Consider the following 57,671-nt stretch of genomic DNA (forward strand, 5'->3'; position numbering starts at 1 on the left):
CATCTTGACTTCAACACCACGACAGCGCCGCCGTTTCCTCCGCGTAGCGGCTTCGTCCAACAGGGTGTCGAACTGGTGGCGCGTGGCTGGCAGCTCTTCAACCGCCTGGCCGCGCTCCCCTATCCGACGCTGGCGCTGGTGCGCGGCCACTGCCTTGGCGGCGGTCTCGAACTGGCGTTAGCCTGTCGCTATCTGCTGGCGGTCGACGAACCGGCGACCCGGATGGGTTTGCCGGAGGTCATGCTGGGTCTCGTTCCCGGCTGGGGTGGAATGATGCGCCTGCCCGAGCGGATCGGAGCGCAAGTGGCGCTCGACATGATGCTCACCGGCAAGACGATCGACGCCAGGAAGGCCAAGCGGCTTGGTCTGGCCGATGACTGTGTGCCGGCACGCGTGATGGACAACGCAGCGGCTTCCCTGGTGCTCGCTGATCAGCCGCGTCGCCGTCCCCCCTGGTGGCTGCGCCTGCTCAACGGCCCGTTCAAGAGGCTGGTCGCAGCCGGCGCCAGAAAACGGGTCGCCAAGCGCGCGCGCGCCGAGCACTATCCGGCGCCGTATGCGATCATCGACCTCTGGTCCCGGCATCAGGGCAATGCGCTGGCCGCGCCTGAACTGATCGATCACCTCTTTCGCTCGCCCACCGCCCGCAATCTGCTGCGCGTGTTCTTCATGCAGGAACGCCTCAAGGGTTTCGGGAAAGGCAGTTCTTTTCACGCCAAACGCGTACACGTCGTCGGCGCCGGGGTGATGGGCGGCGATATCGCCGCCTGGTGCGCCCTGCGCGGACTGACGGTGACCCTGGAGGACCAGGGTATCGGGCGCATCGCGCCAGCGCTGCAGCGCGCCTATGTGGCTTATCGCCAGCGCCTCCGGGACCCGCGCGAACTGCGCAAGGTCATGGATCGGCTGATTCCCGACCCCGAAGGCCATGGTGCCCGTCAGGCTGACGTGGTGATCGAGGCGATCTTCGAGAATCTCGACGCCAAGCGCGCTTTGCTCGCCAGACTGGACGCCGTCATGAAACCCGACGCGGTGCTGGCGACCAATACCTCCAGCCTCAGAATCGAGGATCTGCGCAGCGACCTGGCCAGGCCAGAACGTCTGATCGGCATTCACTTCTTCAATCCGGTGGCCAGGATGCCTCTCGTCGAAGTCGTGGCGGCCCAGGGTGCTGATTCGGAAATGGTCCTGCGGGGCACGGCTTTCGTCAGGCAGATCGACCGACTGCCGCTGCCGGTTGGCAGCGCGCCGGGCTTCCTGGTCAATGCCGTCCTCGGTCCGTACATGCTCGCAGCGATGCGCGCCGTCGATGAGGGGCTGGCCGCGGAGACCGTAGACGAGGCGATGCTCGCCTTTGGCATGCCGATGGGGCCGATCGAACTCGTCGACATGGTCGGCCTCGACGTCGCGATGGCTGCCGGCAAGAGCCTCGCCGGTGCCGGCGCCGCGCCGCCGAAGTGCCTGCTGGAACGTTTCAACGCCGGTCACCTGGGCAAGAAGTCTGGCCGGGGTTTCTACGACTATTGCCAAGGCCGGGCAGTCAAGGGCTCGGCAGGGCAGGTGCCGGCTGGTCTGTCTGAGCGCCTCGTGCAGCCCCTGCTCGAACGGACGCAACAACTGGTGGCCGACGGGATCGTTGCCGACGCCGATCTGGCCGATGCCGGGGTCATTTTCGGCACCGGCTTCGCTCCCTTTACCGGCGGACCGCTCAACTACCTGAGGAATAAACACGCCTGACCAACAACCGATCCTGCGCGTCATGCCGATGCGTGCCGATCTCAACCCCCATGGCGAGGCGCACTCCGAAAGTAACCCAGCGCAGCCGATGACGGTAAAAGTAACCGAAGCAGTGTTGACTTATGTTGCGATAAACCAACACGGACAGAAGCGGGAGCTGCCAAAGCTTGCGTAGAGGAAGATTTGTCTGGAGATTAGCCTTAGGATGGATTGGTAAGTCGCTCTTGACACTTGGCGCAACAGCCACGCACTGACTACATCCAAAGGGGGAGTTGAACATGGAACGACAGATTTCGATGAAGTTGATTCCGGCGCTGCTGCTGGGCGTCTTTTCGGGCAGCGCCGCGGCCTCCGGCTTTCAGTTGATCGAGCAGGGGAGCGGCCTGGGTAATGCCTATGCCGGCTCGGCGGCCAAGGCCAACGATGCCAGCACGATCTATTTCAACCCGGCTGGGATGACGCAATTGCAGGCGCGCGAGGCCTCCGGCGGCGTGGCGGCGGTGCGGCCCAGCTTCAAGTTCGATGACGGCGGTTCCAGGGTGGGCGTCTTCGGGGCGACGGGTGACGGTAGCGATGCGGGCAGTTGGGCTTTTCCCCCGAATGCGTATCTGTCGTGGGCCCTGAACAAGGACCTCTATGTCGGTCTCGGGATCAACGCGCCTTTTGGCCTGTCGACCCAGTACGACAAGCCGTGGAAGGGTAGCGCGCAGTCCGACCAGTTCGACATCAAGACGATCAACATCAACCCGTCGATTGCCTATCGGGTCAACGAGATGGTTTCCCTGGGCGGTGGCGTGAGCTGGCAGAAAATAGAGGCCGACTACTATCGGCAAGTGGGCATTGCGCCGGGACTGGCTGGAGTACGCGCACATTTGAATATTGATGACAGTGCCTGGGGCTGGAATCTGGGCGCCTTGTTCACAATTTCGCCCGCCACCAAAGTGGGCCTGTCGTATCGCTCAACCATCCAGTATCACACCAGCGGTACATCCAAGTTGCAGAGCGATGGCACGGCGCTGGCCACCGCCACAGCACGCGCGCTAATTCTTGGCGGTGGAGCGAGCGACGTCAAGGCGAACCTCGAGGTGCCGGACACTTTCGTTCTGAGCGTGACGCAGAAGCTGAGCGACCGCTGGGATCTGCTCGGGGACGTGTCTTGGACAGGCTGGAGTTCGATCAAGAACATCGACATCAACCGCACGTCGGGACCGCAAGCTGGCCGCGTCGCGCAGACCATCGAAGCGGATTTCCAGAATACCTACCGTATCGCGCTGGGGGCGAACTACCTTCTCAGCGAAGCGGTGACCCTGCAGTTCGGCCTTGCCTATGACCAGACACCGGTCAAGAATTCGAGCACTCGCCTGGCTTCGCTGCCAGACAATGATCGCACGTGGTTCACCTTCGGGACGCAATGGAAACCGGCGAAGCAACAGAAGGTCGATCTCGGGGTCGCGTATCTGTATATCCCGAACACCAAGATCAACAACAACCAGACCACGGCGAATCCGCTGACGAACCGCGGTACGCTCACCGGAGACTACGATTCCAGCGTCTGGATTCTGGGCGCACAGTACTCGATAGCGTTCTGATCGCGCGGCACCAGCCAGCAGAGAAGCCCCGCTTTGCGGGGTTTTTTTTCGCCATCCACAGGGACTCGATCGGCCAGTCTGCAACGGGTGCTGGCCGTTTTTCACTTGACGAAAAAACCAGACAAGGTATAATTCAAACGTTCGTTTTAGCGGTTTGTGCAGAACTGCTGCGGGGTGTTCCCGGCGAGCGCAGACGACCCAGACTATAACAGGAGGACAGCTTGAGCAACTTCATCGTACGCAAGGCCGCCGTACTCGGAGCGGGCGTGATGGGCGCGCAGATTGCCGCGCACCTCGCGAATGCCGAAGTGCCCGTGGTGCTTTTCGACCTGCCGGCCAAGGAAGGCGATCCCAGCGGGATGGTCGGGAAAGCCATCGACGCGCTCAGGAAGCTCGAGCCGTCACCGCTGGCCAGCAAGGACCGCGTTGCCTACATCGATGCCGCCAACTACTCGCAGCACCTCGATCAGTTACAGGATTGCGACCTGATCATCGAAGCGATTGCCGAAAAGATGGAGTGGAAGGACGATCTGTACCGTAGAATCGCGCCGTTCATCTCGCCGACAGCGATCATCGCCTCGAACACCTCGGGCCTGTCGATCAACCGCTTGTCGGAAGGCCTGCCCGAGGCGCTGCGCCCACGTTTCTGCGGCATCCATTTCTTCAACCCGCCGCGCTACATGCATCTGGTCGAGTTGATCGCCACTCGAACGACCGATCCTTCGCTGCTCGACGATCTCGAATCGTGGCTCGTTTCGCGTCTCGGCAAGGGGATCGTCCGGGCGCTCGATACGCCGAACTTCGTCGCCAACCGCGTCGGCGTTTTCTCGATGCTCGCCGTCATGCACCACACCCAGCGCCTGGGTCTTGGTTTCGATGTCGTCGATTCACTGACTGGCCCGATCATCGGTCGCCCGAAGAGCGCCACCTACCGCACCGCCGACGTCGTCGGCCTCGATACGCTGGCGCACGTCGTCAAGACGATGCAGGACACCTTGCCTGCAGACCCGTGGCACGGCTACTACACTGTGCCGGGCTGGCTGGCCGCGCTGATCGGCAAGGGAGCGCTCGGTCAGAAGACGCGCTGCGGAATTTTCCGCAAGGATGGCCGCGCCATCAAAGTGCTCGACCTCGCTCTCCAGGACTATCGCGACGCTGCTGCCGACATCGACCCGACGGTATTGGCGATCCTCAAGAACCGCAACCCGGCGGACAGGTTTGCCCAGTTGCGCGCCAGCGAACATCCGCAGGCACAGTTCCTCTGGGCGATCTTCCGTGACATCTTCCACTATGCCGCTTTCCACCTCGCCGACATTGCCGACAATGCCCGCGACGTCGATTTTGCGATGCGCTGGGGCTTCGGCTGGGCACAGGGCCCTTTCGAAAGCTGGCAAACGGCCGGTTGGCAGGCGATCGCCGAAGCCGTCAAGGCGGACATCGACGCCGGTCGAGCGATGAGCCCGGCGCCGTTGCCGGCCTGGGTCTTTGGCCGGGTCGTACAGGCCGGCGTGCATACCGCACAGGGTTCCTATTCGGCGAGCGCCGATGCTTACCGCCCGCGCTCGACGCTGCCGGTCTATCAGCGGCAGATTTTCCCCGAACGGGTCCTCGGCGAAAAAGCGGTTGCCGGCACGACCATCTGGGAAAACGAGGGTGTTCGCCTGTGGACGCTGCCGCAGGTAGACGAAGGCATCGCCATTGTCAGCATCAAGACGAGGAACCATACCCTGGGTCGCGACGTGATCGTTGGCCTGCAGGAAGCCGTTGCGCGTGCCGAAGCCGATTACCAGGGCCTGGTGCTATGGCACGAGGCTCCGTTTGCTTTTGGCGCCAACCTCAAGGAGGTCGCCGAAGCGATTGCTGCTGGTGACTTCGATCTGCTGGAACGTTACGTGGGCGAGTTTCAGAACTCGTCGATGTGCCTCAAATACGCCAAGGTGCCAGTGGTCGCAGCGGTGCAGGGAATGGCCCTGGGTGGCGGCTGCGAGTTCCTGATGCACGCTGCCCGGCGGGTCATCGCGCTGGAGAGCTACATAGGCCTTGTCGAAGCCGGTGTTGGTCTGATTCCAGCCGGCGGTGGTTGCAAGGAGTTTGCCATCCGCGCCGCGCAGCACGCGGCGAAGACTGGCGGCAACGACCCGTTCGAGTTCATCCAGCCGGTGTTCATGACCATCGCCATGGCGACGGTTTCGAAGAGTGGCGCCCAGGCCAGGGAACTCGGTTTTGCCCTCGAGTCGGACAAGATCGTCTTCAACGCCAACGAACTGCTCTATGTGGCCTTGCGCGAGGCGCGCGGGCTGGCCGAGGCCGGTTATTACCCCCGTCTGTCGCCGCGCGCGGTCAAGGTCGCCGGTCGTACCGGTATCGCCAACTGCGAAATGATGCTCGCCAACATGAAGGAAGGCGGCATGATTTCGGCGCACGACTATGTCGTCGCCAAGGCTGCCGCGACCGCCCTGTGCGGTGGCGACATCGAGACCGGATCACTGGTCGATGAGCAGTGGTTGCTGACCGTCGAGCGCCAGCTTTTCGTCGACCTGCTGAAGAACCCGAAAACCCAGCAGCGTATCCAGCACCTGCTGGAAACCGGCAAACCGCTGCGCAATTAAAGCGAGCAAGGAGAACAGATGATGAGCAAACAGATTCAGGAAGCGTACATCGTCGCCGCGACGCGCTTGCCGGTCGGCAGGCGCAAGGGCATGTTGGGCCACGTTCGCCCGGACGACATGCTGGCGCACGCCATCAGGTCGGTCATGGCGCAAGTGCCGGCGATCGACCCGGCACTGGTCGCCGACGTCATCGTCGGCTGTGCGATGCCGGAAGCCGAGCAGGGAATGAACGTCGCCCGTATCGGCCTGCTGCTGGCCGGCCTGCCGAACACGGTGCCCGGGATCACCATCAACCGCTTCTGCGCTTCCGGTGTACAGGCCGTGGCCATGGCAGCCGATCGCATCCGTCTCGGTGAAGCCGATGTAATGCTTGCAGCGGGCACCGAAACGATGTCGCTGATGAACCAGATGATGGGCAACAAGATTGCCATCAACCCGGCCATTTTCGAGCAGAAGGAGAATTACGCGATCGGTTTCGGGATGGGCATCACCGCCGAGAAAGTCGCCGCGCAGTGGAAGATCTCGCGCGAAGATCAGGACGCATTCGCCGTCGCATCGAACCAGAAGGCTTGTACGGCGATTCGTTCCGGCCATTTCAAGGCCGAGATATCGCCCTACGCCGTCGCGGCGCGCGGACCGAATTTCGGCACCGGCGAAGTGACTGTCAATGAGTATCTGGCCGAGAACGACGAAGGGCCGCGCGCTGACAGCAGCATCGAGGCTCTCTCCAGACTGCGGCCGGTTTTCGCCGCACGCGGGTCGGTGACCGCCGGAAACAGTTCGCAGATGTCCGACGGTGCCGCCGCCGTACTGGTCGTTTCAGAGAAGATCCTCAAACAGTTCGACCTCAAGCCGCTGGCGCGCTTTGCCGGATTTTCGGTGGCTGGCGTGGCGCCCGAGATCATGGGCATCGGCCCGATCGAGGCGATTCCGCGGGTCCTCAAGCAAGCGGGTGTCCGCCAGGATGACGTCGACTGGTTCGAACTCAATGAGGCTTTTGCCGCGCAGGCACTGGCCGTCATGCGCACTCTCGATCTCGATCCGAGCAAGGTGAACCCGCTCGGTGGCGCGATCGCTCTCGGTCACCCGTTGGGGGCCACGGGCGCCATCCGGACCGCCACGCTGGTGCACGGATTGCAGCGCACCCGACAGCGTTACGGTATGGTGACGATGTGCATCGGTACTGGTATGGGCGCAGCGGGGTTGTTCGAAGCGATCTGGTAAGTTGCCCGTAAGGACCTCGGCGATCCTCGTCCGGTTTCCGGACGAGGATTTTGCTTGTCCAGTGCAAGCCTGCAAGATGGCCCTTGAGGCGGGGCAAGTGTCTGGCATAATGTGCACGAACACAGTCACTAAGGCGCGCAATGGATCTCGAGCTACTGGATAGTCTGGGTTGGCGCGAAGGCTTGATTGCGATCATCGGGCTGCTGGTGTTGTACATCGTGGTCCTCCTCGTGCGCATGCGGCGTCTGCAGCGCGAGCGACAGGTCCCATTGGCGTCGTCGCTTGCTGCGCAGTCGGCTGTGGCTACCTACAGCGCCATTCAGAACCCGGTGCCAGTGCCGCCGACTGAAACTGCGAGCCCAGTCCCTCTGACCGCCGCGGCCCCCGAGTCCACCACGCAGGGCGATGCAGGTGCGCCGCAGTTCCCCTGGAACGAGCCGCCGCCGGGGATTCCGCCGGGGCAGGGCCTGATCGCCGCGCTACAGCGGGAGGTCTATCAGTTGCGCTGCGAGGTGGACGGGTTGCGCAGCGAAGTGCTGGCCGCTCGCGACGATTTTCGGCGTCAACTGGTCCAGTCTGAAGGGTCCGCGCCGGGTCCTTCGCCGCTCTACAACGATGCCATGCAAATGGCCGTCCAGGGGCATGACGCGACCACCATCGCGCATCATTGTGGCATAGCCCGTGCCGAGGCAGACCTGGTGGTGGCGCTGGCACGCAATCGCAGTGAGAGTCTTTGAGAGAGGCGAGGAGCGAGGCCGGCCGGGTCGTCCGGGCCGCGTCAGGGAGTCCAGCCACGTTGAATCTGCACGCGTCACTCGTCGGTCGCGGGCACTTGCCGACGCAGTCGCCGAGCAAAAACGGTCATTTCTCTGGCCGCCTGGAGGTCTCCCCTGGCTTCGGCGACGATGATTCCCTGTTCATACGCGGTGAGCGCTTCGGGCAGGTGGCCGCTCTCGCCGAGCGCCCTGGCGAGCAGCTTCCAGGCGGCCGAATACCGGGCATCGCGGTCGACCGCTGCCCGCAGGTGGATCACGGCCTGGGCAAAATTGCCGGCCTTCAGATGCTCGTTGCCGAGTGAATAGCGTAGCAAGGCGCCGTCACGTGGGCCACCGAGCAGCTTTTCGAGATTGGCGATGATCGCGGTCGTCATTTAATATCCCCGGTTTCAACCTGACACATTGTAGAGGACCCCAGCATGGCCAGAACGATCATTTCAACGCCGCATGCGCCAGCGGCGATCGGCACTTACTCGCAGGCAGTCAAAGTGGGCAACACCGTTTATCTCTCGGGACAGATCGGCCTCGACCCGGACAGCATGCAGATGGTCGACGGGATAGATGCGCAGATCGTTCGTGTTTTCGACAACCTCAAGGCGGTGGCGACGGCCGCCGGCGGCTCGCTGGCAGAGGTCGTCAAAATAAACGTTTTTCTCACTGATCTGGCCCACTTCGGGCAGGTCAATGAGGTCATGGGCCGCTATTTCTCCGAGCCCTTTCCGGCTCGTGCTGCGGTCGGTGTCGCCTCGTTGCCGCGCGCTGCGCTGGTCGAGGCCGATGCGGTGATGGTGGTCGACGGCTGATATGCCTGCCGCGGAGGAGATCGATGCTTCGCCAGCCATCCGGAGTCGGCTGCGCAAGCTGGGGCTGGAGCGGTCCTCCGATCTCGTCCTCCATCTTCCCTTGCGCTACGAGGACGAGACGCGCCTGACGCGAATCGCCGACGCTCCCGTTGGCGTTCCTGTACAGGTCGACGCGCGGGTCCTCGACGTTTCGATCACGCCGGCGGCCCGTCGCCAACTCGTCGCCCGGGTCAGCGACGCCAACGGCGACGACAGCATCCTCTTCTTGCGTTTCCTGAACTTCTACGGCAGCCAGATGAGGGCGCTCGCAGCCGCGCGCGATCAAGGGCTGCGGCTGCGCATTTTCGGCGAAATCCGCTCCGGTTTCCTGGGCCCCGAGATGGTCCATCCACGCTACCGTGTCCTTGCCGATGACGAAGCCCTGCCACAGTCGCTGACCCCCGTCTATCCGAGCACTGCCGGTTTATCGCAGAGCGCACTGCGCCGACTCATCGCACGGGCGCTGAAAGAGGCCGATCTGGCCGATCTGTTCGACGATCGCTGGTGCCAAAGTCATTCGCTGCCGTCGTTGGCGACCGCGCTGGCGCTGCTGCACGCGCCGCCGCCCGAGCTCACTGATTCGGCTGACTCCGCGCTGCAAACACGCAGCCATCCGGCCTGGCGACGAATCAAGTTCGACGAGTTGCTGGCCCAGCAACTTTCGCTGCGCCGCGCCTACCTGGCTCGCCGGCGCAAGGGTGCGCCCGAACTGGCTCCTGCTGGCCGCTTGGCGAACGCTCTCCAGGCGGCGCTGCCCTTTGCCCTGACTGCCGCACAGCGGCGCGTCGCCGACGAGATCATTGCCGACCTCGAGCAGCCCTACCCGATGCAGCGCTTGCTGCAGGGCGATGTCGGTTGCGGCAAGACGATCGTCGCTGCGCTGGCAGCGTGTCAGGCCATCGAGGCGGGTCATCAGGCCGCTTTCATGGCCCCGACGGAAATCCTGGCCGAGCAGAACCATCTCAAGCTGCGCACTTGGCTGGCACCGCTGGGCATCGAGGTGGTCTGCCTGTCGGGTGGGCTCAGCAAAGGAATCAGGCGGGCCAAGCAGGTGCAGGCGGCGACCAGCGCGCAACTGGTCGTCGGAACGCACGCCCTGATACAGGAAAACATCGACTTTGCCCGACTCGGGCTGGCGATCGTCGACGAGCAGCATCGCTTTGGCGTCGTGCAGCGGCTCGAGTTGCGGCGCAAGGGCGTCAACCCGCACCAGTTGATGATGTCCGCGACGCCGATTCCGCGCACGCTGGCGATGAGCTATTACGCCGATCTCGACGTTTCGGTGATCGACGAACTACCGCCAGACCGCTCTCCGGTCAGAACCCGATTGTTCTCGGACCAGCGGCGCGATGAGGTCACTGCCGCAGTGCGCGCGGTGGCCGCCAGTGGCAGGCAGGCCTACTGGGTCTGCCCACTGATCGAGGAATCAACCAAACTCGAACTGCAGGCGGCGCTTGATACGCACGCCGCGCTGACCGTTGAACTCGCCGGTCTGCGTATCGGCCTAGTGCATGGTCGTCTCAGGGGCGATGAAAAGGCTGCCGTGATGGCTGCATTCGTCGCCGGCGAGGTCGACGTGCTGGTCGCGACGACGGTGATCGAAGTCGGCGTCGATGTGCCCAACGCCAGTTTGATGGTCATCGAACACGCCGAACGCTTCGGGCTTTCGCAGCTTCACCAGTTGCGCGGCCGTGTCGGCCGTGGAGCCCATGATTCGGTGTGCGTGTTGCTCTACCAGCAACCGCTGTCGCCAACTGCCCGCGCGCGGCTGAAGATCATTTTCGAGAACAGCGACGGTTTCGAGATTGCCCGCCAGGATCTCCGCCTGCGTGGTCCCGGCGAGTTCGTCGGCAGTCGCCAGTCGGGAGCGCCGCTGCTGCGTTACGCCGACCTCGAAGTCGATGCCGACCTAGTCGAACTGGCGCAAGAGACGGCGGCCAAGTGGCTGCGTGATGATCCCGAGCGTGCCGGGCACCATCTCAGGCGCTGGCTGGGGAATCGGGAGGAGTTGCTGAAAGCCTGAAAGACGTAGCCTGGCGCTGGATACCCATTGGCAGGAGCGAGGAGCGCGTCTGGCGATTTATTCACACGCCAGAACGTGCTACGCTTGCCGATGATCCTCAATATTTTTCGTCTCAGGGAGAACAAAGTGTCAAAAGATAGGCCACGAATTGGCATCGATGGACTTGCGCTGCCCATCCTGCCCCCGGAGCGTGACGCGCGCGTTTGGGCCCGGATGGTACGCGTCATGTTCTTTACCCCGGGGTTCGTCGCCCTGCTGCTGATCAAGGCCGGCGAACCAGCCAGCTTCGGGATTGCCGTCGAGTTGCTGATCCTCTCGTGCGCAACGGCTGTCGTCGCCGGCCTGTTCGTCGGTTCTCAGTCGGACGGTGCGGGGGCTGATCATTCGTCCAGGGTTAGCCTCTGGAGCGGGTCGCTGGTCCTTGAACTCATGTCCGTGGTTCCCTTTCTCTGTGCAGTGCCGCCGCTGTTCCATGAGTTGGCGCACAGCAAGCTGCTGCACGCCGCGGCGCCCGGCGCCATCGACGTGACCTTGGGGGCTTCCGAGCTACTGCCGGCGATGGCGGTCCTGCCCTTCATGCTCTATCAGCTTGCCGGCTTCGGCACCCTGCACTATATCGTTTCAAAGACGACCAACATGATCATCAACCTCGCCGCCCTGGGTTTGATCATTGCGGCCTACGTCGCCAATCGTCTCGCCTCCTATGATCACGAGAGGATGCTGGTGGGACTGCTGGTCGTTATCATGGCGACCACTGTCTTTTACGGTGTTCTCAAGCTCAAGCGGATGCAGGAGACCTACGACGCGAACTGCCCGTTGAAGGAGCCAAGCCCGCCGAAGGAGGCCAAGCCCGCTGAAGGAGCCAAAGTGGCGTAGCAAGGCGTGCGTCACAGCCGGGTCCGTCACTCGACCCGACTGCTGGAAGTGCGCTTGGCCGTTTTCGTGCCCGGCGTCGCGACGCCGGTTTTCACGCTGCCGTCAGGCAGCGGAACCGTGATTGGCGTGACCTCCACCTTGGCCACGCCTTCGTCGCGCTCGATGCCGATCTTCTGCGCGGTGGACGGCGATAGATCCACGATTCGCCCCTTCACATGCGGCCCACGGTCCTGAATGGTGACCACGGCGCTCTTTCCGGTCTCCATGTTGGTGACTTTCGCCGTGGTGCCGAGCGGCAGCGTCTTGCTGGCCGCATTGTCACCGTGCGGCTTCATTGCGGTGCCGTCCGCCATCTTTTTGCCGACAGATTTTTTTGAATAGAACGACGCTTCACCGACGCGCTTGTGGCCCGACACGTCGAGTTTGGGTTTGGCGGGTGAAGTGGCGTGTCGCAACGATGTCGATTTCTGCGTCGCGGGACTTCCTTCGGCGCGAGCCTGCAGTGTGAACCCGGCCGTACTCACGCTGACGGTACACACCGCCAGTACCACGGCCAGACGATTGCATGGGGAGATCTGCGGCATGTGGTCAACACTCCATAAGGGGGCGACGGTGATTGTGGGTGCATCGGACTGGTCGGCAACTGATGCCCCTGGCTCTTGCTACGGACGACCATAAGCCTTGAATCTGATTCCTTCTGTACGGTGGCGCGCGTAGGTCAACGATGGGTAGCTACACTCGTAGGCCATCAGCCGCGAAGCCCTCGCCCGTCAACCCCGGTGTATGCTTTCACCCTACTTTTCCAAGAGGCCGCTTCTTGCGGCAATTCGGTACCGTGTATTTGGCAGGACTTCTGATGGCTCTCTCGCTCAACAAACCCAAGCTCGACAATCTCGCCGCCGACATCTGGAAGTCCGCCGAGCGCTTGCGCGGCAAGTTCAAGTCCTACGAATACCAGAGCGTCATCCTGCCCATAATCGTCATTCGCCGGCTGGAGTGCGTGCTGGTTGACTGGCGGGAGAAGAAGTCCGCCGAGGTGCTGAAAAACCGGCCCAACCTGACCGAGAAAGAGCTTGCCCGGCTGGTCAAGGATCTGGAGCTGAATCCCAGGCAGTGCCCGTTCTCGAACACCACCGACTGGACGCTACGCTCGGTCTACGAGGAAGATCACGCGCTGCTGGAGGAGAACTTCCGCGCCTACATCAATGGCTTCTCGCAGAACGTTGACGACATCATCGAGCACTTCAATTACCGCGCCACTATCGGCCTGATGGTGAAGAACAACCGGCTGGCGCCGATTCTCAACCAGTACAAGGAATTCGCCCTCGGCCCTGGCCAGCTTTCCGGGCTGGAGATGGGCTACATCTACGAGGAACTGCTGCGGCGCTTTTCGGAGCAGAGCGGTGACGAGGCCGGAGAACACTTCACGCCGCGCGAAGTCATCCGCCTGATGGTCGAGTTGCTCGACATTCCCATCCCGAACAAGCATTTCTCGATCTACGATCCCGCCAGCGGCACCGGCGGCATGTTGTCGGTGGCGAAAGAGCACCTGCTGGAACGTGCCGACACGGCGGACGAGAAGGCGCGGGTGGAGAAATACGTCACCGTTCACGGACAGGAGCTTTCTCCCACCAACTATGCCGTCTGTCAGGCCGACCTGCTGATCAAGAACGACCGGCAGGCCACCGTCCACCTCGGCAACTCGCTCATCCCGCACGAGCCGCACAGCAGGGAGCCGGGCGACCAGTGGCCGGAGACCCAATGGCGTTTCCAGCGGATGCTGAGCAATCCGCCCTTCGGCGTCACCTGGGGCGGCAAGGATGGCTACGAGAAGGAGGCCCGCAAGCTGGAGCGAACTCGCTACAAGGCCGGGATGCCGCGCGTGAACGACGGCGCGCTGCTCTTCCTGCAAACCATGCTGGCCAAGATGGCTTCGCCCGACGCGGCTGGCAACAGCGGCGGCAGCCGCATCGCCATCATCTTCAACGGCTCACCGCTTTCCAATGGCGACTGCGGCTCAGGGGAGAGCGAAATCCGCCGCTGGATTCTGGAGAACGACTGGCTCGACGGGATTGTCATGCTGCCGGACCAGCTTTTCTACAACACGGGCATCTTCACGTACATCTGGCTGCTGCGCAACGACAAACCCGCCAGCCACCAGGGCCGCGTGATGCTCATCGACGCCCGCCAGCAGTTTGAGAAGGAGCCGAAATCCTTCGGCAACAAACGCAACCGCATCACCGATGCGCATCGCGCGTGGATCGAAGAACGTTATAGCGAAGGCTGGGCCGAGGGCACCACCGACGAGCAGGTCAAGATTTTTCGGCGCGAAGACTTCGCCTACCACAAGGTCAGCGTCGTCTTCTGGCAGACCGATGAGCACGACCAGCCGGCCATCGTGACCGAGCCTTACCAGAAGACCTTCAGCGCCGCGAATCTGAAGAAGGAACAGGACTTCCACGCCAGCGAGCTGCGCTTCCGCGTTCGGCTGAAGGCGAGGGGTGAGGAAAAGACCGTCGAGTTCACCGTCAAAGCCAACGACAACGCCGCCAGGAAGTTCAGGGAAGCGCTGGCCGACGCCGACGAGACGCTCGCCGTCGACTGGACGCACCGGCACTACGTGCAGGACGACGAATACATCCCGCACGGCGAGGACATCGCGGCCTTCCTGAAGCGTGAAATTGCCAAGCCGATCATCCGCTGGGAGGAGACGAAGAAGAACGGCAAGACGATCCTCGGCTACGAAATCCTGCCGAACAAATATTTTTACCGCTACCAGCCGCCGACGCCAGCGAAAGATCTCCTGGCGGAGTTCTGGCGGCTGGAGAAAGAGGCGGAGACGATGCTCGCGGGACTCGCCCGATGACAACGCCCACCGACATCACCCTGGCGATCGGCGGCGACTATCGGCAGTTCATCGAGGAACTGAATTTCTTGAATAGCTTGTTCAAGAATTGCTGCCCGCAATCCCGTGGGGCCACCACGTCGAGATCCTCAAGAAGGTCAAAGCCCCCGCCGCGCGCCTCGGGTATCTGCGCGCCACCGCCCGTTTCGGCTGGTCGCGCAATGTGCTGCTCAATCAAATCAAGGCCAGCGCCTTCAAGCTCGCCGTGACCGAGAAGAAAGCGCACAACGTCGACCTCGCCCTGCCGGAGCAGGTGCCCCAAGGGGGCTTCGTCCTCCAGCCCAGGGTAGGCCCGTCTGCGGGCCTACCCTGGGTGCCCGCCGATGGCCAGCCCAACCCCAACGGGGTTGCGTCAGAAGGGATACGTCATGCCTCAATCGTTATCCGCCGTTTATCTCCATTTGGTGTTTTCCACCAAGGATCGCCAGCCGTTCTTGCAGGCTCCAGAAGTCCGGCAGGAAATGCACGCCTATCTCGGAGGTGTATCCAAATCATTGGATTGCCCGCCAGTCATTGTCGGAGGCGTCGAAGATCATGTGCATCTTCTCTGCCGGATGGCTCGCAGCGTCACACAATCCGATTGGGTGAAGGAAATAAAACGCGTCTCCAGCATCTGGATCAAACGACGCAACCCGGCGTTGGCAGCCTTTGCGTGGCAGGCGGGATTTGGCGTTTTTTCGGTGAGCACCTCGGCACTGGAACGTACCAGCCATTACATCGCCAGCCAAGAGGAGCATCACAAACAGCGAACCTTTCAGGACGAATATCGGACCCTTCTGCAAAAATACGGCGTCGCAGCGGACGAGCGTTACGTTTGGGATTGAGGACACAACCCCGTTGGGGTTGGGCGGCTTCGATCCATATTCCCAGGTTAGGCCGTCGTTCCTCCGGCCAACCCTGGGCTGGAGGATGGAATCCCGTTGGGATAATTCCGCCTACCGGCGTCGCCCCCTATGAATTGCAGGCGGACCTGCCTGGCGAATTGAAAGGGAAACTGCCGACTGCCAGGCAACTTGCTGATATGGTGCGGGTGGAAATGGAAGGCGGGAAATAGACCTATGGCTGCACCGCTCACAATAAACGGTCAAAAGACATTTCCAACGCCTTGGCAGGAACGGATTCTAAAGCGCGGCTTCGAGGTCGTGCTCGGGAAAATGCTTCAGCCGGAGCAAGGCAAGCCAGATGAGACGGAAGAGCCTTACGTCCGTTCTGCCAATGTCCAGTGGGAAGGTGTCGATGTCTCCGACATCAAGACGATGTGGTTTGCACCACGGGAAAAAAAGGAACTCCTTCTCCGGGTCGGCGACTTGCTTGTTAACGAGGGCGGTGATGTTGGGCGCTGCGCAATCTGGACTGGGGGACTTGATGAGTGTTATTTTCAGAATGCAGTCAATCGGGTTCGTCCTCGTCAGAATGCTTCCGCCCGCTTCCTCTACTATTGGCTCTACAACATCAAACACGCAGGGTTCATTGATGCCATTGTCAGCCGCACGACGATAGCCCACCTGACTGCGGAAAAGCTCGAAGCAATTCCTTGGGCTGATGCTCCACCAATGGAGCAACAGCGCATCGCGGCGTATCTGGATGCGAGTTGCGCGGCAATTGATGCGGCGGTGGCCGCCAAACGCCGCCAACTCGAAACCCTCGACGCTCTCCGCAAATCCATCATCCACGCCTTCTTCGCTGATCACAGTGGCGCAATTAGTGAGAGGGTCAAAGACGTAGCGGCGAAGATAACGAGCGGCGTCACACCAGATGGTGGCTCTGCTGGCTATCTCGACAGCGGCATCCCGCTGATACGAAGTCAAAACGTTCATTTCGACGGTCTCCGTCTCGATGATGTGGCCTGCATTTCGGCAGAAACCCATGCAAGGATGAATGGCAGCCAAGTGAAGCCGAGAGACGTGCTGCTCAATATCACCGGGGCTTCGATTGGTCGTTGCACGTTCGTGCCCGACGGATTCGGCGAAGGAAACGTCAACCAGCACGTCTGCGTCATTCGCCCTGGCCCGTGCGCCGACCACCGATTTCTTGCCGCCTTTCTTTCGTCGCCGATGGGCCAAGATCAGATCCTTTCGACCTTCACTGGTGCGTCGCGACAGGGGCTCAGCCACAGTGACCTTGGGCTCATTCGCATTCCGTTTCCAAAGGTCAGTGTGCAACGCGAGATTGTTGCCAAGATCGAGCACCATGATTTGAAACAGCGGAGTCTCTTTGGTTGCATCGAAATCCAAATCGCGACCCTCACTGCCTACCGCAAGTCCCTGATTCACGAATGCGTCACCGGCCAGCGGCGAATCACCGAGGCAGACATCAACCGGGTCGAAGGCCATGGCTAAGAAGAAGAAGGCTCCGGAGCTGACTTTTCAGCAGCACATCGCGGATTACCTGGTCCGCGAGCACGGCTATGCCGTGCTGGAGCAGTCCGAGATTACGGACAGCGAGCACTTCATCGCCGAAGACCAGCTCTGGGCCTTCCTCAAAGCCAGCCAGGCCGACACGCTGAAGAAGCTGGTCGACGATTACGGCACCGACGCGCGCGAGGAAGTCTTCAAGGCACTGCGCAACGAACTCGAGCACACACCGCTGTGGATGCTCTTCCGCCAGGGCTTGCCGGTACGCGGGCTGGAGTTCCGTCTCTTCTATCCGAAGCCACGCTCCGCCGCGAGCGCCGCCGCCACCAAGTACGCCGAGAACCGCATCACCTTCCGACCGCACTTCTATTTCGGCGACGCGAACCACGAGATTGATTTTGTCCTCTACCTCAACGGCTTGCCCATCGTGGCGATGGAACTGAAGCACGAGGCCAATCAGAACGTGCATGACGCCGTGGCGCAATTCACCCAGCGCGACCACACACAGAATATTTTCCAGCATCCCTTCCTCTACCTCGCCGCCGACACCAGCGACGCGATGGCCGCCACCGACCCTCGCCGCGGGCAGAACTTCCGCTGGCACAACAGGGGGCTGACCAACACGCCGACGAATGCCGGCGAGTATCCCGTCGAGTTCCTTTATCGCGAGGTGCTGTCGCCTGAGCACTTGCTGGAGGCGCTTTCGTTCTTCCTCGTTCGCGTGCCCAAGCGGGAAGCCGAAGACGACAAACCGGCCCGGCCGGCCTCTACCCTCTTCCCGCGTTATCACCAAAGCCGCCTGGTGCGCCGGGTGGCGGAGGACATCACGGCCCACTTCGCGACGACGGGCGACATCGGTAAAAAGTATCTCGCCGACCATTCCGCCGGCAGCGGCAAGACGCTATCCATCTGCTGGCTGGCCGACCGGCTGCACAGCCTGTTCAAACCCGGCACCAACGAGAAGCTGGTGGACATCACCTTCATCCTCACCGATCGAAAATCGCTCGACACGAACATCCGCGAGGACATTGATCAGTTCACCCACCTTGCGGGTGTGGTCGGCATCGCGAAAAAAGCCGATGACCTGCCGCGCTTCCTCAGGGAACGGAAATCCATCATCGTCACCACGCAGCAGAAGTTTGCCTGGGTGCTGGAGGAGATTCAGCAGAACCCGGAATTGAAGACGTTGCGGGTGGCGTTCCTGATCGATGAAGCGCACCGCTCACAGGAAGGCCAGATGGGCGCGGCCATTCGCCTGCCGTTCCGCAAGGAGAGCGAACCAGACATTGAGGCACCCGAGGAGGATCTCGAAGAGCAGATCGCCAAGGTCATCCGCGAGCATGATCTGAATCAGTTGTTCGTCGCCTTCACCGCCACACCGGCACCGGTCACTGTGTCGATGTTCGGCAAGCCGTTCGACAGCTACACCGAAGCGGAGGCCATCGCCGAGGGCTACATCGTGGACGTCGCGGCGAGCATCATTTCGTACAAGACGCTCTACAATCTGCATTGCCCCATCGTCCCGACAGCGGAAGAGAACGACGGGGAGAAGCTCTACCCCAAGGGTGTCGTCTCAAGGGCGCTGCAGAACGTGGCGTTTCAGGACGACGGGCTGATCCAGTACAAGGCCGAGGTGATGCTGCGCATCTTCGAGAAAGACGTGCAGCCGCTCATCGGCGGACGCGCCAAGGCGATGATCGTCACTTCGTCGCGCGTGGCCGGGCTGCGCTATTTCAACATCATCAAGGAGAAACTCAAGGAGCGCGGCGCCGACTACAAGGTGCTCTTTGCCTTCTCGGATTTCGTCCACCCGCAGACCAACGCTGCGATCAGCGAACACGCCGTCAATGAGTTGCAGACGGGCGAGTTGATCGAAGACCGCTTCGAGGGCGACGACTACCGTATCATGGTGGTGGCCAACAAATTTCAGACCGGTTTCGACCAGCCCCTGCTTGCCGGCATGTTCCTCGACAAGCCAGTGCTGGAGCGCAACGCGGTGCAAACGGTCTCGCGGCTGAACCGCTGTCACTCCGGCAAAAAGGATGTGGTGGTCGTGGACTTCACCAACAACGCCAGACAAATCCTCAAAGCCTTCGCCAGGTATCGCAAGGGAACGCCGTTCGAGCCGGAGGAGCCGGACCAGGAAACCTGCCTGAAACTGCACGCGGAGATTCTCGCGGCGGGCGTCTTTACCCAGAAGGACGCCGGCGACCTGCTCACCCTGCTCAAGAGCGGGACCGACGCGCAGGTGCAATTCCAGGTGAATGCCCTGCGCACGCGCTTTCAGGCGAGGCTCACCGGTTGGGAAGAGCGCAAGGCGTTCGCCTACCTGCTCGCTCGCTTCGTGAAGGGCTTCCATTTCCTCGCCTGCTTTTTCACCTACCCGCCGGCGGTTCAGGAGTTCGCCACTTTCGCCGACTACGTCGGCCCGCAACTTGTCAAGGCCGGGACCGTTTCGGAACTGATGCAGCAGATTCGCGCTACCGTGGTCACCAGGGCGGCGGTGCAGTATCAGGGCGTGATGAACAGCGGCGGCCCGGTGAAGCTACAGCCCGGTACACGGAAAGGCGGCGCCGGCCCGGTGCCGGTGAAGTCGTCGGTGCAGGACATGATCGCGCAAATCCTTGCCGAACATCAAATCACCGACGACGAAGCGCTCTACATCCGAGAGGTGACCGAAGAGAAGATCGCCGATCCGGTCATCCGAGCCACCGTCCAGGCGCACCGCGGGAACGTGATCTATCTTGAAGGCCCGTACCACGGACAGGTCAACGGCGAGATCCAGACGACCTACAACTCCCGTGGACGCTATGAGGAACTCGCCGACCCGAAATACACCGACACTGGCGGTATCTTCGACATCATGGCGGTGACCGTCATCCAGACCCATTTATCCCTGGCTGCCTGAGGCCATGACTTTGCCGGACACCCCCAAGCCCTCAGTTTGGGCTGAGCACAGTCACTTGTGTTCGCCCTAACAGCTTCTTGAAATCGGCGTCGAAGGTGACCAGATGTTCGCCGAGTTGTATGACTGCCGCTGCGAGCCATGCGTCCGGGATGTCGTTGGCGGACAACTGCTCGCGGCGCGGCAATCAATACTGCCTAAGCGCTGGCGACTTCGACCAGGCAATCGTAAAACGTCGCTCCGCCCCCCATGTCCGTGAGCGCCTGGCTGGTCACCTGGTTGCAGTTGCGTCCGTCGGGCGACAGCTTGCGCCACCAGATCGAGGTGGCCATGGCGACGCCCGGTCGCACCCGGTCGGTGACCACGGCGCGGGCGTGAAATTCGCCGCGTCGGTTGAAGATGCGCACCGGGCTGGCGTCGACAATGCCGCGTGCCGAGGCGTCGGCTGGGTGAAGATGGACTGCGGGTGACCTTTCCTGCGCCAGAAAGCGCGGCGAGTTGGCAAAGCTGGTGTTCAGGAAGTTGCGCGCCGGCGGGGTGATCAGCGCCAGCGGGAACTCGGCCGCCAGCGGGCTTTGCCGCCACTCGCGCGGGGCGATGAAATCAGGAAGCGGGTCGAGGCCTTCACGAGCCAGCGATTGGCTGTAGAACTCGCACTTGCCGGAAGGCGTCGGGAAGCCGCCGTCGGCGAACGGTGCCGCGCCGCGCGGCAGGTTCAGGCGCGCGTGGCCGTCGGCCTTGAGCTGTTCCCAGGACAGGCCGGACAGACGCGGGTCGTCCCAGTCGAAGGCCTGGCGGCACAAATCGTCGTCACTGTCGGCAAAACACGCTTCCGTAAAGCCCATCCGTCGAGCCAGGCGGCGAAACAGTTCGGTGTTCGGCAGCGCCTCGCCAAGCGGATCGATGGCCGGCCGATTGACCTGCACAAACAGATGTCCGTACGACTTGTGGATGTCGAGCTGTTCCATGTGGCTGGGGGCCGGCAACACGATGTCTGCGTAGTCGGCGGTATCGGTCTGGAAAAGGTCGTGGACGACGGTGAACAGATCCTCGCGGGCGAAGCCGCGCACCACCTCGGCCGACTGCGGGGCGATTGCCACCGGGTTGCTGTTGTAGACGAACAGCGCCTTGATCGGCGGTTGCGCTTGCAGCAGGTCGCCGCCGATGGTGCTCATGTTGATCGTTCGCGGCGCCGGGCTGGGCATCAGGTCCGGTCGTTCGAGGGCGGCGGTGGCGACCGGATAGTTGCCTGAGGTCGACAGCAGGACGCCGCCGGCAGGGTGCCGCCAGGCGCCGATCAGCGCCGGCAGGCAGGCGACCGTGCGCAAGGCCATACCGCCGCCGGCGGTACGGTTGATGCCGTAGTTGGTGCGGATCGCTGCCGGGCGAGTCGTGCCGTAGTCGTGCGCCAGGTTCTCCACTTCGGCTTCACTGATGCCGCAGATCGCCGCCACCCGCGCCGGCGAGTATTGCCGGGCGCGTTCGCTGAGGGCGTCGAAGCCCAGCGTGTGGCGGGCGATGTAATCATGATCGACGAGCGCGTCGCGGATCAGCACGTGCATCAGCCCGAGCGTCAGCGCGCTGTCGGTACCTGGCAGTAGAGCGATGTGCTGGTCGCACTTGTCGGCGGTTGCCGTGCGGCAGGGATCGATGGCGATCAGGCGCGCGCCGCGCCTCTTCGCCTCTTGCGCCAGCCGCCAGAAGTGCAGGTTGGAGACGACGCTGTTCGTTCCCCACAGGATGATCAGCCGTGAATCGACGACATTCTCGGCGTCGAAACCGATGCTGCCGCCGATCGTTGCCCGGTAGCCCATCGCGCCGGCGGTGGAGCAGATCGTCCGGTCGAGTTGTGCGGCGCCGAGACGGTGGAAGAAACGACGGTCCATCGAGCCGTAGCCGAGCAGGCCGGAGTTGCCGGCGTAGCTGTAGGGCACGATCGCTTCGGCGCCATCTTCGGCGGCGATGCGGTGGAAGCGCTCGGCAATCGTCGCCAGAGCCTCGTCCCAGGAGATGCGCTCGAAGCTCACGCCCGGGCCTTTGGCGCCGACGCGACGCAGCGGGTAGAGCAGGCGGTCGCGGTGATAGATGCGCTCGGGGTAGAAAGCGACCTTGGTGCATAGCACGCCGGCAGTTGGCGGGTGATCGGAGGCGCCGGCGACCTTGATCACGCGGCCGTCGCTGACGGTCACTTCGAGGGCGCAGGTATCCGGGCAGTCGTGTGGGCAGGCGCCGCGCACGATAGTCCTGGCGGCCGGTGTCGAGGCAGGTGTGGTCATGGCGTGTCCCGAGCTGGTGTGGATGGCGAGAAGATAGCAGTTTACCTGCTCTTCCGGTGCTCTTCGCTGCTCAGTGAACGCTCTGCAGGGCGCGTATAATCATGTTTTTGTTCGCGCGAGATCCGCGGAAACCTGTTTTTTCTTTGGGAGTAGGCCAGATGGCTTTGTACGAATCCGAGCACACCAAGTTCATGCGCGAGATGATGGGTCAGCACCCGGAATGGCTTGAGGACCAGCGCCGGGGCCGGGCAATCTGGTGGGACAGGAAGGTCGATCTGAACGAGCAGAAGGCACGCCGGGAATCGACTGAAGCACATCGTTCGTATCCCTACGATGTGAATTTCGAACAGCAGTAAGCGAGCGGCGGTTTGCTCGACGGCCGGGCGTTTCTTCGTTCCTCGCCCTGCCGCCTTCTTTTATGAAAGTCGCGCGGGCTTGGGCGGGGCCGAAGACTTTGGCTCCGCTTGACTTGGCGCGTTGCCTGTTTCCCCGGCCCCTGAAGGCTTTGTCTAGTTGTTCAACGGCTTGACGACCCGCTTGACGGCCGGGTCGTCGGGGTGGGGATGAATCGTGAATCCGAGTCTGGTCATCAGATTGAACATCTTGGTGTTCATCGACAGCACGTCGCCGACAACCGTCCGATAGCCCTTGACGCGCGCGCAGTCGATCAGTGCGCTCATCAGCTTGCGGCCGACGCCATGCTTTTGCCAGTCATCAGCAATGGCCAGGGCAAACTCGACCGACTCCCCGTCCGGGTTGGCGACATAGCGTGCGACACCAATCTGGATTTCCTTTCCTTCCTCATCGAGAAGTGTCGCCACCAGAGCCATTTCGCGGTCGTAGTCGATCTGGGTGAAGCGTACCAGCATGGCTTGCGTCAGTTCGCGGATGGTATCCATGAAGCGGTAATACCTGCTTTCGTCGGACATCCCGTGGACGAAAGCCTTTTCACGCTCGGCGTCTTCCGGGCGGATCGGGCGGATGGTCACCACTCGACCATCAGGCAGTTCCCAGTCCTGAATCAGATGAACCGGGTAGGGGTGGATGGCCATGTGAGAATACCGATCGCCCGACGCAGCCGCATGATCGATCACGATGCGAGCGTCGGCTGCGATGGCGCCGTTCTCGTCGACGATCAGCGGATTCAGATCGAGTTCCTGCAGCCAGGGCAGTTCGCAGATCATTTGCGAAACGTGCAGCAGCACTTCTTCGAGCGCTTCCAGGTTGACTGGTGGCATGTTGCGAAACTCGCCGAGCAGTTTCGAGGCGCGCGTCGAAGCAATCAGGTCGCGCGCCAGAAAGCGGTTCAGCGGCGGCAGGGCGACGGCCCGGTCGCTGAACACTTCGACCTCGGTGCCACCAGCGCCGAAAGTGATGATCGGGCCAAAAACACGATCCCGGGTGACGCCGATCATCAACTCGCGGCCGTTCGGGCGCGCCAGGTAAGGCTCGATCGACAGGCCATTGATGCGTGCGGTCGGGTGCCGTTTCTTGACCGTCTCTATGATGTCGTGATACGCGTTGCGGACCGACGGAGCATTGGTGATGTTCAGCCGCACGCCGCCTACGTCGCTCTTGTGGATGATGTCGGGCGAGTCGATTTTCATGGCGATCGGAAAACCGATCTGTTCCGCCAGCAATAGCGCCTCGGTTGGCGTGTGCGCGACCATGGTTTGCGCGACCGGAATGCGGAAGGCGCGCAGGATGGCCTTTGATTCCATTTCGGAGAGGATCTTGCGGCGTTCCTGCAATACGGCCTCGATCAACATCTTGGCGCCTTCGGTTTCCGGGCGCGCATGCTTGGACAAGGGTGCCGGTGTCTGCAGGAGGAGTTTCTGGTTCCAGTAATAAGTGGAGATATGAAAGTAGAGTTCGATCGCCGTTTCCGGCATGCGGAAAGCGGGAATGCCGGACGCTTCCATCAGCGCGCGGGCCTCATGGACCTGTTCCTCGCCCATCCAGCAGGCGAGAATCGGCTTGGCGGTCAGGAGATCGACTTCGATCACCGCCTTGGCGACTTCCATCGGTTGCGTCATGGCCTGTGGCGAAAGCATGACCAGTACGCCGTCGACTTCCGGGTCTTCGGCGACGGCAAGAATCGCGTCGTGATAGCGTTTCGGCGTCGCATCACCCTCGATGTCCACCGGATTGCGTTGTGACCAGGTTGGCGGCATCGCGGCGTTGAGCGTCTGGATGGTGCTGGCCGACAACTCAGCCAGTGGAATGTCGAGATCGCCTGCGCGGTCGGCGGCCATTGCGCCCGGTCCGCCACCATTGGTGATGATCGCCAGCCGTTTCCCTTGCGGGCGGAACTTCGAGGCCAGCGCCTTGGCGGCGTAAAACAACTGACCGATGTTCTTGACGCGGACGACACCGGCCCGGCGGACGGCGGCCTCGAAAACGATATCGGAACCGGCAGCCATTCCCGAGTGCGTTTCGACGGCCGCCAGTCCACCCGCGTGGCGGCCGGCCTTGAGCAGGACGATCGGCTTGATGCGCGCGGCCGAGCGCAGCGCGCTCATGAAACGGCGGGCATCACGGATGCCTTCGACGTAGAGCAGAATGTAGTGGGTGAGGTTGTCGTAAATCAGGTAATCGAGGATCTCGCCGAAATCGACATCCGCAGTGCCGCCCAGCGAGATGACGCTGGAAAAGCCGATGCGGTTGCTGGTCGCCCAGTCGAGAACGGCTGAGCAGATCGCCCCTGATTGCGACACCAGCGCCAGATTGCCGACGTGGGCATGGACGTGGGCAAAGGTAGCGTTCAGGCCGAGGGTTGGGCGAATGATTCCCAGACAGTTCGGGCCCAGGAGGCGGACACCGTAACTGCGAGCAATTTCCATCATCTTGCGTTCGAGTGCGGCCCCCGAGTGGCCCGCTTCGGCAAAACCGGAGGTGATCACGATGGCGTTCTTGACGCCGCTGCGTCCGCATTGCTCGATGATTTTGGGGACCGTCTGTGGTCGCGTGACGACGACGGCCATTTCAACGCGGGCACTGATCTCTTCGATCGACTTGTACGCCTGCACGCCCTGGATCGTGTCGTGCGCGGTATTGATCGGATAGAGGCGTCCTTTGTAGCCCGAATCGAGAATGTTTTTGAAGAGGACATTGCCGACCGAGTTCTCGCGGTCGGAAGCGCCGATGACGGCGACTGACTTGGGTTCAAACAGAGTGGTGAGGTAGTGATGTTCTAACATGATGAGTGTCACCTCTTGTGTGCGAGGTGCGGGGCAGGTGGATGTTGCACCGCATCAATTTACCACAGATGGTCCAGAAAGTCTCTTCAAGGGAAGGCGCCAATGACCCTTGCGGAAAGTACCGTCCGAGGCGCACTGCCCGCTGCCGGCGCTTACCCGGTCGCTGTCGAACAGCCGGCGGCGAGAACGCTGTCGATCCGGATATCGGATTGCAGGGTGCGGTACATCGGGCATTTCTTGGCGATCGCCAGTAGCCCGCTACGCTGTTCGGCGGTCAGATCGCCTTCCAGGGTGATCGTCCGCGAGATTCGATCGACCTTGCCGTGTCCCTCCATTTCGATCCTGTCGTGCGCCAACTCGACGCTGACCCCGGTGAGCGGGAGCTTTTTCCGCTCGGCGTACATGCGCAGGGTGATCGAAGTACAGGCTCCGAGGCTGGCAAGCAGAAAGTCGAAGGGCGCCGGGCCGGCATCGGCGCCGCCCATCGCGACCGGCTCATCGGCCACTAGACGGTGCCGGCCAACCTGAATGGCTTGCTGGTACGGTCCCCGCCCGTTCTCGCTGACGATGACGGGTTGATGATGCTTGTCTTGTGCCATGAACTGATCTCCAGACGATCCGCGCATCATAAAGGAAGGACGGCAGCACAGGACAACTTCTTTTCAGAATGATCAGCGAGAGCAAACCCGGCGCGCGACCGCTTCAATTCCGGCCGGCGTCAGGTCGTCGGTGACCTGGTTTTGCGGCGACTCGAATCCGGCGTAGTTGCGACTCTGCGAGCGGCTGTAGAGCGGGTCATAGTGCTGTTCGAGCAGTTCAGTCACCAGTGGGCGCCACTGGCCGGCGAGTGCATAGTCTCGCCAGCGCAGGAACGTTTCGCTGCTGTGCAGACCGTGCAGTGGCTGCAGGCAGGTGTTGAGCCACTCGGGCGCGGCCAGGAAATAGTCGTAATCGCGCAGCAGGAAATCGACCCGCGCGCCGAAAGACGCTTCAATGTTCACGCATTCGCCGGCGCGCATGGTTTCGATCAGCGCCGTCGGCAGGTGCAAGGACCCGATCTTGCGGCTTTCCGCTTCGACATACACCGGACGCTGGCGGTCGAAGCCGTACACTGCGGTCAGCAAACGGGACTCGAACATCTTCTGGGATGGCTGCGGCGAGTGCGGCAGGACGCCGAGCACGGAACCCTTGTGGCAGGCGATCTCCTCGAGGTCGAGGATCTGTTCTCCGAGCTTCCCGATGGCCTGCAGGATGCGGCTCTTGCCACTGCCGGTCGCCCCGCAGATGACCTTGAGCCGCAATTGCCGGGGCTCTTCCGACAGACTCTCGATGACCAGCCGGCGATACGTCCGGTAGCCTCCCTCGAGCTGCTGGGCATCCCAGCCGATGCGCCGGAAGACGTAGGTCATCGAGCCGCTGCGCTGGCCGCCGCGCCAGCAGACGATCAGAGGTTGCCAGTGCTTCGGGCGATCGAGAAACCTGGCCTGCAGATGTTTGGCAATGTTTTCGGCCACGTGCGCCGCACCGACCTTCTTTGCGGCAAAGGGCGAGACCTGTTTGTAGAGGGTGCCGACTTCAATCCGTTGCTGGTCGTCGAGCACCGGGCAGTTGATCGACCCTGGAATGTGGTCGTCGGCAAACTCGGCCGGCGAGCGAACGTCGATGATCTCGTCGAAGGAAGAAAGCTCGTTGATCCGCTCGACGGTCGCGATGTCATGTTTCATGCCCGGCAAGCCCCTTGGTCAACAGTTCATCATTTTAGCAGCGGGGCAAGCCCATGCCAGACATTGTCGAGCAGTAGCGGCTGCGCTTCGGCCGTCGGATGCAGATTGTCGGCCTGAAACAATTGCCTCTGCGTGGCCACGCCTTCGAGGAGAAAATCGACCAGCGCTGCTTTACTGGTCCTGGCCACTTCGCCGAAGGCCTGCTGGAACTGCACCGCGTAGGCGCCATAGTTGGGCGGTATGCGCTGGCCGACGATCAGCACCTGCGCCTTGTTGTGCTGGGCGTTGGCGACGATGGTCATCAGGTTGTCGCGCATCTGCGCCACCGGCAGACCGCGCAGGCCGTCGTTGGCGCCCAGGGCGACGATGACCACCTGTGGTGTGTACCTGGCCAGCGCCGCGTCGATGCGCGCGCGGCCGCCGCTGGTCGTTTCTCCCGAGATGCTGGCATTGACGACGCTATAATCGAGCTTCTTGTCGTGCAGGCGTTTGGCCAGCAAGGCTGGCCAGGCGGTATCCTGACGAATGCCGTAGCCCGCTGAAAGCGAATCGCCGAAGACCAGTATGGTCTTTGCCGCCTGTGCCGCTGGGGCGAGCAGTATCAGTCCGGCGAGCAGCAGGCAGCTATGGTTGGGAAAACGGAGCATGGTTCGAGACGCATCGTGGGTGGTTGAAGTTCGTGATCTGGCCAAACGCGTGGATAACGGCGGCGAGTCGTTGACCATTCTGCACGAGATTTCGTTCGCCGTCGCGGCCGCTGAGACGGTGGCCATCGTTGGCGCTTCCGGCTCCGGCAAGTCGACGCTGCTCGGTCTGCTGGCTGGCCTCGACTTGCCGAGCAGCGGTTCGGTGGCGCTGGTCGGCGAGGATCTCGGTTCTCTCGATGAGGATGCTCGTGCCGTCCTGCGCGGGCGCCTGCTGGGTTTTGTCTTCCAGAGCTTCCAGTTGCTGCCGTCGCTGACGGCGATCGAAAATGTCATGTTGCCGCTTGAGCTTGCCGGCACGGCCAATGCCCGTAGCCAGGCCGACTACTGGTTGCAGCGCGTTGGGCTGGCGCATCGTCTGCGACATTACCCGAAACATCTCTCCGGCGGCGAGCAACAGCGCGTCGCGCTGGCGCGGGCCTTCGCTCCCGGTCCGCGACTGGTGCTGGCCGACGAGCCAACCGGTAATCTCGATGCGGCAACCGGGCATCAGGTCATCGAGTTGATGTTTGCGATCAACGCCGAGCGTGGGACGACGTTGATTCTGGTCACCCACGACGAGGAGATCGCGGCTCGCTGCGACCGTCGGATGCGCATGCACGCCGGGGAGCTGGAAGAGATCATCTGAGACGACAGGCCGAGCCACGTAGCCACGTAGGGTGCAATAAGCGAAGCGCAGTGCACCATGGCATGGCACCGCAGGTGTCCGGCGCAATGCCCTTTGCTTATTGCGCCCTACGCCAGTCGAGCAGGATGCCCCTGGCGGCGGCGACGCCACTGCGGACGGCGGCTTCGAGCGTGGCCGGATATTCGGCGCAAACGTAATCCCCCGCCAGCCACAAGCCGGCACGCGCTGTTCTGGCGGCCGGGCGCGGCAGGCTGGGGCGGCAGGAAAAGGTCGCGCGCCGCTCGCGGATCACCTGATGCCAGACGAGCGGCGGCAGTCGCGTGCGCAGCGCCGCGGCGAGTTCTTCCTGTAGTCCTGCGACCAGCGTCTGATTGTCGAGTCTCTCCCAGGCGCCGCGTCCACTGAGAACGAAAGCCAGCACCCCCGCCGTCCCGCACAGCGCGCCGCGATCGAAAACCCACTGGCCGAGTGGCTCGCTGCCGTGCGCAGCCAGGCCGAGCATCGGGAATGGCAGGCGTACCTGCGGTGGGTAGCCGCAATAGACCGTGCCGATCGGCTCGAAGTGGTATTCCGCCAATAGCCGTGCGCCAGCCATGGTTGCCTCGTCCCGGGCGAGCCATGTCGCCGCGTGTTGCGGGGCGACAGCGAGGACAGCCGCGTCAAAATGCTCGCCCGCCACCGTGAACCCGCCGTCGATGGCGTCCACTCGCGTCGACAGGCGGATTTCACCGCCACCTGCGCTGATGAAGTCCGCCGCGGCTGCCGGGAACAGCCGGTCGAGGTCGGCCGCCGGCAACAGCAGGTCGGTTGCCGCGCGCTCACCGCCCAGGCTGTCGCGCAGCGTATGGGCGAAAATCTGCGCCGAGGCCTGGTCGGGAGCGGTATTGAGCGCCGCCAGACAAAGCGGTTGCCACAGATAGCGGCGCAGAGTCCCGTGCTGACCATGGCGATCGAGCAGGGTCGCCACGGTGCAGTCTTCGTTGAGCCGATACCCGGTGCCCTGAAGAATGCGCATGAAACGTGCTGCACTGAGTTTCTCGGCCAGGCTGGCGCCGCGGCTGGCGAGCAGGCCAGCCGCCAGGTGCCAGGGGGCCGGCAGGCGCGGTAGCCGCAGCCGGAACGGCGCCGGCTGGCCGCCAGGGAAACAGATCTCGAGGGGCAGGCGCCTGAGTAGCCGATCGGGGTCGGCACCGACTTCCTTCATCAGGCGCAGCGTTTCGCGATAGGCGCCGACGAGGATGTGTTGGCCGTTGTCCAGTCGGCGTCCCTGGGCATCGACGCTGCGCGCCCGGCCACCGAGCTGTTTCGCCGCCTCGAAGACGGTGACCCGGACTCCCGCCCTTGACAGTTCGACAGCCGCAGACAGGCCTGCCCAGCCGCCGCCGACGATGGCTACTCTCATCCACGGACCCAGGTCCGCCAGGCGATCCACAACTTGCGTATCGGGGTCAGTGAAGTGCGTTGGGTGAGCACCTGGCAGCCATCGCGCTTGATCTCGTCGAGCAGTGTCCGGTAGATCGCCGCCATCACCAGTCCGGGACGTTGTGCGCGGCGGTCGATGGCCGGCAGTTGGTCGATCGCCTGCGCGTAATAGCTTTCGGCGCGTTCGATCTGAAACTCCATCAAGCGGCGGAAATCATCACTATGACGGGCGTTGAGAATGTCGGCGGCGGGCACTCCGAAGTGCTGCAGCTCGTCGATCGGCAGGTAGATACGGCCCATGCGCGCGTCTTCGCCGACGTCACGAATGATGTTCGTGAGCTGGAAAGCGAAGCCGAGATCGTGGGCGTACTTTTGCGTCTTGCGGTCCTGGTAGCCGAAGATCCGGGCGGCCAGCAGACCGACGACGCCGGCGACGCGGTAGCAATAGAGCGACAGCGCCTTGAAGTCCAGGTAGCGTGATTGCTGCAGATCCATCTCCATGCCGTCGATGATTTCCTGCAACTGTTCACCGGGCAGAGAGAATTCGGCGCTTGCCGATTGCAGCGCCTGAGTCACCGGGTGTTGCGCCTGGCCGGCGTCGAGGCCCGCCAACTCCTGCCGCCACCACGCCAGTTTGCTAGCGGCAACCTGCAGATCCTGGCACTCATCGACGACATCGTCGACTTCCCGGCAGAAAGCATACAGCGCTGTGATGGCCCGCCGCTGAGGCTGCGGCAGGAAGAGAAAACTGTAGTAAAAACTGGAGCCACTACGGGCAGTCTTCTGTTGGCAGTATTCGTCGGGCGTCATTCTCGATCTCGGGATGTCCACAGGGCGGCAATTCTGGCATGACTTACATGAACAGGGCGCGTTTTCCGAGGCGCAGCCAGTCGCCCGGCCCCAGTACCGGGCGGCGCTGGAAGACGTCGCCGCGCACCTGGCGAATTCGCTCCAGGATGCGCAGACCGCCTTGCACGGTCAGTCGTATCTCCCAGCCCATGCGGCCCGGCAGTTGATGAACCAGCGGCGCACCTTCATTCATCAGGCGGCGCGTCCGCTCGGTCTCGAAATCGAGCAGCGCGGCCCATTCGGGACTCCAGCGTCCGGCAGCGATCTGCGCTTCCGCAACGCCGAACCGTTCGAGGTCGGCCCGGGGCAGATAGACACGGCCCTTTTGCCAGTCGATGGCGATGTCCTGCCAGAAATTGACGAGTTGCAGGGCGCTGCAGATACAGTCCGAGTGGTGCAGGTTTTGGTTGCCGGTGCGTCCGACCAGATGCAACAGCAGGCGGCCGACCGGATTGGCCGAGCGCCGGCTATAGTCGAGCAATTCCGCGTAGTCGGCGTAGCGCTTCCTGACCACATCCTGGGCAAAGGCATCGAGGAGGTCGCGGAAAAGTGGCAAGGGCAAATGCCACTGGGCAATGATCGTCGCCAGATCCTGAAACGCCGGGCCCAGCGGGTTCTCGCCACGTTCGATACGTTCGAGTTCGTCGCGGTAGTCAGCCAGGCCTTGCAGGCGAACAGCGTCAGAAGCGTCGCCTTCATCGGCGATATCGTCGGCACCACGGGCGAAGCGATAGATGACCTCGATCGGTCGGCGCAGGCGCGGGGGAAGCAGCAGCGAGGCAACGGGAAAATTTTCGGCGTGGTTGACAGGCATCTGGGCGTAAATGGGTGATGCCGGTGGCGCTGCAGTGTCGGGTATATGCTGGAGAAGCTGACAGTATACGGCGGTCGCGGTTAAAATGCCGTACTGGCGCGAGAGCAGGGGATGGGTCGGTCGCTGTCAACCCCGTGTGGTCGCGCCTGGTAGCCAGCATCAGGCCAGCAGCACGATGGACATTGCCCAGGTGGCGAAATTGGTAGACGCAGCAGGTTTAGGTCCTGCCGCCGCAAGGTGTGGGGGTTCGATTCCCTTCCTGGGCACCAGAAATAGCAGTCCAAGGCAGTCCAAGCTTCTCGTAGGCATGCGGTACATTTACATGAACATGAACCCCTGTTCACAGTTCCAGGCGGCGCTCGCTGTCGCGGCTCGGCTCCCACGCGGGTTTTGACAACCGATTGCCGCGCGTGTGGCAAAAAACCAACAATTACTTTGTCACAATCAACGAAAGCGCACGGGGTGCTTGCTCCGGCCAGCGCCGTTTGCCAGAATCACTCCAACTTCTCGTTGTTTTCGAGAGGTCCAGTTTGGTGAAGCAGCAGATGGCTTCATCGATCTCAAACCTAGAGGAGATTCACAATGCAAAAGAAACTGATCGCACTGGCAGTTGCCAGCCTGGCCTCGGGCGCTGCTTTTGCCCAGACCAACGTCACGATGTACGGTATCGCCGATGTCGGCTATATCTATAGTTCGGGTGACGCTTACCGGGGGCCTAACGGCAACATCTCGAGCGGTAGCAACGCGTTCAGCGGTCTCCAGTCCGGCATCCTGAGCGGTTCGCGGCTGGGTTTCCGCGGTGAGGAAGCGCTGGGCAATGGCCTGAAGGCCGTGTTCACGCTCGAGTACTCGCTCAACCTTGACAACAACACCGGCGTTGGCTCCGGCACCGGCGGTCTGTATGCCCGTCAACAGTTCGTCGGTCTCTCCAGTGCCACGCTGGGTACCGTCGCCCTCGGTCGTCAGTATTCCCCCGGCTATATAGCCACAGTCAACAATGACCCGTTGGGCGGTGCTCTGGTCGAGTCGCAGTCCTACCTGAGTGCTCAGGCAAAGATGACCATCACCCCGAACAGCGCCGCGCGCTGGAATAATGCCATCACCTACACCTCCCCGAACTGGAGCGGTTTCAGTGCCAAGGGCATCTACGCGTTCGGCGAAACGGCAGCCGCCAATGGCTCGTACAACGACAAGCTCACGGACATCAACGCGAACCAGATGTTCGGTCTCGGTTTCAACTATGCCAACGGCCCGCTGAACGTCGACCTCGTCTACCAGTCGCGTATGAATGTCGTCAATGCGGACAAGAGCCTGGTCACCGGCAACTACCCCCCTGGCACCGATAACGACATCAATGAGTATTACGTCGGCGCCAGCTACGACTTCAAGATGGTGAAGATCATGGGTAGCTACCAGAAGCAGAACGACAAGAACTGGACAAACTTCGACAGCAACCTCTGGTCGCTCGGCGCGGTCATCCCGGTCCTGTCGGCCAGCAACATCCACCTGGCTTACGCTCAGCTCAACATGGATCAGAATAGCTGTGGTCTGCTGGGAACAGGGAATGGAAATGTCTGTGGGCTGACCGGCTCGACCAATTCCGCGACTCTCGCCTGGACGACGGCACTGTCGAAGCGCACCACTTTGTACGCCGGTTATGTCTGGAACGACAACGACAAGAAGAGCATCACGCCCACCACCGGTGGACTTGGTTCCAGCGCCGGTCCCGTGGCTGGTATCGGTGCCCTTGGTCAGACCAACAATACGCTGCTGGCCGGTATTCGTCACACCTTCTAATCCGGCTTCGGTCGCTTAGCTCAAACGGGCGCTTCGGCGCCCGTTTTTTTTAGCCATGCCGGTCGGAAGACGCGACACGCGCGCCCATGTGGCGGAGTTTGTCGGGGGCCAGAGTGTGGCTGTGGCATATGTGCAACAAACCATCCCCGCGTGCTTGAATGCTGCTCAGGAGGCTTGTCCCGGTCAGCGCTGTCTGCGAGAATTCAGCCATACACCGGGCTTACTGCTTTCCTGGCGGGCCGTTCGGCGAAACGATTCTTACGCTTTACGTTTTCAACCTACAGGGGATGATCGACATGAAAAGAAAGCTTATTGCGCTGGCAGTGGCCAGCCTGGCTTCGGGTGCTGCGCTAGCCCAGACCAACGTGACGATGTACGGTGTGGTCGATGCCGGCTACGTTTACAGCTCGGGTAGCGCGGGCAGCGTCCCGCCGATCTACAGCGCGACTGGCGTCTTGCTCAATCCTGCCACGGCTGGCCTCAAAATTCCCGGTACGAACAAGTTCAGCGGCCTCGCGTCGGGGATCAACTCCGGCAACCGTTTCGGCGTCAAGGGAGAAGAAGCCCTGGGCAACGGTCTCAAGGCGGTGTTCACACTTGAATATGGTCTGAACATAGACAACAACAGCGGTCTCGGCAATACCGGCGGCCTCAATGCCCGTCAGCAATTCGTCGGCCTGGCAAGCAATTACGGTACCGTCGCGCTCGGTCGTCAATATGCTCCCGGTTTTGACGCCACGGCCAACAACGATGCGCTCGAGTCGACAGACATGAGTATCCAGTCGAGCTTCAGCGCCTATGCAGGCGACACGATCACGCCGAACAGCGGTGCTCGCTTCAATAACGCGGTCACCTACACGAGCAACAACTACTCGGGCGTGACCGTCAAGGCGATCTACGGTTTTGGCGAGAGCAATCTTGGCGGCACCTATAACGACAAGATCAACAGCATTGCCGACAACGGCAAAGTCGGTTTCGGCGTCAACTACGCCAACGGTCCGATCAATCTCGATGCCGTGTATCAGTCTCGCCTCAATGCCGTCGTGGCGGACCCGTTCAATGCTGCCCTCAAAGCCCCTGGTAGTGGCAAGAGCATCAACGAATGGTACCTCGGCGGTAGCTATGACTTCAAGGTCGTGAAGCTTTACGCCAGCTACCAGGCTCTCGACAATAACAACAAGCTGGTCTATAACGGCATTGAGGACAACCAGTTGTGGACACTCGGGGTGACGGCGCCGATTGGCGCTGGCACACTTGGCCTGAGCTACGGCAAGCTGCAGATCGACAGAAGAAATGTCAGCGATGGCGATAGCTGGGGCTGGGGAACGATGTACAGCTATCCGCTCTCGAAGCGCACCGCGGTGTACGCTGCCTACACCTACATCAACAATGACAGTCACTCTCTGCCTCTCAATACGCAGAGTGCGGGTGATATCGGCCAAATCGGTGCCGTGGGCGAGAGCAACTACACCTTGGGTGCCGGAATTCGCCACAGCTTCTGACCCCGGTTCGTTCGCTTGGCAGAAAAACGGGCGCCTCGGCGCCCGTTTTTGCTTATAGTATTTGTACCCGGCGCCGCGATTCTGTATAATCTTGGCCTTTCGATCCAATCAGCAGCTTTTCATAGGGAAAAACATCCATGGCCAATAGCGCACAAGCGCGCAAGCGTGCTCGCCAAGCCGTCAAGCAACGCGCCCACAACGCCAGCCTGCGCTCCACTCTGCGCACCGCCGTCAAGCGCGTGCAGAAGGCCATCGTGGCGGGCGACAAGGCTGCCGCGCAGAGCATCTTCCAGGAGTCGGTAGCGGTGATCGACCGCATCGCCGACAAGAAGATCATTCACAAGAACAAGGCCTCGCGCCACAAGAGCCGACTCTCGGCTCACATCAAGGGCCTCGCTGCCTAGAGCCCTTGTGTAACCATGGTGGAGCAAAAGCGGCGCCTCCGAGCGCCGCTTTTGCGTCCAAGCGCTCAGCTCAAGCTGAGCTTCGGGATTTCTGCCCTGCACCCAGTCGCCCAGTCGTAGCCAGTGCCAGCCCGCACGGCCGCACGACCCCTTGCCGATACAAGGTATAATCCTGGACCAGGAGACAATATTAGATCGTGCTAATATTATCATTGTGACGGGGAATGCTATGGCTGCGGTGGTGGATATCAACATGGACATGGAACAGGCTCGCTTCAACATGATCGAGCAACAGATCCGCCCTTGGGAGGTGCTCGATCCCGAGGTGCTGGGGGTTCTTGCGCTGGTCAGACGGGAAGACTTTGTTCCGGCGGCGCACCGCGCACTGGCCTTTGCCGACCTGGAACTGCCGATTGGCCAGGGCCAGACGATGCTTGCGCCGAGAGTCGAGGCCCGTATGCTGCAGGAAGCGGGTGTCAGAAGCACCGACGTCGTTCTCGAAGTCGGCACCGGCAGCGGCCATATGGCCGCCCTTCTGGCGTCGCAGGCCGAGTACGTCCATACGGTCGAGATCGATCCGCTGCTTGCGGAAACCGCCCGGCGCAACCTGCGGCAGGCGGGAGTGACCAACGTCAGCGTCGAAACTGGCGATGCTTCACGCGGTTGGTCGGGGCCGGCACCCTACGACGTGATGGTCATCTCGGGCGCGCTGCCGGAACTGCCCGAAGCGTTCCGACAGCAACTGAAGGTGGGAGGTCGGCTCGTCGCGTTCATCGGTTCGCCGCCGGTGATCGAAGCGCAGTTGATTACGCGCACCGCCGACCAGGCCTTCAATACCATCAACCTTTTTGAAACCGTGGTCGCTCCGCTGCGCACGACGCAGCCGCGCCAGAGTTTTGTCTTCTGACGCCCGCCGGGCGATCAATGACCCAGGTCGCGGACTGACAGCGAGTTAGCGTGATGCCTCTGAAACGTGCCGGTTGGTCGAGCTTTGCGCTGGCCGCCCTTTTCTCCGCGGGCACTGCCGCCGCTGCCGACCTGGTGCAGGTCTATGGCGAGGCTTTGGCCTACGACGCGCAGTATGCGGCTGCTCGGGCCACCGCCGAAGCCGGACGAGAGAAGCAGCCGCAGGCGCTGGCCGGCTTGCTGCCAACCGTTGCCGCAACAGGTGGCACCTTCTGGAACGACGCCACCTACCGGAACCGGATCGGTGACGCCACGGAGACCATCGAGAGCAAGTTCAACAGCAACAGCTACGGCGTCAACCTGACGCAACCGCTGTTCCGCTGGCAGAATTTCGTGCAGTACAACCAGTCCAAGCTGCTGGTCATGCAGACCGAGGCCAACTTCGCACAGGCGGGACAAGACCTGATCGTCCGCGTCGCTCAGGCCTATTTCGACGTGCTCTTCGCCATCCATAACCTGCGCGCCGTGCAGGCCAACAAGATGGCCATCGCGCGGCAGCTCGAGCAGGCGAAAAAGAACTTCGAGGTCGGCACTGCGACGATCACCGATACCTATGAATCGCAGTCGCGCTTCGACCTGGCGACGGCGCAGGAGATCGCTGCCGATAACGAGCTTGAAGTGAAACGGTACGCGCTGCGCGTGCTGGTCGGCAAGGACCCTGGCGAGCTCAATCGGCTCAAGCCGAAAACGGTCATGGTACCACCGCAACCGGCCAGCATGGAACCATGGGTCGAGGCGGCCGAGCGCGACAGTTTTGTCGTTCAGGCGCAACAGGCGGCCGCCGAGGCGGCCAGCAAGGCAGTCGACATTAGTCGCGCCGGTCATTATCCGACGGTTGACGTGGTCGCCAATTACGGCAAGAACCAGGGTCCCGGCCAGTTTGGTATCGGCGAACTCGATACGACGACGCGCCAGGTCGGGTTACAGCTCAACATCCCGATTTTCCAGGGGGGTGCCGTCAACTCGAGAACTCGCGAAGCAGCCGCCAAGAGGGATGCGGAGCGAGCCGCACTGGACAGCGCAAAGCGCAATTCGGCGCTTGGCGCGCGCCAGTCCTACCTCAGTGTGGTCAATGGCGTTGCCCAGGTACGCGCGCTCGAAGCCGCGCTGGTGTCGAGTCTCAGTTCGCTGGAATCGACCCGGCTCGGCTACGAGGTCGGCGTGCGGATCAATATCGACGTCCTCAATGCCGAGAACCAGGTCTACGTCACCCGGCGCGATCTGGCGAAAGCCCGTTTCGATACCCTGTTGTCGCAACTCAAGCTGAAGGCCTTCGTCGGCTCGCTCAACGAAGCTGACCTGGAACGTGTAAACATGCTGCTCGAGGCGCCATGAGCGGCTGGATCAGCGCTAGCGTACGCGCCGTGGCGCCGCGGTGCGCCTGAGCGAAATGCAGTGCCCCATTGCGCATCGCCAGCAAGTGCTTTGGCTGCTCGAACAGGTCGCGTACCACAGCGGCTGCGTGAGCGGCATCGAGTACCTCGCGAGCTGCGCCACAGGCGATCGCATCGGCACTGGCCTGGGCAAAGTTGAAGCGGTGCGGGCCCAGCAGCACCGGGCAACCGCAGGCTGCCGCCTCGATCAGGTTCTGGCCGCCAAACGGCAGTAAGGTCCCGCCGATCAGCGCCAGGTCCGCGAGCGCGTAATAGGCGGCCATTTCGCCCATGCTATCGCCCAGCCAGACCTGCGTTTGCCTGGCCGGCACGCTTCCCTCACTGCGTCGACCGACAGCCAGCCCGCGTTCGGCGATCAACTCGGCGACTTCGGCAAAACGTTGCGGATGACGCGGCACCAGGACGAGCAGCAACTCGGGAACGCAGATCGCGGCGAAGGCATCGAGGATCAGTGCTTCCTCGCCTTCACGGGTGCTGGCAGCGAGCCACACCGGGCGCGCGCCGAGCGTCTGCCGCCACCGCGCCCCCAAGCGCAGCTTGTCAGGTGCGGGCGCGACGTCGAATTTCAGATTGCCGCAGACGGTGACAGCGAGCGCGCCAAGCTGTTGTAGCCGTTCGCCGTCGGCAGTCGTCTGCGCGCCGATGGCGTCGAGCGAGGCGACCGCCGGTCCGATCAGCTTGGTCAAGCGCGCATAGCCACGCAGCGACCGCGGCGACAGGCGGGCGTTGATCAGTGCCAGGGGCAGGTGCCTCCGGCGGGCCGCTTCGATCAGGTTCGGCCACAGCTCGGTTTCCATCAACAGCCCGACCCGCGGCTGGAAGTGATCGAGAAATCGGCCGCAGGCAGCGGGCAGGTCGTAGGGCAGGTAAGTCTGCACCATCCGTTCGGGGTGCCTGGCCAGCAGGTCGCTGCCTGCCACTCGCCCGGTCGGCGTCATGTGGGTAAGTAACAATCCGTGCTCCGGATATTCCCGCAGCAGCGCTTCGATCAGCGGTTCGGCGGCACGCGTTTCGCCGACCGACACCGCGTGCAACCAGATCAGTGGCCGCGCTGGGCGTCGTCCGTAGAAGCCATGGCGCTCGCCAAGGTGCTCCAGATACGCCGGCTGCTGGCGCGCCCGCCAGAGAAGACGCAGCCAGACGAGCGGCATGGCCAGGTAGAAGAGCAGCGAATAGAGCAGTCGGAACATCAGCGCAGCGCCTGCGTGGCCAGCATCAGTACCGCTGCCACCGTCGGCGGCGCGCCGGATCGGCCGAGGTTGCGGACGAAGCCGCTGCCGTAGACGCCGGTCAGTGCCGGTTCGCTGGCAATGTACAGCGCGATGGTCGGTACTTGCAAGGCCGCCGCGAGGTGCGCGAGGCCGGTATCGACACCGATCACCAGGCTGGCGCGAGCCAGCAGCGCGGCGACCTGGGGCAGCGTCAGCGGCGGCGCGGCAATCGCGCCCGGCAGCGCTGCGGCGATCCTTTCGGCGCGCACCCTTTCGAGCGTGCTGCCGGCAGGGATGACCGGCGTCAGGCCGCGGTCGAGCATCGCCCTGCCCACCTCGCGCCAGTTGTTTTCGTCCCACAGCTTGTCATCGCGGCTGGTCGCGGTGAGCAGAACGACCAGACGGTCACCGGCCAGCCAGTCCAGGTTGATCGCCGGTGCCGAGAGGCCATAATCCAGCGGCAGATCGACCGGATAATCGAAAGCGGCAGCGGCCAGCCAGCGGTTGCGCTCGACGGCATGCACATTGCGCGGAATGACGAAGGTGGTGTCGTAGAACCGTGCTGCAAGGGGTTCGCGGGCGGCCTCTGCGGCGTAACCGCACCGTCTGCCCCGGGCTTGACGGGCGATCAGCGCGCTCTTCAGCAAGCCTTGCGTGTCCAGAACGACATCGTAGGTCGTGGCACCAATCCGTTTCCGGAAGTCGCGTAATTCGCGCCAGGTGGCGAGTTGACCGAGATTCCTGCGCCAGCGCCTGATGGCCACGGGAATGACCTGATCGACGCCCGGATGCAAACGCGGAATGTCGGCAAACGCCTCCTCGACACACCAGTCGATCTGCGCTCCGGGAACACTGCAGCGCAAGTCGCTGAGCACCGGCAGATTGTGAATTACGTCACCGAGCGACGAGGTCTTTACCAGTAGGATGCGCATCGGTGGGTCAGGAATGAGTGCGAGCGGCAGTAGCCGGAAGAAGCGCATTATAGGAGATGGCGGCACAAGGCACGCTCCGGCCGATACGCAAGACGCTATAATCCCGCCCCGCGTACGGTCATGACTTCTCAAGACAGCGCGGATTATGAAAGTCATGACCGTTCCCCTCAGCCCCGGCCCCTCTCCCGCGCAGGCAGGCGAGGGGAGATTCGAGAGTCGCTGGCGCGACTTTCATGGGCAATGGCTTCTCGGCGGGTCCTCTGTGAATGAATGGAGATGCTGCAAATGAATTCCGTCGTGATTCGTCCGGTCATCCTGTGTGGAGGGTCTGGGACCCGTTTGTGGCCGCTTTCTCGAACGCACTACCCGAAGCAGTTTCTTCGCCTGGTCGACGACTTTTCGCTGCTCCAGAACACGCTGCGCCGCCTCAACGGCCTGCCGGGGCTGGGGACCACCATTGCCGTGGCCAACGAGAACCACCGCTTCCTGGTCGCCGAACAGCTTCTCGAGATCCGTACGAAAGCAGATATTCTGCTCGAGCCGGTGGCGCGCAATACGGCACCGGCGGTCGCTGCCGCAGCGCTGCAAGCCCTTGACGAGGAGGGTGAGCAAGCCTCGCCCTTGCTGCTGATCTTGCCATCGGATCATGTGATCGCCGACGTCAAGGCTTTTCAGCACGCGGTCAGCGCCGCCATTCCGCACGCCGCCGCCGGTGCTCTGGTCACCTTTGGCGTTTTGCCTGATCGTCCTGAGGTCGGTTACGGCTATATTCGCCGCGGCGAACCCGTCGTGGGTGGCTATGCGCTCGATCGTTTCGTCGAGAAGCCCGACGCCGAAACCGCGCAGACGTATCTCGACTCCGGCGATTACTACTGGAACAGCGGCATGTTCATGTTCCGCGCCGACACCTACCTCGAGGCACTGGACCGTTTTGCACCAGGCATACGCCAGTGCGCGACCATGGCGGTGGCCGGCGCCCGGCGCGATCTCGATTTCCTGCGCCTTGACCAGGCCGCTTTTGCTGCCAGCCCGTCGGACTCGATCGACTACGCGGTGATGGAAAAGACCGACCGGGGAGTCGTCGTCCCGCTGGATGCCGGCTGGAACGACATCGGCGCCTGGGATGCGCTGGCGACGATCGGCCAGGGCGATGGCAACGGTAATCGGCAGCGCGGTGACGTGCTCACCGTTGACACGCGTGATTCCGTCCTCCTTTCCGAAGGACAACTGCTCGCCACGGTCGGCGTCAGGGATCTGATTGTCGTGGCCACACCCGACGCGGTGTTGGTGGCGGACAAGTCGAAAGCCCAGGACGTCAAGCTGCTGGTTGAGGAATTGAAGCGCAGCGCACGTGCCGAAACAGAATTCCGGCACATCGTCCATCGCCCCTGGGGCAGCTACGAAGGTTTGGCGCATGGCCCGCGCTATCAGGTCAAACGCATCCTCGTGAAGCCAGGCGCCAGCCTCAGTCTGCAGAAACATCATCATCGCGCCGAGCACTGGGTCGTTGTCAAGGGTACGGCCCTGATCGTCCGTGGCGAGCAATCGCTGTTGCTGTCGGAGAACGAGTCCACCTATATTCCGCTCGGCGTGGTTCATCGGCTGGAGAATCCCGGCAAGATCGACCTCGAAATCGTCGAGGTCCAGTCCGGCAGCTACCTCGGCGAGGATGATATCGTCCGACTGCAGGACAGTTACGGCCGATGAACGCGCAGGTCGCCGACGCGACTTGCGCAGCAGGGTCAGGAATCATGGGATGATAGGGGCCTTCTGGTAACGCTCTTGACGGGGGGCTGAAGTGGTCTGGTGGCTGGCCTATAGCGCGCTTGGACTGTTCGCCGGCTTCTTTGCCGGCATGCTCGGCATTGGTGGCGGACTGGTGATGGTCCCGGCGCTGGCCATGATGTTCGCCGCCCAGGCGGCATTTCCCCCGGCTGAGGTGCTGCATCTGGCGCTCGGCACTGCGATGGCGACCATCCTGTTCACCGCGCTCGCCAGCCTGCGCGCGCATCACCGGCATGGCGCGGTGCTGTGGCAGGTCGTCGGCCAGATCACTCCGGGGATTCTCCTCGGCACGCTGCTGGGCACGCTCGTCGCCTCCAGCGTCCCGGCCAAGCCGCTGGCTGTTTTCTTCGCGTTTTTCGTCTGCCTGGTGGCGGCGCAGATGATCTTTAATCTGAAGCCCAAGCCGGCGCGCGCCTTGCCGGGAGCGGGTGGCGTTTTTGCCGTCGGACTGGGAATCGGTGCCGTCTCGGCCCTGGTCGCCATCGGCGGCGGATCGCTCACCGTGCCTTTTCTGACCTGGTGCAACGTGCGCGTCCAGCATGCCATCGGCACTTCGGCAGCGGTCGGTTTCCCGATTGCCATCGGCGGCTCGCTAGGTTACATCTACAATGGCTGGGGGCATCCCGGATTACCCGAGTGGAGCCTTGGCTACGTCTACCTGCCGGCCTTCGTCTGGCTGGTTCCCGCGAGCATGGTGATCGCGCCGCTCGGCGCAAGGCTGGCGCACAGCCTGCCGGTGGCGACCTTGAAGCGCATCTTCGCCGGCATTCTGATCCTGCTGGCCGCCAAAATGCTGTGGGGTCTGTTCGCCTGACGGCGCCGATCAGCGGCCGCGGAAATTGGGCTTGCGCTTGTCAAGAAATGCCGACAGTCCTTCGCGGTAGTCTTCGGTATCGAGAAAAGCGAACGAGGCGCGCAGTTCCTCGTCGCTCAGCGGGACCTCGTGCTGCAAGCGGCGGATCCACTGCTTGTGCCAGCGGGCAACCAAGGGCGCGCCCGCACAGATGTGGCGAGCGGTGGCGTAGGCTTCGTCGGCGACCTGGAGATCAGCCACGACACGGGTGACGAGTCCCTTGGCCAGCGCTTCCGCTGCGCTGAGCATTCGTCCTTCGAGCAGAATTTCGCGCATCGTTGCTGGTCCGGCCAGGCGCAGCATACCTGCCAGCTCGCCGGGGTACATTGAAAAACCGAGCTTGTTGATCGGTGCGCCGAAGCGCGACGACTCACCGCAAATGCGCAGGTCGCACTGGGCGGCAATCTCCAGCCCGCCGCCAATACACGCTCCCTGAATCAGCGCGATGGTCGGCTGGCGGCAGTCGAACAGGGCCTGCAAGGCAGCACCGACCTGCGCATGGTAGGCCATGGCACGGTCCACGGTGTCGCGTTCGTTGAGCAGCTCCCCGATGTCGCCACCGGCGGCGAAAGCCTCGTGGCCGTCACCGCGCACGACGATGCAACGCACCTGATCGTCACTCGACAGATCTCTGGCGGTCTCGGCCAGTTCCCGCCACATGGCGAAGTCGATCGCATTGAGTTTGCCTGGATTGGACAGCCTGAGGGTGGCGATCGCGGTCTCGTGGGCGCAAGAGATGTGGCCGGTCATGATATCAACTCCTCATGCGGGTGGCTCCTGGCCAGGGACTGCCGTACGGACAAAATGTGATCGTGCATCAAGGCCTGCGCGCCGGCGTCGTCGCCGGCCTTGATGGCTGCCAGAATCGCGCGGTGTTCACACAACGACTCCTCCAGGCGACCATCGATGCTCAGCGACAGCAGGCGCGTCAGTTTGAGGACCTTGCGCAGGTCCTGGATCACCTGTTGCAGCCAGCGGTTGCCGGACATCTCCTGGATGCGGAAGTGGAACTCCTGATTCGCCTCGAAGAAGCGTTCGATCTGCTTGCTCTCGGCAAAGCGCTCCAGTTGCCGGTGGATCGCCTCGAGTGCGGCGATTTGCCGGGGTTGCGCCCGGTTGGTCGCCTCCAGCGCACAACGGCCTTCGAGCATGGCCATCAAGGGGAAGATTTCGTCCAGGTCCTGTTCTGAGATCTCGGTCACGAAGCAACCTCGGCGTGGCCGCAGGGTCACCAACCCTTCCGACGCCAGTACCTTCAGCGCTTCGCGCAGGGGCGTCCGACTGATGCCATAATCAACCGTCAGCGCCTGCTCGTCAATCCGGGTTCCAGGGGAGAATTCGTGCGCGAAGATTCTCTGGCGGAGTCTTTCAGCGACTTCCTGGTAGAGGGCAGTCTGGGCTATGCGACTCGGAGGCATCGTTCTTTTTTCGCTAACTCGTTCAGGGTCAACACAGGACCTTGCTTTCATAATTATGGATACAGTATTATTCGCAGGTCGGGGTGTCAAGTGTTACCGTTTCCTTGACGCGGCATGACTCTCCTGGTCGGCATGAGTATTGCCTCATCGGGCGCGGGAGCGCCCCCTCAATCCACAGATTTCGTGAAAGGTTCCGCCATGTCCAACGCGAACAACGCTGCGCCACTTGATTCTGCAAATATCGACGCCTGGAAAAAGGCCGCCACCAAGTCCGCGCCAGGGGGTAATGTCGACGCGCTGAACTGGGTCACCCCCGAGGGAATCATCGTCAAGCCATTGTATACCAAGGCAGATGTCGAAGGCCTGGAATACACCGATACACTGCCTGGTCTGGCCCCCTTCGTCCGCGGCCCGCAGGCAACGATGTACGCGGTGCGGCCATGGACCATTCGCCAGTACGCCGGTTTCTCCACCGCTGAAGCATCCAACGCTTTCTATCGCAAGGCCCTGGCCGCTGGCGGCCAGGGCGTTTCGGTCGCTTTCGATCTGGCCACCCACCGCGGTTACGACTCCGACCATCCGCGTGTCACCGGCGACGTCGGCAAGGCCGGTGTGGCAATCGATTCGGTCGAAGACATGAAGATTCTGTTCGACGGCATCCCGCTCGAAAAAGTCTCGGTATCGATGACCATGAACGGTGCCGTGCTGCCGATCCTCGCGGGCTACATCGTCGCTGCCGAAGAGCAGGGCGTGCCGCAGGAGAAGCTCTCGGGGACGATCCAGAACGACATCCTCAAGGAATTCATGGTTCGCAACACCTATATCTACCCGCCGAAACCGTCGATGACGATCATTTCCGACATCATCGGCTACACCGCGCAGCACATGCCGAAGTTCAACTCGATCTCGATTTCGGGCTACCACATGCAGGAAGCGGGTGCGACGCAAGCGCTCGAACTGGCGTTCACGCTGGCCGATGGTCGCGAGTACGTGAAGACGGCGATCGCTTCCGGTCTCGACGTCGACGGCTTTGCCGGCCGGCTCTCGTTCTTCTTCGCCATCGGCATGAACTTCTATCTCGAGGTCGCCAAGCTGCGCGCTGCGCGCCTGCTGTGGTGGAAGATCATGCAGGAGTTTTCGCCGAAGAGCCCGAAGTCGATGATGCTGCGCACGCACTGCCAGACCTCGGGCTGGTCGCTGACCGAACAGGACCCGTACAACAATGTCGTGCGCACGACGATCGAGGCGATGGCTGCGGTTTTTGGCGGCACCCAGTCCCTGCACACCAATGCCCTCGATGAAGCGATCGCCCTGCCGACCGAATTCTCGTCGCGTATCGCACGCAACACGCAGCTCGTGATCCAGGAAGAAACGCATATCACCAGTGTCATCGATCCGTGGGCTGGCTCGTACATGATGGAAAAGCTGACGCAGGACCTGGTCGACGAAGCGTGGAAGATCATCGAGGAGGTCGAGTCCATGGGCGGCATGACGCACGCCGTCGAATCGGGCTGGGCCAAGATGAAGATCGAAGGCTGCGCGGCCGACAAGCAGGCGCGCATCGATTCCGGCAAGGACGTGATCGTCGGCGTGAACAAGTACAAGCTGGCCAAGGAAGACGCGCTGGACATTCGCGACATCGACAACAACGCGGTCCGCGATTCACAGATTGCCCGGCTGAAGGAGGTTCGCGGCAACCGCGATGCCGACAAGGTCAACGCAGCGCTGGCCGATCTGACGCGCTGCGCCGAAACTGGCGAAGGCAATCTGCTCGACTTTGCGGTCAAGGCGATGCGCTTGCGCGCATCGGTGGGTGAAGTCTCCGACGCCATGGAAAAGATTTTCGGTCGCTTCCGCGCCACGCAGCAAACGGTCTCCGGCGTCTATGGCGCGGTCCTCGAAGGAATGTCGAGCTGGGAGTCGCTCAAAGCCGAGATCGTCAAGTTCAATGACGACGAAGGCCGCCGGCCGCGGATCATGATCGCCAAGCTCGGCCAGGATGGCCACGACCGCGGTGCCAAGGTGGTGGCCACCGCCTTTGCCGACCTCGGCTTCGACATCGACGTCGGTCCGCTCTTCCAGACACCGGCAGAAGCGGCTCGTCTGGCGATCGAAAACGACGTGCATGCGGTAGGTGTTTCTTCGCTGGCGGCCGGGCACAAGACCCTGCTGCCCGAGCTGGTCCAGGCATTGAAGGATCAGGGCGCCGACGACATCATCGTCTTTGCTGGCGGCGTGATCCCGGCGCAGGACTATGACTTTCTGTTCAAGGCGGGTGCCAAGGCCATTTTCGGGCCGGGGACGCGGATCGAGGATTCGGCGCTGACCGTGCTGACGGAAATTCGCAAGGCGCGCGGGCAAGCCTCTACCTGAGTCACAGCAACATCCACGTTGGGCGATGGACATGACCAGCATTGCAGCAGCCGGCCTTTCGGCCACCGACCAGCATCTCGTTGATGGCGTACTGGCCGGTCGCCGGCGATCGCTGGCCAAGACCATCACGCTCGTCGAATCGACGCGCCACGATCACCAGCGGCACGCACGGCAGGTTTTGACGGCGCTCTTGCCACACACCGGACGAACGATTCGGGTCGGCATCTCAGGTGCCCCGGGCGCCGGCAAGTCGACCTTCATCGAGACGCTCGGCCTCTATCTGATCGAGGCCGGCAAACGGGTGGCCGTTCTTGCCGTCGACCCGTCGTCGTCGGTTTCCGGCGGGTCGATTCTCGGCGACAAGACACGCATGGAATTTCTCTGTCAGCGCGAGGAGGCATTCATCCGGCCCAGCCCTTCATCCGGTTCGCTGGGCGGCGTCGCCGACAAGACGCGCGAAGCGATGCTGGTCTGCGAAGCGGCCGGTTTTGACGTGATCATCGTCGAGACGGTGGGGGTCGGGCAATCCGAGACCACGGTGGCCGGCATGGTTGATGCCTTCGTCCTGCTGCAGTTGCCCAACGCCGGTGATGACCTGCAGGCGATCAAGAAGGGGATTGTCGAGATTGCCGACCTGGTGGTCTTCAACAAGGCCGACATCGATGAACGCGCTGCGGCCTTCGCCCGTGGTCAGATGAAAGCCGCGCTGACCATGCTGCGCAGCGCCAGCCCCAACTGGCGGCCACCGGTGCTCACCGTCAGCGCGCTGGCCAAGCGCGGCATCGTCGAATTCTGGGCCGAGATCGAACGCTACCGGACGACGATGACGGCCAGCGGCGAATTCGAAGAAAAACGCCGGCGGCAAGCCGTCGACTGGATGTGGAACCTGATCGACTCCGGCCTGCGCCAATATTTTCGTTCTCATCCAGCAGTACGCTCGGCGCTGCCGGAGCTGTCGGGCGACGTCGCCGAAGGGCGGACGACGCCCGGCGCGGCAGCTTCACGCCTGCTGGCCTTCTTGAAGCACTGATACCCCATAGGCGGGGTATTGCACCGAGACCTCCGATTTGTTTCTCGTAGTTCTGATTGACGCGACCGTTAGGGAGTAGAACTTATGCACGATATCATTCGCCAGCTTGCCGAAAAGCGCGCGGCGGCCTGTCTGGGTGGTGGCCAGAAACGCATCGACGACCAGCACAGCAAGGGCAAACTATCTGCCCGCGAGCGCATCGAGCTGTTGCTCGATAGTGGCTCTTTCGAAGAGTGGGACATGTTCAAGGAGCACCGTTGTAACGACTTCGGCATGGCCGACCGGTCGGTACCCGGCGACGGGGTGGTGATTGGCTGCGGAACGATCAACGGCCGCCTGATGTTCGTTTTTTCGCAGGATTTCACCGTCTTCGGTGGAGCGCTCTCGGAAGCGCACGCCGAGAAGATCTGCAAGGTCATGGATCACGCGATCAAGGTCGGTGCGCCGGTGATCGGTCTCAACGACTCGGGCGGTGCGCGCATCCAGGAGGGAGTGGCTTCGCTCGCCGGTTACGCCGACGTCTTCCAGCGCAATGTCCTGGCCTCGGGCGTGGTGCCGCAGATCTCGCTGATCATGGGCCCGTGCGCGGGTGGCGCGGTGTACAGCCCGTCGATGACCGACTTCATCTTCATGGTCAAGGATTCGTCGTACATGTTCGTCACCGGCCCGGAAGTGGTCAAGACGGTGACGCACGAAGACGTCACGGCCGAAGAACTCGGCGGCGCGATCACGCACACGTCACGATCCGGAGTCGCCGACCTGGCCTTCGAAAACGATGTCGAAGCCTTGATGATGGTTCGCCGCTTCATCAGTTTCCTGCCCTCGAACAACCGCGAAAAGCCACCGCGCCTGCCCTCGCAGGACCCCGCCGACCGTCTCGACTTCTCGCTCGACACGCTGGTCCCGGACAACACCAACAGCCCGTACAACATCAAGGAACTGATCATCAAGGTCGCCGATGACGGCGATTTCTTTGAACTGCAGCGCGAATACGCCAAGAACATCGTCATCGGTTTCGCGCGCATGGACGGCTCGGCCGTTGGCATCGTCGCCAACCAGCCGCTGGTGCTGGCTGGCTGTCTGGACATCAAGAGCTCGATCAAGGCCGCCCGCTTCGTTCGCTACTGCGACGCTTTCAACATCCCGGTGGTGACCTTCGTCGACGTGCCCGGCTTCATGCCCGGTACCGCTCAGGAATACGGCGGCATCATCAAGCACGGCGCCAAGCTGCTCTACGCTTACGCCGAGTGCACCGTGCCGAAAATTACCGTCATCACCCGCAAGGCCTACGGCGGCGCCTACGACGTCATGGCCTCCAAGCACCTGCGCGGCGACGTCAACTTCGCCTGGCCGTCGGCCGAAATCGCGGTCATGGGCCCCAAGGGCGCGGTCGAGATCATTTTCCGCGAGGAGAAGAACGATCCGGCCAAGCTGGCGGCGCGCGAGGCCGAGTACAAGGCCAAGTTCGCCAACCCCTTCGTCGCTGGAGCGCGCGGTTTCATCGACGACGTGATCATGCCCAACGAGACCCGCAAGCGCATTTGCCGCTCTCTGGCAATGTTGCGCAACAAGCAGTTGGAAAACCCGTGGCGCAAACACGGCAACATTCCGCTTTGAACGACGGGGAGATATAGAGATGTTCAAGAAAATTCTGATCGCCAACCGCGGCGAGATCGCCTGCCGGGTGATGAAGACCGCCAAGAAAATGGGCATCAAGACGGTCGCGGTCTATTCCGAGGCCGACAAGGACTCGATGCACGTGTTGATGGCCGATGAGGGGGTCTGTATCGGCCCCGCAGCGTCCAAGGAATCGTATCTGGTGATCGACAAGATCATCGCCGCCTGCAAAGCGACCGGCGCCGAGGCGGTACACCCCGGCTATGGTTTCCTGTCCGAAAACGAAGAGTTCTCGCGCCGTCTGGAAGACAACGGCATCATCTTCGTCGGCCCGAAACACTATTCGGTGGCAGCGATGGGCGACAAGATCGCCTCCAAGAAGCTGGCCATCGAAGCCAAGGTCAACACCATCCCCGGCTACAACGCCGAGATCACCGACTCGGCGCAGGCCGTGGAAATCGCCAAGGGCATTGGCTACCCGGTGATGATCAAGGCCTCCGCCGGCGGCGGCGGCAAGGGCCTGCGCGTTGCTTTCGACGACAAGGAAGCCTTCGAGGGCTTCGAGGCCTGCCGCAACGAGGCGCGCAACAGTTTCGGCGACGATCGCGTGTTCATCGAGAAGTTCGTCGAGGGGCCGCACCACATCGAGATCCAGTTGATCGCCGACTCCTTCGGCAACACCGTGTACCTGCTCGAACGCGAGTGTTCGATACAGCGCCGGCACCAGAAGGTCCTCGAGGAAGCCCCGTCACCGTTCATCGACGACACCATTCGCAAGGCGATGGGCGAGCAGGCCGTGGCGCTGGCCAAAGCCGTCAACTATCAGAGCGCAGGAACCGTCGAGTTCGTCGTCGGCTCCGACAAGTCGTTCTACTTCCTGGAAATGAACACTCGTCTGCAGGTTGAACACCCGGTGACCGAAATGATCACCGGTGTCGACCTGGTCGAGTTGATGATCCGCGTCGCCGCCGGCGAACCCTTGCCGTTCAAGCAGGAAGACATCAAAGCCAACGGTTGGGCGATTGAGTGTCGGATCAACGCCGAGGATCCCTTCCGCGGCTTCCTGCCGTCGGTAGGGCGTCTGGTCAAGTATCGGCCACCCGAAGCCGTCGAAGGACAGGTCCGCGTTGACACCGGCGTCTTCGAGGGTGGCGAGATTTCGATGTACTACGACTCGATGATTGCCAAGCTGATCTGCCACGGCGCTACCCGTGACCAGGCGATCGTCCGGCTGCGCGACGCCCTCAACGCCTTCGTGATTCGCGGCATCGACTCCAACATTCCTTTCCAGGCGGCGTTGATGCAGAATCCGCGCTTCCTGTCAGGGGTGTTCACGACGGCATTCATTGCCGAGGAGTATCCCGACGGCTTCGTGGCCTCCGACGTGGTGCACGACGATCCGGGTCTGCTGGCGGCAGTGGGCGCCTTCGGCCGGCGTCGCTACATCGACCGGGCGGTGCAGGTCAGCGGCCAGATGGCTGGCCATCACCGCAAGGTGGGCAGCGAATGGGTCGTCCAGATGGAGGGCAAGGATTACCCCGTGGTCGTCACGCCGATCGCCGGTGGTTACTCGGTGACCCACGGTGACGATCGCTACGATCTCGTTTCGGACTGGAAGTTCGGCGAACTCGTCTTCCACGGTACCTGCAACGGAGTGCCGCTGTGCCTGCAACTCGAGCGCATCGGTCTGCTCTATCGGGTCGTGCACTTCGGCAAACAGGTCAAGGTCACCGTGATGACCGCCAATGCCGCCCGCATGCTGGCACTGATGCCCAAGAAGGTGCCGCCGGACCTGTCGAAGTTCCTGCTCTCGCCGATGCCTGGCTTGTTGCGTGAAGTGTCGGTTGAGGAGGGACAGCAGGTCAGCGCTGGTGAAAAGCTGGCGGTCATCGAGGCGATGAAGATGGAGAACGTCCTCAAGGCCGAACGCGACTGCAAGGTCAAGAAGGTCGTCACTCCGGCGGGCGAGAGTCTGTCGGTCGATCAGGTGATCCTCGAATTCGAGTAAGCCGGGTGTAGTCGCGTTTGTGAGGAAAGAAGCCCGCCTTTAGGCGGGCTTCTTTCCGTCCACTGTTCCGCTCCTCACGCTCCTCAGGGAATGATTGGTCAAATTCCGGGCAGCGAGTCCATCGGGCTGCGAACGCCGCCGGCCAAGTCAAGTTATTCGCTCCGGACGGTAAAGAGCAGGCCACGCTTTGCTATCCTGCGAAGGATATGACGGAGCCGGTGAAGTACTTTGCGCCCACCTATCTGAAGCAGTCCTTGCGAAATTGCGAATAGCATGTTGCCCAAGGAGCCGCTGAATTAAAAGGGCCAGGGTCAATTTAACGCCTCTTAAGCCCATCCTTCTAAGCACTGGATTTAATATAGGCCACGCGAAGTGACTTCGGGGCGATCTGCGGCCGGCGGCCCGATTACTTCGCTAGCTTTTCATTCAACACGGATGCCGGTGCAGCGTGGTTGCTTGTCCTGCGGCGCCCTTGCCGGCGCCGTTTAATTCTCACGTTCGGCGTCAGCAGCCATGGCAAGCTACAATGCTGCACATTTCCTACCGGAGATCGATTATGAACTTCAGCATCGAGTGCGAGGAAGAAGTTGATGGCCGCTGGATCGCTGAGATTCCGCAGCTTCCAGGTGTCTTGTCCTACGGCCAGACGGCTGAAGAGGCCATGGCAAAGGCTGAGGTGCTCGCCCTGCGCACCATGGCCGAGCGCCTTGAGCAGAACGAGTCGCGTCCCATCGAAATCAATATTTCTCTTCCCCTCGTCGCATGAGCCAGTGGCCATCCATCCAAAAGCAATGATCCCGTGCAAATGCGGATTGACATCTCACCATAGCCGTATAATATGACCAAGTGGTCATATTTTGAGGTCCGTCATGCGTACCGTTCAGGTCGCCGAGGCCAAAGCCAAATTCTCCGCGCTCCTTGCCGCCGCCGAGGCCGGTGAGGAAATCTCCATCACCCGCCATGGCAAAGTCGTGGCGCGCATCGTGCCAGACACCCCGCGTATGGCTGCGGATGTTTTCCGACCCTGCTGGGAAGACGCGGATGTCGACCTGGAAGCCCCGGCGGACATGCCACCTGAGCCGACACCGGATCTGGTTTGACATGCGCTACCTGCTTGACACCAACATCTTTATCGCAGGCATGAAGGGCGTGGAGCGTGTACGCAACAAGCTGGAAACCACGCCTGTATCCGAAGTCATACTCTCGCCCGTCGTGTTGGGTGAACTGGAGTACGGCGTGGAAAAAAGCCTGCATCGCGAGAAGAACGCTGCACACCTCGCGCGGATAGTAGGCGGACTGCAACTCATCGCCCTGGACGTCGAAACCAGCCATCATTACGGCATCATTCGGGCGAAGCTGGAACGTCAAGGCGCGCCTATTGGCGCCAATGATTATTGGATTGCAGCCCAGGCGCTTGCTCTACGTGCAGTGCTCGTCACCGACAACCTGGGCGAGTTCGCCAGAGTGCCGGGCCTGATGTGGGAGAACTGGTTGGCGTGAACGCTGCAGCCGGGAACGTGGCGCTTGCGGCATGCCACCTTCTAACTTCATCAGCGCAGCGCCGACAAGGCCTTGCCGCCCGACCTCGGCGCTCAGCGCGAGCGCGCGAGATCGAAGTCAGCGGTATTGCGTTCGTCGATGAACACGCTGGCCGGATCGGGCGATTGCCCATTGCGACAGGTGACGACGACGTTGGCCAGGAGCTGTTTTTTCTGCAGCACTTCGACGGCGCAGCGGCCGTAGACGCTCTCGATGGTAGCCAGCAGGTTGCGTGCATAAGGCGTGGCGAGGGCGCTGTCGAGGATCAGGTTGGCAATCAACAGTCCTTCCGGTTCAAGCACGCGCCGCGTGCCCTGCCAGAATTCGCGGGTGACCAGGTGGCCGGGGATCGAGGAATGCGATCCATAGACGTCGACGATCGCCGCGGCGAAGCGCTGTTCGGTACGGATCACGAAACGGCGCGCGTCGTCGGCGATGAAGTCGCCCTGGGCCGCTGTGCGCAGGAAATGCTTTTCGGCAATGCCGCGAACTGCCGGGTCAATATCGACATACGTGTAATGGTTGCTCGGTTCGCGGTGCGACAGCGTGAAGCCACCGGCACCGAGTACCAGAATCCGGCGGCCACGAAAACCGAACTCGTCAAGCAGCAGGCTGCGTATGTGTCTGATGTAGAGCGCGTAGAGCGGTGGTTCGGCTTCGTCGATCAACGAGGCAACCGAACTGTTGTTCTTGAACGCTCGACCATTGACGGATCCCTTGTAGTTGACCGGCACCACCAGATAGCTGGCATAGGAGGTCTCGATCTCCGGGCGAAGCCACACGTTGGCGACCACGGTCAGCGTGCCGACGACCAGACTGGCGGCGATCGCAGCACGGTCACGCGTGCTCAGGAGCAGAAAGCCAACGACGAGCAGCAGCGCACAGAGGGCCACCGCAGCCGAAACGCCCAGCCATTGCATGACCAGCAGTGAAAGCGAAAGCGAACCCAGAAAGGAACCCAGCGTCGAGTAGTAGAGCGCCTGGCCGCTGGCTTCGCCGACGCGTTCGAGGTGCAGCAGGTTGGTCAGGATCGGCACGGTCTGCCCGAGCAGCCAGGCGATCGGGCAGACCACGCCGGCGATGAAGACCAGATACCCCACCAGCGGCGGACCGAGCGCGGCGAAGATCAGGTCAACGGCAATGCCGGTCAGCCCAACGCCGGTGAGTAGCGCGGCAATCAGGAAGTTTCTCGCCACCACCGCGAGGTACTCGCCGTCGATTTTCGCACCGGCCTGGTAACCCAGGGCCAGCGCGAGCAGAAAGAAGCCGATGGTCGGCGCAGTGACGACGATCGAACTTCCCAGGTGGGGGATGATCTGGCGCAGGGCGATGACTTCGGCGCCGAGTGAGCAGAATCCTTCAATGAAGACGATGGCAAAAAGCAGGAAGCGTGGCATGGGGAATCACATCGTCGGGGCAGGGCCAGGCGGCACTATACTCCAAGAGCCGCGGCGGTCGGCTCGCGCGAGGTCGCGGCCGCGCTGCGCAGCCGCTCACTGGCTGCGATTGTCCGACGAGCTTGCCGTTCCTGCCCGTGTGTCGATGCGCAGCAGAGCGGGCAGAAGTTCCGTTGGCAACATCAGCCGCGAGAGCAATGTCTCGCGGCTGATGTTGAGCAGGCTCTGGATCGCCGCAAGGTCGTCTGGTATCGCTGCATGGGTCCACCCGTCGATCGAGTGGCGGGCGAGGTTGACGGCCAGCTTGACATTCTGCACCCTTGGCAGTTGCGCATTTCCGTCGCTCATCAGCGTGGTCAGCAGACCCGGCAAGTGCCACGCATGGCAGAGCGCCAATTGCAGATCGGCCAGCGGAAAACCAAGGAACTCCTCCTGGACACTGGCGCTACGCAGTGTCCGGTCAGCTTGCAGCCGGGAGCGAATCGCGAGCGCCAGTTCGGGCGCAAAGCACCACAGCAGCAGCTCGGCCAGGTCGTGCAACAGCGCGGCGAGCGCCACCTCCTCGACGTTCATGTCGTGCCGCGCGAAGGCCCAGTCGTGTGCGTAGCGCGCGGCGCGCTGCGTTCGCCGGACTACCTGCAGCATGCCCAGCAAAGCTTGCGGTTGACGGCCGAGGAGCACCTCGATGGTCAGTGGACTTTCGAACTTCCGAAAAAAAGGATCCACGCCGAGCATCATCACGGCGCTGGCGATGTTCGTGATTTCGCTGCGCAAGTGTTTGCTGCCGAAGGCCTGGATATAGGCCAGGACGCGGATCGCCAGCAGCGGATCCTGCAAAACGATGTCGGTGATGTCGCGCGCGCTGACCCGGTCGATATGCTGGCGCGCTTCGTCGAGGCGGCGCGTCGTCTGACGCAGGATCGGCATCTCCGCGTCGCTGAACAACGTCAGCCAGCCGGCAAGGTCCTTTGGCGTGGGCGTGTTGGGCATTGATGTCGCCTTCGCTAGCGTCAGCGGGGGGTACGCTGAGCAGTCCGTGGAGGGTCAGAAGCGCTCATCCGGCCGCAGATAGCGCCACTGACCGGGAGGCAGCTTACCGAGCGAAACACCGCCGATGCGTACGCGCTTGATGTCGGTCACGCGCAGGCCCACCAGTTCACAGCCGCGCTGGATCTGCCGCTTTCTGTTTTCATGCACGACGAAGCGCAGTTGTTGCTCGCTCAGCCACGAAACCTGCGCCCGCTCCAGCTTGACGTTGTCGAGTGACAGTCCGTGCCGGAGCAGGTCCAGGCCATCGGCTACCAGGTCGCCCTCGACGTGCAGGTGGTACTCCTTCTCCAGTCGGGCACCGCCGCCGGTAAGGCGGCGCGCAACACTCCCCTCCTGGGTGAACACCAGCATGCCATGTTCTTCTGCGTCGAGTTTTCCAGCCAGGGCCAGGCCGCGCAGATGGGCGGCCTGGAAGGTGCCGGTGGCGCCGTCCTCTGCCCAGCGCGTGTCCGGGCGGATCAAGGTCGCGGCCGTCTCAAGACCTTCGTCGGCTGGCGTCGCAGGATCGAGCGGCTTGTTGAAGACGATGGTCACGCTTTCGATCTGATGCTTGCTTGCGGCGTCCTTGATCTCCACTGTGGCCTTGGGGTTCACGCGGGCGCCAAGCCTGTTGACCACGGTGCCATCCACGCTGACCCAGCCGTTTTCTATCCATTCGTCCGCTTCGCGGCGCGAGCACTGGGCCAACTGGCTGACCAGTTTCGACAGCCGCGGCGATTCCTTTGGCAAGCCGCGCTGAGGACCGGGAGGGGTGGTCGACGTTTCACCGTGCGGCGTTTCCACGGCTTCCTGGCATGCCGCAGTCGATGGCACGCTCGCTTGGCGATCGGTCGGCGGGCGCTCGTCACGATCGGCTGCCTGGCGATCAGGGGGGGCCGCGCGCACGCCGGTACTGCGAGCGATACCGCGTGGCGGGTGGACGCGGGCTGGCTTACCAGGACGGTCGATGCGGGCGCGCTCGCCGCCGGCGGGTGTGCCGCGGTCAGCCGCTGGCGGCGGACGATCGGCTGAGTTCTTGCGTTCGGCGGAGGCCAGCGGAACTGCCCTGTCAAGCTGGCTGCCAGAACTTCCCGTCGTATTGGCGGTGTCCTTTCGGAAGCTCTGCGCGGGCTTGGTGGCCACGCCTGGCCGGGTGGCCGGCGCGGCGATCGTTGGTCCCGAGTCTTTGGCGGGCCACGCGGTCGAGCGCCTGGGTCCCTGGGAACCGCCGCGGATTGGTTTGCGGGTGGATGATCTCGATTCGCCGGCTGGGTCGATGGGGGAAGTTTTTCGGGGCAGTTTCAGCGTTGAGCGAGGCATGGCGAGCTTGTCCGTTACTATGCAAGTCGCACCAGCGACTCACGAATCTCCCTTCGGCCGTATGCGGGAGAGGGGTCGGGGGTGAGGGCAACGGTCGTGACTTTCATGATCCGGGGGAGCTTGAGAAATCATGACCGTTTGGCCGTCCGCACAGTTTACGCCAGAAGTCGTCTGTTCCCCAGTCGAATCGGCGATGATTCCGCCGCTTTCTGGTACGCTGGCGGCATTTGCCCCGTGCCGCCATGCCAGAACATCCTGAAACTGCCATCGGTAATTTGACTGACCTCCAGGAGGGGCAGATTGCGCTGTCGCGTTTCATTGTTCAACGAGACGATGGCTTGTACGTTATCGTCGCGCGCCTCGAGTCCGCTGCTGACTTCCTGGGTTTCGTCAATGGCGTCGTGGCTTCCGGCCTGTACTTTCGCGCGCTCGAGTACCCGAGCTTTCTTTCGCTACTCTACGATGATCCGGCAAGCTGTTTGGCCGCGGGCGACGATATTTTTATCGCTGCCGACATCACGGCTTTCCGGCCCGAACGTCAGGCGCTCTACAAGGCGCTGCGCATCGCCAACGGCGAGGCTGCTTATTTGTTTGAGCCGGTCTATCTCGAACCGTCTACCAGCGAGGCGCCGGTAGAGGAAGGGGACGCTAGGCAGCGAAGGATGGTCGGCGGGGGGCGGAGGTCAGTCGAGACGCGCGTTCGCCTGGATCGCGACGAATTCATCGCCAGTGCATGGGCGAAGTGTGTGCGCTTCGGAATTGATCTCGACGCAGTGCACGAAGGCATCCTGCTCGACAAGCCCGAGTGGCGGGTCGTGGCGCGCAACCGGCCATTCGTTCCGGGCAAGGACGCCGAAATCACCGAGCAGGCGATGGGCCTGCGGCGAAACAACGCGCCGCGCCGCCTGCTCGGCGACAAGGTCGATCTGCGCCAGTTCGAGACACGCTATCCGCAAGTCATCGCCGGCATCCGCCTGGTCAAGAAAATCCCGCGCACCTTGGGCGAGGATGGGCGTGACGTCACCGGCAAGGTCTTGGCGGCACCGCTGGCCAAGGACTTTGACCTGACCAGCCTGGCCGGTCCCGGTACCCGCGTCAGCCGGGAAAGCGATGGCGAATACCTGCTGGCGTCGGTGTGTGGCTTCCTCAACATCGATATGCGCAGCAACCAGTTCTCGGTGGCCGACAAGATCGTCAGTCATGAGGGCGTCAGCGCGCGAACGACCGGCGACCTGTCGCTGACCGGCGAAATCTATGAGCAGCACGGCGAGATCCAGGAGAAGCGCGTGGTCAAGTGCCGCAGCATCACGGCTTACGCTGATGTCTTCGGCAACATCGTTTCGGCCGGCGGCATCGTCCATCTGAAACACAACCTGGTCGGCGGCAGCGCCAGCAATGACGAAGGTGACATCATGGTCGATGGGGTTGCGTCCGGCGCGACGCTGATCGCGCACCAGGGTTGCATCAGCGTGCAGCGGGCAGACAACTGCGTCATCGTCGGTCGTCAGGTGGTCATCGGGCACGCGACCCTCTGTGACATCGTCGCCGAGGAGCTGAGTCTCGAGGTCGCGGAGTCCTGTGCCGTGGCGGGCAAGACCCTGTCCGTGCGACTGGCCCGCGCCCGCCGCGACATCGACAA

General features: G+C 62.4%; 47 protein-coding genes, 1 tRNA gene and 1 pseudogene (1 of these 49 running past the window's edge). 31 read left to right on the plus strand and 18 right to left on the minus strand.

The window, feature by feature from the left end; all coding sequences use genetic code 11:
• The 5 genes from ACCAA_RS12175 to ACCAA_RS12195 all read left to right on the plus strand — a co-directional run.
• Positions 1-1,737, plus strand: a 1,737-nt coding sequence (locus ACCAA_RS12175; RefSeq protein WP_186407525.1) for a 3-hydroxyacyl-CoA dehydrogenase NAD-binding domain-containing protein, incomplete at its 5' end; no start/stop codon positions are given.
• Between the two features lie 278 nt (positions 1,738-2,015).
• Positions 2,016-3,326, plus strand: coding sequence for an OmpP1/FadL family transporter (locus ACCAA_RS12180; protein ID WP_186407526.1), 1,311 nt, complete (start codon positions 2,016-2,018; stop codon positions 3,324-3,326).
• A 221-nt stretch (positions 3,327-3,547) separates the two neighbouring features.
• Positions 3,548-5,935 carry a 3-hydroxyacyl-CoA dehydrogenase/enoyl-CoA hydratase family protein gene (locus ACCAA_RS12185; RefSeq protein ID WP_186407527.1) on the plus strand — a complete coding sequence of 796 codons (2,388 nt, stop codon included), beginning with the start codon at positions 3,548-3,550 and terminating at the stop codon, positions 5,933-5,935.
• Between the two features lie 21 nt (positions 5,936-5,956).
• Positions 5,957-7,159 carry an acetyl-CoA C-acyltransferase gene (locus ACCAA_RS12190; protein WP_186407592.1) on the plus strand — a complete coding sequence of 401 codons (1,203 nt, stop codon included), beginning with the start codon at positions 5,957-5,959 and terminating at the stop codon, positions 7,157-7,159.
• A 140-nt stretch (positions 7,160-7,299) separates the two neighbouring features.
• Positions 7,300-7,896 carry a DUF2802 domain-containing protein gene (locus ACCAA_RS12195; protein ID WP_186407528.1) on the plus strand — a complete coding sequence of 199 codons (597 nt, stop codon included), beginning with the start codon at positions 7,300-7,302 and terminating at the stop codon, positions 7,894-7,896.
• Between the two features lie 74 nt (positions 7,897-7,970).
• Here ACCAA_RS12195 and ACCAA_RS12200 read toward each other — a convergent pair whose 3' ends face one another.
• On the minus strand, positions 7,971-8,309 hold the full coding sequence (locus ACCAA_RS12200) for a tetratricopeptide repeat protein (protein ID WP_186407529.1): 339 nt from the start codon (positions 8,307-8,309) through the stop codon (positions 7,971-7,973).
• 45 nt (positions 8,310-8,354) lie between these two features.
• On the opposite strand from ACCAA_RS12200, the gene ACCAA_RS12205 reads away from it, so the two are divergent.
• The 3 genes from ACCAA_RS12205 to ACCAA_RS12215 all read left to right on the plus strand — a co-directional run bounded on the left by ACCAA_RS12205 (position 8,355) and on the right by ACCAA_RS12215 (position 11,676).
• On the plus strand, positions 8,355-8,738 hold the full coding sequence (locus ACCAA_RS12205; protein ID WP_186407530.1) for a RidA family protein: 384 nt from the start codon (positions 8,355-8,357) through the stop codon (positions 8,736-8,738).
• A 1-nt stretch (position 8,739) separates the two neighbouring features.
• Positions 8,740-10,800 (plus strand): ATP-dependent DNA helicase RecG, encoded by a 2,061-nt coding sequence (gene recG, locus ACCAA_RS12210; protein ID WP_186407531.1) that lies wholly within the window; start codon positions 8,740-8,742, stop codon positions 10,798-10,800.
• Between the two features lie 225 nt (positions 10,801-11,025).
• Positions 11,026-11,676 carry a hypothetical protein gene (locus tag ACCAA_RS12215; protein ID WP_245754556.1) on the plus strand — a complete coding sequence of 217 codons (651 nt, stop codon included), beginning with the start codon at positions 11,026-11,028 and terminating at the stop codon, positions 11,674-11,676.
• A 26-nt stretch (positions 11,677-11,702) separates the two neighbouring features.
• On the opposite strand, the gene ACCAA_RS12220 is transcribed toward ACCAA_RS12215, so the two are convergent.
• The gene (locus ACCAA_RS12220) at positions 11,703-12,260 is read right to left on the minus strand and encodes a septal ring lytic transglycosylase RlpA family protein (RefSeq protein WP_186407533.1); all 558 of its coding nucleotides are present in this window, start codon (positions 12,258-12,260) and stop codon (positions 11,703-11,705) included.
• Between the two features lie 272 nt (positions 12,261-12,532).
• Between ACCAA_RS12220 and ACCAA_RS12225 the strand changes: the two genes are divergently transcribed.
• From ACCAA_RS12225 to ACCAA_RS12245, 5 genes and pseudogenes are all read left to right on the plus strand, one after another.
• The gene (locus tag ACCAA_RS12225) at positions 12,533-14,542 is read left to right on the plus strand and encodes a type I restriction-modification system subunit M (RefSeq protein WP_186407534.1); all 2,010 of its coding nucleotides are present in this window, start codon (positions 12,533-12,535) and stop codon (positions 14,540-14,542) included.
• 88 nt (positions 14,543-14,630) lie between these two features.
• A pseudogene (locus ACCAA_RS22070) lies at positions 14,631-14,720 on the plus strand (hypothetical protein); the annotation flags it as partial.
• Between the two features lie 229 nt (positions 14,721-14,949).
• Complete coding sequence (locus ACCAA_RS12235; protein WP_186407593.1) at positions 14,950-15,405, plus strand: transposase; 456 nt, start codon at positions 14,950-14,952, stop codon at positions 15,403-15,405.
• A gap of 234 nt (positions 15,406-15,639) precedes the next feature.
• Positions 15,640-16,920, plus strand: a complete 1,281-nt coding sequence (locus ACCAA_RS12240) for a restriction endonuclease subunit S (protein WP_186407535.1) — start codon at positions 15,640-15,642, stop codon at positions 16,918-16,920.
• Positions 16,913-19,843: a DEAD/DEAH box helicase family protein gene (locus ACCAA_RS12245; protein WP_186407536.1), complete on the plus strand. Its 2,931-nt coding sequence runs from the start codon at positions 16,913-16,915 to the stop codon at positions 19,841-19,843. The genes ACCAA_RS12240 and ACCAA_RS12245 overlap by 8 nt, the downstream gene beginning before the upstream one ends.
• Positions 19,844-19,874: 31 nt before the next feature.
• Here ACCAA_RS12245 and ACCAA_RS12250 read toward each other — a convergent pair whose 3' ends face one another.
• Together ACCAA_RS12250 and ACCAA_RS12255 are read right to left on the minus strand one after the other, a co-directional pair.
• Positions 19,875-20,027, minus strand: a complete 153-nt coding sequence (locus tag ACCAA_RS12250; protein ID WP_186407537.1) for a PIN domain-containing protein — start codon at positions 20,025-20,027, stop codon at positions 19,875-19,877.
• Positions 20,028-20,037: 10 nt separating this feature from the next.
• Positions 20,038-22,116 (minus strand): molybdopterin-containing oxidoreductase family protein, encoded by a 2,079-nt coding sequence (locus ACCAA_RS12255; RefSeq protein WP_186407538.1) that lies wholly within the window; start codon positions 22,114-22,116, stop codon positions 20,038-20,040.
• A 158-nt stretch (positions 22,117-22,274) separates the two neighbouring features.
• Here ACCAA_RS12255 and ACCAA_RS12260 point away from each other — a divergent pair, with 158 nt between their 5' ends.
• Positions 22,275-22,472, plus strand: coding sequence for a DUF3460 family protein (locus ACCAA_RS12260; protein ID WP_186407539.1), 198 nt, complete (start codon positions 22,275-22,277; stop codon positions 22,470-22,472).
• Between the two features lie 153 nt (positions 22,473-22,625).
• Here the strand turns inward: ACCAA_RS12260 and ACCAA_RS12265 are convergent, their stop codons facing one another.
• From ACCAA_RS12265 to ACCAA_RS12280, 4 genes are all read right to left on the minus strand, one after another.
• Positions 22,626-25,316 carry a bifunctional acetate--CoA ligase family protein/GNAT family N-acetyltransferase gene (locus tag ACCAA_RS12265; RefSeq protein ID WP_186407540.1) on the minus strand — a complete coding sequence of 897 codons (2,691 nt, stop codon included), beginning with the start codon at positions 25,314-25,316 and terminating at the stop codon, positions 22,626-22,628.
• 152 nt (positions 25,317-25,468) lie between these two features.
• Positions 25,469-25,915 carry an OsmC family protein gene (locus tag ACCAA_RS12270; RefSeq protein WP_186407541.1) on the minus strand — a complete coding sequence of 149 codons (447 nt, stop codon included), beginning with the start codon at positions 25,913-25,915 and terminating at the stop codon, positions 25,469-25,471.
• Between the two features lie 72 nt (positions 25,916-25,987).
• Complete coding sequence (gene mnmH, locus ACCAA_RS12275; protein WP_186407542.1) at positions 25,988-27,040, minus strand: tRNA 2-selenouridine(34) synthase MnmH; 1,053 nt, start codon at positions 27,038-27,040, stop codon at positions 25,988-25,990.
• A 29-nt stretch (positions 27,041-27,069) separates the two neighbouring features.
• Positions 27,070-27,687, minus strand: a complete 618-nt coding sequence (locus ACCAA_RS12280; RefSeq protein ID WP_186407543.1) for an arylesterase — start codon at positions 27,685-27,687, stop codon at positions 27,070-27,072.
• Between ACCAA_RS12280 and ACCAA_RS12285 the strand changes: the two genes are divergently transcribed.
• Positions 27,686-28,372, plus strand: coding sequence for an ABC transporter ATP-binding protein (locus ACCAA_RS12285; protein WP_186407544.1), 687 nt, complete (start codon positions 27,686-27,688; stop codon positions 28,370-28,372). The two genes, ACCAA_RS12280 and ACCAA_RS12285, sit on opposite strands and share 2 nt — an antisense overlap.
• Positions 28,373-28,469: 97 nt before the next feature.
• Here ACCAA_RS12285 and hpnE read toward each other — a convergent pair whose 3' ends face one another.
• The 3 genes from hpnE to hpnC are packed head-to-tail and all read right to left on the minus strand — an operon-like array spanning position 28,470 to position 31,457.
• The gene (gene hpnE, locus ACCAA_RS12290) at positions 28,470-29,774 is read right to left on the minus strand and encodes a hydroxysqualene dehydroxylase HpnE (protein WP_186407545.1); all 1,305 of its coding nucleotides are present in this window, start codon (positions 29,772-29,774) and stop codon (positions 28,470-28,472) included.
• A complete protein-coding gene (gene hpnD / locus ACCAA_RS12295) occupies positions 29,771-30,604 on the minus strand; it encodes a presqualene diphosphate synthase HpnD (protein WP_186407546.1) in 834 nt (277 codons plus the stop codon). The genes hpnE and hpnD overlap by 4 nt, the downstream gene beginning before the upstream one ends.
• A 43-nt stretch (positions 30,605-30,647) precedes the next feature.
• On the minus strand, positions 30,648-31,457 hold the full coding sequence (gene hpnC / locus ACCAA_RS12300; protein ID WP_186407547.1) for a squalene synthase HpnC: 810 nt from the start codon (positions 31,455-31,457) through the stop codon (positions 30,648-30,650).
• A gap of 184 nt (positions 31,458-31,641) precedes the next feature.
• Between hpnC and ACCAA_RS12305 the strand changes: the two genes are divergently transcribed.
• The 6 genes from ACCAA_RS12305 to ACCAA_RS12330 all read left to right on the plus strand — a co-directional run bounded on the left by ACCAA_RS12305 (position 31,642) and on the right by ACCAA_RS12330 (position 37,461).
• A tRNA-Leu gene (locus tag ACCAA_RS12305) sits at positions 31,642-31,726 on the plus strand.
• 313 nt (positions 31,727-32,039) lie between these two features.
• Complete coding sequence (locus ACCAA_RS12310) at positions 32,040-33,254, plus strand: porin (protein WP_186407548.1); 1,215 nt, start codon at positions 32,040-32,042, stop codon at positions 33,252-33,254.
• Positions 33,255-33,550: 296 nt separating this feature from the next.
• The gene (locus ACCAA_RS12315) at positions 33,551-34,756 is read left to right on the plus strand and encodes a porin (protein WP_186407549.1); all 1,206 of its coding nucleotides are present in this window, start codon (positions 33,551-33,553) and stop codon (positions 34,754-34,756) included.
• A 137-nt stretch (positions 34,757-34,893) separates the two neighbouring features.
• Entirely contained in the window at positions 34,894-35,160 is a 267-nt protein-coding gene (gene rpsT / locus ACCAA_RS12320) for a 30S ribosomal protein S20 (RefSeq protein WP_186407550.1), read from the plus strand.
• A 253-nt stretch (positions 35,161-35,413) separates the two neighbouring features.
• The gene (locus ACCAA_RS12325) at positions 35,414-36,067 is read left to right on the plus strand and encodes a protein-L-isoaspartate O-methyltransferase family protein (protein ID WP_186407551.1); all 654 of its coding nucleotides are present in this window, start codon (positions 35,414-35,416) and stop codon (positions 36,065-36,067) included.
• A gap of 53 nt (positions 36,068-36,120) precedes the next feature.
• Complete coding sequence (locus ACCAA_RS12330; RefSeq protein WP_186407552.1) at positions 36,121-37,461, plus strand: TolC family outer membrane protein; 1,341 nt, start codon at positions 36,121-36,123, stop codon at positions 37,459-37,461.
• Here ACCAA_RS12330 and waaA read toward each other — a convergent pair.
• Complete coding sequence (gene waaA, locus ACCAA_RS12335; RefSeq protein ID WP_186407553.1) at positions 37,412-38,710, minus strand: lipid IV(A) 3-deoxy-D-manno-octulosonic acid transferase; 1,299 nt, start codon at positions 38,708-38,710, stop codon at positions 37,412-37,414. The genes ACCAA_RS12330 and waaA overlap by 50 nt on opposite strands.
• Complete coding sequence (waaC, locus tag ACCAA_RS12340; RefSeq protein WP_186407554.1) at positions 38,710-39,663, minus strand: lipopolysaccharide heptosyltransferase I; 954 nt, start codon at positions 39,661-39,663, stop codon at positions 38,710-38,712. Before waaC ends, waaA begins: the two co-directional genes overlap by 1 nt.
• 285 nt (positions 39,664-39,948) lie before the next feature.
• Here waaC and ACCAA_RS12345 point away from each other — a divergent pair, with 285 nt between their 5' ends.
• Both ACCAA_RS12345 and ACCAA_RS12350 read left to right on the plus strand, forming a co-directional pair.
• On the plus strand, positions 39,949-41,370 hold the full coding sequence (locus tag ACCAA_RS12345) for a mannose-1-phosphate guanylyltransferase/mannose-6-phosphate isomerase (protein ID WP_186407555.1): 1,422 nt from the start codon (positions 39,949-39,951) through the stop codon (positions 41,368-41,370).
• A 91-nt stretch (positions 41,371-41,461) separates the two neighbouring features.
• Positions 41,462-42,262, plus strand: coding sequence for a sulfite exporter TauE/SafE family protein (locus tag ACCAA_RS12350; RefSeq protein ID WP_186407556.1), 801 nt, complete (start codon positions 41,462-41,464; stop codon positions 42,260-42,262).
• A 9-nt stretch (positions 42,263-42,271) separates the two neighbouring features.
• Here the strand turns inward: ACCAA_RS12350 and ACCAA_RS12355 are convergent, their stop codons facing one another.
• Both ACCAA_RS12355 and ACCAA_RS12360 read right to left on the minus strand, forming a co-directional pair.
• On the minus strand, positions 42,272-43,051 hold the full coding sequence (locus ACCAA_RS12355; protein WP_186407557.1) for an enoyl-CoA hydratase/isomerase family protein: 780 nt from the start codon (positions 43,049-43,051) through the stop codon (positions 42,272-42,274).
• A complete protein-coding gene (locus tag ACCAA_RS12360; protein ID WP_186407558.1) occupies positions 43,048-43,719 on the minus strand; it encodes a GntR family transcriptional regulator in 672 nt (223 codons plus the stop codon). Before ACCAA_RS12360 ends, ACCAA_RS12355 begins: the two co-directional genes overlap by 4 nt.
• 198 nt (positions 43,720-43,917) lie before the next feature.
• Between ACCAA_RS12360 and scpA the strand changes: the two genes are divergently transcribed.
• From scpA to ACCAA_RS12395, 7 genes are all read left to right on the plus strand, one after another.
• Positions 43,918-46,092, plus strand: coding sequence for a methylmalonyl-CoA mutase (gene scpA / locus ACCAA_RS12365; RefSeq protein WP_186407559.1), 2,175 nt, complete (start codon positions 43,918-43,920; stop codon positions 46,090-46,092).
• Between the two features lie 31 nt (positions 46,093-46,123).
• A complete protein-coding gene (gene meaB / locus ACCAA_RS12370) occupies positions 46,124-47,122 on the plus strand; it encodes a methylmalonyl Co-A mutase-associated GTPase MeaB (protein ID WP_186407560.1) in 999 nt (332 codons plus the stop codon).
• 84 nt (positions 47,123-47,206) lie between these two features.
• Positions 47,207-48,739 (plus strand): acyl-CoA carboxylase subunit beta, encoded by a 1,533-nt coding sequence (locus ACCAA_RS12375; protein WP_186407561.1) that lies wholly within the window; start codon positions 47,207-47,209, stop codon positions 48,737-48,739.
• 19 nt (positions 48,740-48,758) lie between these two features.
• On the plus strand, positions 48,759-50,747 hold the full coding sequence (gene accC, locus ACCAA_RS12380; protein ID WP_186407562.1) for an acetyl-CoA carboxylase biotin carboxylase subunit: 1,989 nt from the start codon (positions 48,759-48,761) through the stop codon (positions 50,745-50,747).
• Between the two features lie 556 nt (positions 50,748-51,303).
• A complete protein-coding gene (locus tag ACCAA_RS12385; protein ID WP_186407563.1) occupies positions 51,304-51,513 on the plus strand; it encodes a type II toxin-antitoxin system HicB family antitoxin in 210 nt (69 codons plus the stop codon).
• 103 nt (positions 51,514-51,616) lie between these two features.
• Positions 51,617-51,847: a type II toxin-antitoxin system Phd/YefM family antitoxin gene (locus ACCAA_RS12390; RefSeq protein WP_186407564.1), complete on the plus strand. Its 231-nt coding sequence runs from the start codon at positions 51,617-51,619 to the stop codon at positions 51,845-51,847.
• A gap of 1 nt (position 51,848) precedes the next feature.
• Positions 51,849-52,247: a PIN domain-containing protein gene (locus ACCAA_RS12395; RefSeq protein WP_186407565.1), complete on the plus strand. Its 399-nt coding sequence runs from the start codon at positions 51,849-51,851 to the stop codon at positions 52,245-52,247.
• Between the two features lie 92 nt (positions 52,248-52,339).
• On the opposite strand, the gene ACCAA_RS12400 is transcribed toward ACCAA_RS12395, so the two are convergent.
• The 3 genes from ACCAA_RS12400 to ACCAA_RS12410 all read right to left on the minus strand — a co-directional run bounded on the left by ACCAA_RS12400 (position 52,340) and on the right by ACCAA_RS12410 (position 55,855).
• Positions 52,340-53,683 (minus strand): fused MFS/spermidine synthase, encoded by a 1,344-nt coding sequence (locus tag ACCAA_RS12400; RefSeq protein WP_186407566.1) that lies wholly within the window; start codon positions 53,681-53,683, stop codon positions 52,340-52,342.
• Between the two features lie 96 nt (positions 53,684-53,779).
• The gene (locus tag ACCAA_RS12405; RefSeq protein WP_186407567.1) at positions 53,780-54,673 is read right to left on the minus strand and encodes an HDOD domain-containing protein; all 894 of its coding nucleotides are present in this window, start codon (positions 54,671-54,673) and stop codon (positions 53,780-53,782) included.
• A gap of 54 nt (positions 54,674-54,727) precedes the next feature.
• On the minus strand, positions 54,728-55,855 hold the full coding sequence (locus tag ACCAA_RS12410) for a pseudouridine synthase (protein WP_186407568.1): 1,128 nt from the start codon (positions 55,853-55,855) through the stop codon (positions 54,728-54,730).
• A 515-nt stretch (positions 55,856-56,370) separates the two neighbouring features.
• Between ACCAA_RS12410 and ACCAA_RS12415 the strand changes: the two genes are divergently transcribed.
• Positions 56,371-57,671, plus strand: partial view of a flagellar assembly protein A gene (locus tag ACCAA_RS12415; RefSeq protein ID WP_186407569.1) — the 5' portion only. It continues 556 nt past the right edge of the window; only the first 1,301 of its 1,857 coding nucleotides appear in the window; its start codon is at positions 56,371-56,373; the stop codon falls past the right edge of the window.

It is taken from the genome of Candidatus Accumulibacter aalborgensis (genome assembly GCF_900089955.1).
Classification (GTDB): domain Bacteria; phylum Pseudomonadota; class Gammaproteobacteria; order Burkholderiales; family Rhodocyclaceae; genus Accumulibacter; species Accumulibacter aalborgensis.

Coding starts and splice junctions, on each gene's coding strand:
- ACCAA_RS12255 (WP_186407538.1), bottom strand. CDS start 22,116: ATGACCACACCTGCCTCGACACCGGCCGCCAGGACTATCGTGCGCGGC.
- mnmH (WP_186407542.1), bottom strand. CDS start 27,040: ATGAAACATGACATCGCGACCGTCGAGCGGATCAACGAGCTTTCTTCC.
- hpnE (WP_186407545.1), bottom strand. CDS start 29,774: ATGAGAGTAGCCATCGTCGGCGGCGGCTGGGCAGGCCTGTCTGCGGCT.
- ACCAA_RS12215 (WP_245754556.1), top strand. CDS start 11,026: ATGTTCTTTACCCCGGGGTTCGTCGCCCTGCTGCTGATCAAGGCCGGC.
- ACCAA_RS12195 (WP_186407528.1), top strand. CDS start 7,300: ATGGATCTCGAGCTACTGGATAGTCTGGGTTGGCGCGAAGGCTTGATT.
- ACCAA_RS12285 (WP_186407544.1), top strand. CDS start 27,686: ATGGTTCGAGACGCATCGTGGGTGGTTGAAGTTCGTGATCTGGCCAAA.
- ACCAA_RS12390 (WP_186407564.1), top strand. CDS start 51,617: ATGCGTACCGTTCAGGTCGCCGAGGCCAAAGCCAAATTCTCCGCGCTC.
- ACCAA_RS12395 (WP_186407565.1), top strand. CDS start 51,849: ATGCGCTACCTGCTTGACACCAACATCTTTATCGCAGGCATGAAGGGC.
- ACCAA_RS12405 (WP_186407567.1), bottom strand. CDS start 54,673: ATGCCCAACACGCCCACGCCAAAGGACCTTGCCGGCTGGCTGACGTTG.
- ACCAA_RS12265 (WP_186407540.1), bottom strand. CDS start 25,316: ATGTTAGAACATCACTACCTCACCACTCTGTTTGAACCCAAGTCAGTC.
- recG (WP_186407531.1), top strand. CDS start 8,740: ATGCCTGCCGCGGAGGAGATCGATGCTTCGCCAGCCATCCGGAGTCGG.
- ACCAA_RS12375 (WP_186407561.1), top strand. CDS start 47,207: ATGCACGATATCATTCGCCAGCTTGCCGAAAAGCGCGCGGCGGCCTGT.
- hpnC (WP_186407547.1), bottom strand. CDS start 31,457: ATGCCTGTCAACCACGCCGAAAATTTTCCCGTTGCCTCGCTGCTGCTT.
- ACCAA_RS12225 (WP_186407534.1), top strand. CDS start 12,533: ATGGCTCTCTCGCTCAACAAACCCAAGCTCGACAATCTCGCCGCCGAC.
- ACCAA_RS12190 (WP_186407592.1), top strand. CDS start 5,957: ATGAGCAAACAGATTCAGGAAGCGTACATCGTCGCCGCGACGCGCTTG.
- waaA (WP_186407553.1), bottom strand. CDS start 38,710: ATGTTCCGACTGCTCTATTCGCTGCTCTTCTACCTGGCCATGCCGCTC.
- ACCAA_RS12240 (WP_186407535.1), top strand. CDS start 15,640: ATGGCTGCACCGCTCACAATAAACGGTCAAAAGACATTTCCAACGCCT.
- waaC (WP_186407554.1), bottom strand. CDS start 39,663: ATGCGCATCCTACTGGTAAAGACCTCGTCGCTCGGTGACGTAATTCAC.
- ACCAA_RS12315 (WP_186407549.1), top strand. CDS start 33,551: ATGAAAAGAAAGCTTATTGCGCTGGCAGTGGCCAGCCTGGCTTCGGGT.
- ACCAA_RS12325 (WP_186407551.1), top strand. CDS start 35,414: ATGGACATGGAACAGGCTCGCTTCAACATGATCGAGCAACAGATCCGC.
- ACCAA_RS12355 (WP_186407557.1), bottom strand. CDS start 43,051: ATGACCGGCCACATCTCTTGCGCCCACGAGACCGCGATCGCCACCCTC.
- ACCAA_RS12280 (WP_186407543.1), bottom strand. CDS start 27,687: ATGCTCCGTTTTCCCAACCATAGCTGCCTGCTGCTCGCCGGACTGATA.
- ACCAA_RS12260 (WP_186407539.1), top strand. CDS start 22,275: ATGGCTTTGTACGAATCCGAGCACACCAAGTTCATGCGCGAGATGATG.
- ACCAA_RS12220 (WP_186407533.1), bottom strand. CDS start 12,260: ATGCCGCAGATCTCCCCATGCAATCGTCTGGCCGTGGTACTGGCGGTG.
- ACCAA_RS12235 (WP_186407593.1), top strand. CDS start 14,950: ATGCCTCAATCGTTATCCGCCGTTTATCTCCATTTGGTGTTTTCCACC.
- rpsT (WP_186407550.1), top strand. CDS start 34,894: ATGGCCAATAGCGCACAAGCGCGCAAGCGTGCTCGCCAAGCCGTCAAG.
- hpnD (WP_186407546.1), bottom strand. CDS start 30,604: ATGACGCCCGACGAATACTGCCAACAGAAGACTGCCCGTAGTGGCTCC.
- ACCAA_RS12205 (WP_186407530.1), top strand. CDS start 8,355: ATGGCCAGAACGATCATTTCAACGCCGCATGCGCCAGCGGCGATCGGC.
- meaB (WP_186407560.1), top strand. CDS start 46,124: ATGACCAGCATTGCAGCAGCCGGCCTTTCGGCCACCGACCAGCATCTC.
- ACCAA_RS12245 (WP_186407536.1), top strand. CDS start 16,913: ATGGCTAAGAAGAAGAAGGCTCCGGAGCTGACTTTTCAGCAGCACATC.
- accC (WP_186407562.1), top strand. CDS start 48,759: ATGTTCAAGAAAATTCTGATCGCCAACCGCGGCGAGATCGCCTGCCGG.
- ACCAA_RS12400 (WP_186407566.1), bottom strand. CDS start 53,683: ATGCCACGCTTCCTGCTTTTTGCCATCGTCTTCATTGAAGGATTCTGC.
- scpA (WP_186407559.1), top strand. CDS start 43,918: ATGTCCAACGCGAACAACGCTGCGCCACTTGATTCTGCAAATATCGAC.
- ACCAA_RS12385 (WP_186407563.1), top strand. CDS start 51,304: ATGAACTTCAGCATCGAGTGCGAGGAAGAAGTTGATGGCCGCTGGATC.
- ACCAA_RS12200 (WP_186407529.1), bottom strand. CDS start 8,309: ATGACGACCGCGATCATCGCCAATCTCGAAAAGCTGCTCGGTGGCCCA.
- ACCAA_RS12330 (WP_186407552.1), top strand. CDS start 36,121: ATGCCTCTGAAACGTGCCGGTTGGTCGAGCTTTGCGCTGGCCGCCCTT.
- ACCAA_RS12345 (WP_186407555.1), top strand. CDS start 39,949: ATGAATTCCGTCGTGATTCGTCCGGTCATCCTGTGTGGAGGGTCTGGG.
- ACCAA_RS12180 (WP_186407526.1), top strand. CDS start 2,016: ATGGAACGACAGATTTCGATGAAGTTGATTCCGGCGCTGCTGCTGGGC.
- ACCAA_RS12310 (WP_186407548.1), top strand. CDS start 32,040: ATGCAAAAGAAACTGATCGCACTGGCAGTTGCCAGCCTGGCCTCGGGC.
- ACCAA_RS12360 (WP_186407558.1), bottom strand. CDS start 43,719: ATGCCTCCGAGTCGCATAGCCCAGACTGCCCTCTACCAGGAAGTCGCT.
- ACCAA_RS12270 (WP_186407541.1), bottom strand. CDS start 25,915: ATGGCACAAGACAAGCATCATCAACCCGTCATCGTCAGCGAGAACGGG.